Origin of the sequence: Ralstonia sp. 1138, from assembly GCF_040544795.1 — a bacterium.
Taxonomy (GTDB): Bacteria; Pseudomonadota; Gammaproteobacteria; order Burkholderiales; family Burkholderiaceae; genus Ralstonia; species Ralstonia flatus.
Window position 1 is genome coordinate 285498 of the sequence record NZ_JBEPKQ010000001.1, and the last position, 57671, is coordinate 343168.

Annotated in this window: 48 protein-coding genes (2 of these 48 cut by a window edge); 17 read left to right on the forward strand and 31 right to left on the reverse strand. The window is 65.4% G+C overall.

What is annotated here, in order from left to right; genetic code table 11:
• The 16 genes from ABIC76_RS01225 to ABIC76_RS01300 form a co-directional block, all read right to left on the reverse strand.
• Positions 1 to 403, reverse strand: the 5' end (the start) of a protein-coding gene (locus ABIC76_RS01225; RefSeq protein WP_354532698.1) for a bifunctional cytochrome P450/NADPH--P450 reductase. The gene continues 2837 nt to the left of window position 1, outside the view; only the first 403 of its 3240 coding nucleotides appear in the window; the start codon lies at positions 401 to 403; the stop codon falls past the left edge of the window.
• A gap of 150 nt (positions 404 to 553) precedes the next feature.
• Positions 554 to 1345, reverse strand: a complete 792-nt coding sequence (locus tag ABIC76_RS01230) for a DUF2968 domain-containing protein (protein ID WP_354532699.1) — start codon at positions 1343 to 1345, stop codon at positions 554 to 556.
• A 106-nt stretch (positions 1346 to 1451) separates the two neighbouring features.
• A complete protein-coding gene (locus ABIC76_RS01235; RefSeq protein WP_027679044.1) occupies positions 1452 to 2867 on the reverse strand; it encodes a sigma-54-dependent Fis family transcriptional regulator in 1416 nt (471 codons plus the stop codon).
• A gap of 15 nt (positions 2868 to 2882) precedes the next feature.
• Positions 2883 to 4613: a TadG family pilus assembly protein gene (locus ABIC76_RS01240; RefSeq protein WP_354532700.1), complete on the reverse strand. Its 1731-nt coding sequence runs from the start codon at positions 4611 to 4613 to the stop codon at positions 2883 to 2885.
• A 19-nt stretch (positions 4614 to 4632) separates the two neighbouring features.
• Positions 4633 to 4962: a DUF3613 domain-containing protein gene (locus ABIC76_RS01245; RefSeq protein WP_354532701.1), complete on the reverse strand. Its 330-nt coding sequence runs from the start codon at positions 4960 to 4962 to the stop codon at positions 4633 to 4635.
• Positions 4959 to 5894, reverse strand: a complete 936-nt coding sequence (locus ABIC76_RS01250; RefSeq protein ID WP_354532702.1) for a hypothetical protein — start codon at positions 5892 to 5894, stop codon at positions 4959 to 4961. The genes ABIC76_RS01245 and ABIC76_RS01250 overlap by 4 nt, the downstream gene beginning before the upstream one ends.
• A gap of 1 nt (position 5895) precedes the next feature.
• Positions 5896 to 6885 (reverse strand): type II secretion system F family protein, encoded by a 990-nt coding sequence (locus ABIC76_RS01255; protein WP_354532703.1) that lies wholly within the window; start codon positions 6883 to 6885, stop codon positions 5896 to 5898.
• Positions 6886 to 6895: 10 nt separating this feature from the next.
• Entirely contained in the window at positions 6896 to 7822 is a 927-nt protein-coding gene (locus ABIC76_RS01260; RefSeq protein WP_354532704.1) for a type II secretion system F family protein, read from the reverse strand.
• Complete coding sequence (locus ABIC76_RS01265; RefSeq protein WP_027679050.1) at positions 7815 to 9170, reverse strand: TadA family conjugal transfer-associated ATPase; 1356 nt, start codon at positions 9168 to 9170, stop codon at positions 7815 to 7817. The genes ABIC76_RS01260 and ABIC76_RS01265 overlap by 8 nt, the downstream gene beginning before the upstream one ends.
• A complete protein-coding gene (locus tag ABIC76_RS01270) occupies positions 9167 to 10510 on the reverse strand; it encodes a CpaE/TadZ family protein (protein WP_354532705.1) in 1344 nt (447 codons plus the stop codon). Before ABIC76_RS01270 ends, ABIC76_RS01265 begins: the two co-directional genes overlap by 4 nt.
• Positions 10511 to 10519: 9 nt before the next feature.
• Positions 10520 to 11884, reverse strand: a complete 1365-nt coding sequence (locus ABIC76_RS01275; RefSeq protein ID WP_354532706.1) for a type II and III secretion system protein family protein — start codon at positions 11882 to 11884, stop codon at positions 10520 to 10522.
• Complete coding sequence (cpaB, locus tag ABIC76_RS01280; protein ID WP_354532707.1) at positions 11877 to 12800, reverse strand: Flp pilus assembly protein CpaB; 924 nt, start codon at positions 12798 to 12800, stop codon at positions 11877 to 11879. The genes ABIC76_RS01275 and cpaB overlap by 8 nt, the downstream gene beginning before the upstream one ends.
• A gap of 76 nt (positions 12801 to 12876) precedes the next feature.
• Positions 12877 to 13380: a TadE/TadG family type IV pilus assembly protein gene (locus tag ABIC76_RS01285; RefSeq protein ID WP_027679054.1), complete on the reverse strand. Its 504-nt coding sequence runs from the start codon at positions 13378 to 13380 to the stop codon at positions 12877 to 12879.
• A 62-nt stretch (positions 13381 to 13442) separates the two neighbouring features.
• Entirely contained in the window at positions 13443 to 13907 is a 465-nt protein-coding gene (locus ABIC76_RS01290; protein ID WP_027679055.1) for an A24 family peptidase, read from the reverse strand.
• A 92-nt stretch (positions 13908 to 13999) separates the two neighbouring features.
• On the reverse strand, positions 14000 to 14179 hold the full coding sequence (locus ABIC76_RS01295; RefSeq protein WP_027679056.1) for a Flp family type IVb pilin: 180 nt from the start codon (positions 14177 to 14179) through the stop codon (positions 14000 to 14002).
• Positions 14180 to 14750: 571 nt separating this feature from the next.
• Positions 14751 to 15875: a collagen-like triple helix repeat-containing protein gene (locus tag ABIC76_RS01300; RefSeq protein WP_354532708.1), complete on the reverse strand. Its 1125-nt coding sequence runs from the start codon at positions 15873 to 15875 to the stop codon at positions 14751 to 14753.
• 489 nt (positions 15876 to 16364) lie between these two features.
• Here ABIC76_RS01300 and ABIC76_RS01305 point away from each other — a divergent pair, with 489 nt between their 5' ends.
• From ABIC76_RS01305 to ABIC76_RS01330, 6 genes are all read left to right on the forward strand, one after another.
• Positions 16365 to 17864, forward strand: coding sequence for a collagen-like triple helix repeat-containing protein (locus ABIC76_RS01305; RefSeq protein WP_354532709.1), 1500 nt, complete (start codon positions 16365 to 16367; stop codon positions 17862 to 17864).
• A gap of 268 nt (positions 17865 to 18132) precedes the next feature.
• A complete protein-coding gene (locus tag ABIC76_RS01310; RefSeq protein ID WP_354532710.1) occupies positions 18133 to 19818 on the forward strand; it encodes a ShlB/FhaC/HecB family hemolysin secretion/activation protein in 1686 nt (561 codons plus the stop codon).
• Between the two features lie 131 nt (positions 19819 to 19949).
• Positions 19950 to 20120 (forward strand): hypothetical protein, encoded by a 171-nt coding sequence (locus ABIC76_RS01315; protein WP_206274490.1) that lies wholly within the window; start codon positions 19950 to 19952, stop codon positions 20118 to 20120.
• Positions 20098 to 21204, forward strand: coding sequence for a helix-turn-helix transcriptional regulator (locus ABIC76_RS01320; protein WP_354532711.1), 1107 nt, complete (start codon positions 20098 to 20100; stop codon positions 21202 to 21204). The genes ABIC76_RS01315 and ABIC76_RS01320 overlap by 23 nt, the downstream gene beginning before the upstream one ends.
• Before the next feature lie 304 nt (positions 21205 to 21508).
• A complete protein-coding gene (locus tag ABIC76_RS01325) occupies positions 21509 to 23596 on the forward strand; it encodes a putative bifunctional diguanylate cyclase/phosphodiesterase (RefSeq protein WP_354532712.1) in 2088 nt (695 codons plus the stop codon).
• 414 nt (positions 23597 to 24010) lie between these two features.
• Positions 24011 to 24319, forward strand: a complete 309-nt coding sequence (locus tag ABIC76_RS01330; RefSeq protein WP_102066291.1) for an H-NS histone family protein — start codon at positions 24011 to 24013, stop codon at positions 24317 to 24319.
• Positions 24320 to 24438: 119 nt separating this feature from the next.
• Here ABIC76_RS01330 and ABIC76_RS01335 read toward each other — a convergent pair whose 3' ends face one another.
• The 4 genes from ABIC76_RS01335 to ABIC76_RS01350 form a co-directional block, all read right to left on the reverse strand.
• Positions 24439 to 25980, reverse strand: a complete 1542-nt coding sequence (locus ABIC76_RS01335) for a methyl-accepting chemotaxis protein (protein ID WP_102066290.1) — start codon at positions 25978 to 25980, stop codon at positions 24439 to 24441.
• Between the two features lie 173 nt (positions 25981 to 26153).
• A complete protein-coding gene (locus ABIC76_RS01340; protein WP_354532713.1) occupies positions 26154 to 27581 on the reverse strand; it encodes a PAS domain-containing protein in 1428 nt (475 codons plus the stop codon).
• A 38-nt stretch (positions 27582 to 27619) separates the two neighbouring features.
• On the reverse strand, positions 27620 to 28645 hold the full coding sequence (galE, locus tag ABIC76_RS01345; RefSeq protein WP_354532714.1) for a UDP-glucose 4-epimerase GalE: 1026 nt from the start codon (positions 28643 to 28645) through the stop codon (positions 27620 to 27622).
• 168 nt (positions 28646 to 28813) lie between these two features.
• The gene (locus ABIC76_RS01350) at positions 28814 to 29794 is read right to left on the reverse strand and encodes a tyrosine-type recombinase/integrase (RefSeq protein ID WP_354532715.1); all 981 of its coding nucleotides are present in this window, start codon (positions 29792 to 29794) and stop codon (positions 28814 to 28816) included.
• A gap of 87 nt (positions 29795 to 29881) precedes the next feature.
• On the opposite strand from ABIC76_RS01350, the gene ABIC76_RS01355 reads away from it, so the two are divergent.
• From ABIC76_RS01355 to otsA, 7 genes are all read left to right on the forward strand, one after another.
• Positions 29882 to 30088, forward strand: coding sequence for a hypothetical protein (locus ABIC76_RS01355; protein WP_343548964.1), 207 nt, complete (start codon positions 29882 to 29884; stop codon positions 30086 to 30088).
• Positions 30089 to 30194: 106 nt separating this feature from the next.
• On the forward strand, positions 30195 to 32261 hold the full coding sequence (locus tag ABIC76_RS01360; RefSeq protein WP_354532716.1) for an oxidoreductase: 2067 nt from the start codon (positions 30195 to 30197) through the stop codon (positions 32259 to 32261).
• Between the two features lie 263 nt (positions 32262 to 32524).
• Positions 32525 to 34117 (forward strand): hypothetical protein, encoded by a 1593-nt coding sequence (locus ABIC76_RS01365; protein ID WP_354532717.1) that lies wholly within the window; start codon positions 32525 to 32527, stop codon positions 34115 to 34117.
• A gap of 12 nt (positions 34118 to 34129) precedes the next feature.
• Positions 34130 to 35011, forward strand: coding sequence for a hypothetical protein (locus ABIC76_RS01370; protein ID WP_354532718.1), 882 nt, complete (start codon positions 34130 to 34132; stop codon positions 35009 to 35011).
• Between the two features lie 23 nt (positions 35012 to 35034).
• A complete protein-coding gene (locus ABIC76_RS01375; RefSeq protein ID WP_354532719.1) occupies positions 35035 to 35667 on the forward strand; it encodes a 2OG-Fe(II) oxygenase in 633 nt (210 codons plus the stop codon).
• A gap of 193 nt (positions 35668 to 35860) precedes the next feature.
• Positions 35861 to 36661, forward strand: a complete 801-nt coding sequence (gene otsB / locus ABIC76_RS01380) for a trehalose-phosphatase (protein WP_102066283.1) — start codon at positions 35861 to 35863, stop codon at positions 36659 to 36661.
• Positions 36658 to 38088, forward strand: coding sequence for an alpha,alpha-trehalose-phosphate synthase (UDP-forming) (otsA, locus tag ABIC76_RS01385; protein ID WP_102066282.1), 1431 nt, complete (start codon positions 36658 to 36660; stop codon positions 38086 to 38088). The genes otsB and otsA overlap by 4 nt, the downstream gene beginning before the upstream one ends.
• A gap of 1 nt (position 38089) precedes the next feature.
• Here otsA and ABIC76_RS01390 read toward each other — a convergent pair whose 3' ends face one another.
• From ABIC76_RS01390 to ABIC76_RS01400, 3 genes are all read right to left on the reverse strand, one after another.
• On the reverse strand, positions 38090 to 38866 hold the full coding sequence (locus ABIC76_RS01390) for a Mut7-C RNAse domain-containing protein (RefSeq protein ID WP_354532720.1): 777 nt from the start codon (positions 38864 to 38866) through the stop codon (positions 38090 to 38092).
• A gap of 149 nt (positions 38867 to 39015) precedes the next feature.
• On the reverse strand, positions 39016 to 39345 hold the full coding sequence (locus ABIC76_RS01395; protein ID WP_354532721.1) for a hypothetical protein: 330 nt from the start codon (positions 39343 to 39345) through the stop codon (positions 39016 to 39018).
• A gap of 97 nt (positions 39346 to 39442) precedes the next feature.
• Complete coding sequence (locus ABIC76_RS01400; RefSeq protein WP_102066279.1) at positions 39443 to 40387, reverse strand: LysR family transcriptional regulator; 945 nt, start codon at positions 40385 to 40387, stop codon at positions 39443 to 39445.
• A 340-nt stretch (positions 40388 to 40727) separates the two neighbouring features.
• On the opposite strand from ABIC76_RS01400, the gene ABIC76_RS01405 reads away from it, so the two are divergent.
• The 4 genes from ABIC76_RS01405 to ABIC76_RS01420 all read left to right on the forward strand — a co-directional run bounded on the left by ABIC76_RS01405 (position 40728) and on the right by ABIC76_RS01420 (position 48111).
• Entirely contained in the window at positions 40728 to 41819 is a 1092-nt protein-coding gene (locus tag ABIC76_RS01405) for an alpha/beta hydrolase (protein WP_102066278.1), read from the forward strand.
• 115 nt (positions 41820 to 41934) lie between these two features.
• Complete coding sequence (locus ABIC76_RS01410; protein WP_354532722.1) at positions 41935 to 43254, forward strand: efflux RND transporter periplasmic adaptor subunit; 1320 nt, start codon at positions 41935 to 41937, stop codon at positions 43252 to 43254.
• Between the two features lie 47 nt (positions 43255 to 43301).
• Positions 43302 to 46508 (forward strand): efflux RND transporter permease subunit, encoded by a 3207-nt coding sequence (locus ABIC76_RS01415; protein WP_354532723.1) that lies wholly within the window; start codon positions 43302 to 43304, stop codon positions 46506 to 46508.
• Between the two features lie 25 nt (positions 46509 to 46533).
• Positions 46534 to 48111 carry an efflux transporter outer membrane subunit gene (locus ABIC76_RS01420; protein WP_502947824.1) on the forward strand — a complete coding sequence of 526 codons (1578 nt, stop codon included), beginning with the start codon at positions 46534 to 46536 and terminating at the stop codon, positions 48109 to 48111.
• Between the two features lie 148 nt (positions 48112 to 48259).
• Here ABIC76_RS01420 and ABIC76_RS01425 read toward each other — a convergent pair whose 3' ends face one another.
• The 8 genes from ABIC76_RS01425 to wecB form a co-directional block, all read right to left on the reverse strand.
• Positions 48260 to 48628, reverse strand: coding sequence for a hypothetical protein (locus tag ABIC76_RS01425; RefSeq protein WP_260772630.1), 369 nt, complete (start codon positions 48626 to 48628; stop codon positions 48260 to 48262).
• 765 nt (positions 48629 to 49393) lie between these two features.
• Positions 49394 to 50242: a hypothetical protein gene (locus ABIC76_RS01430; RefSeq protein WP_102066273.1), complete on the reverse strand. Its 849-nt coding sequence runs from the start codon at positions 50240 to 50242 to the stop codon at positions 49394 to 49396.
• Positions 50239 to 51249 carry a YaiO family outer membrane beta-barrel protein gene (locus ABIC76_RS01435; protein WP_257878170.1) on the reverse strand — a complete coding sequence of 337 codons (1011 nt, stop codon included), beginning with the start codon at positions 51247 to 51249 and terminating at the stop codon, positions 50239 to 50241. The genes ABIC76_RS01430 and ABIC76_RS01435 overlap by 4 nt, the downstream gene beginning before the upstream one ends.
• 113 nt (positions 51250 to 51362) lie before the next feature.
• Positions 51363 to 53213, reverse strand: a complete 1851-nt coding sequence (locus ABIC76_RS01440) for a polysaccharide deacetylase family protein (RefSeq protein WP_102066272.1) — start codon at positions 53211 to 53213, stop codon at positions 51363 to 51365.
• Complete coding sequence (locus tag ABIC76_RS01445; RefSeq protein ID WP_102066271.1) at positions 53210 to 54196, reverse strand: hypothetical protein; 987 nt, start codon at positions 54194 to 54196, stop codon at positions 53210 to 53212. The genes ABIC76_RS01440 and ABIC76_RS01445 overlap by 4 nt, the downstream gene beginning before the upstream one ends.
• Positions 54197 to 54206: 10 nt before the next feature.
• Positions 54207 to 55250 (reverse strand): bactofilin family protein, encoded by a 1044-nt coding sequence (locus ABIC76_RS01450; RefSeq protein WP_102066270.1) that lies wholly within the window; start codon positions 55248 to 55250, stop codon positions 54207 to 54209.
• Positions 55247 to 56572 carry a glycosyltransferase family 2 protein gene (locus tag ABIC76_RS01455; RefSeq protein ID WP_102066269.1) on the reverse strand — a complete coding sequence of 442 codons (1326 nt, stop codon included), beginning with the start codon at positions 56570 to 56572 and terminating at the stop codon, positions 55247 to 55249. The genes ABIC76_RS01450 and ABIC76_RS01455 overlap by 4 nt, the downstream gene beginning before the upstream one ends.
• Before the next feature lie 21 nt (positions 56573 to 56593).
• Positions 56594 to 57671: the 3' portion of a non-hydrolyzing UDP-N-acetylglucosamine 2-epimerase gene (gene wecB, locus ABIC76_RS01460; protein WP_102066268.1), read on the reverse strand. Its footprint extends 74 nt past the window's final position; 1078 of the gene's 1152 nt are visible here — the last part of the coding sequence; its start codon lies beyond the right edge, outside the window; it ends in the stop codon at positions 56594 to 56596.

Genomic DNA, 57671 nt, shown 5'->3' on the forward strand with positions numbered 1-57671 from the left:
GCATCACGTCGAAGTAGCCCTTCATCGCACGCTGGCTGAAAGCCGGCAGCAGAATGCGATGCGCCTTGCCCCAGTTTGGCTCGTCCTGATGCGCCGTGAAGAGGCCATCGCCGGCCCCCGCCCGCAGGAACGAGAGCGGCGGGCCGATCAGTTTGCGAAAACGCGTTTCGTCGCAGAGTTCGGCCACCAGATCGGCGGAATAGACGAACGGCACGCGCCGCCCCGCAAAGTCGAGCTGGTAGAGACCTTGGGGAAACTGCCGGCTGGTTTTCAGAAGCGTCTGGGCCAGGCGGTCTTTGGGGAGTTGCAGCAGGTTTCCCAGCCACGGCAAGCCCTTGGGCTGGGGGATGGGCTCCGCCGCAGCGGGCGAGGCATTGGCGGGTAACTCGGAGGCGGAACGCATGCGCGGTCGACTGCGAAAATGGGTTGTCCGCCAATGTACGCGCCGCCCTGGCCTGCATCAAACAAAGTCGCCATGTTTGAATGCGGCCCCCTAAAAGTGAATCGGGCGACCCGTAGGCCGCCCGATCTGGGGACGAGGTGAAGCGGTGGATCAGCGGCGGCGCGGCTGTGAATTGAACGGCGCGTTGACCTGGGCTTCGAGTTCGCGAATCTGACGCTGCAATTCGTCGACGCGGGCGCGGGCGGCACGGCGTTCGATATCCAGCGCCTCGGCTTCCGTGCGGGCGACCTTCTGTCGTTCCTGGGCCTGGGCCTGCTGCTGACGCTGGATATCCAGGTCGGTCTTCAGGCCACGCAGCTTTTCCTGCTGGGCGGCAATCTGGCGCTCGGAACGCTCCTTCTGGGCTTCCAGGCGAATCCGCTGCAGCTCCAGATCGGCCATCGTGCGGGTTTGCCGGGCGAAGTCGCTGTACAGGCGTTCGGCAGCGGCTTCATTGGCGGTCTTGATGACTCGCCAAAGGTCTTTCTGCTGGAAAAGCGTGACGTAGTACGTCAGGTCGCTCTGGGCAAACAGCAGGCTGGCGCCGTAGGCCCCGTTATAGGTGGTGCGCAGCTCGGACAATTCATGCGCCTGCATGCGCTGTTGCAGCTCGAATACGGCGCTGGCGGGTGCCGGACCGTCGGTGCGGGCTGCGCCGGCGGGCGTGGCAGCCATACTGGCGGCGGGCGCCGTGGCAGCCGGCTGACCAACCGTGGCAGTCAATGCCGGCACAGGCGCGGCGGCGGCAATCGGTGCAATGGCGGTGGGCGGCGCAGCGGGGCTTTGCGCCACGGCTGATGTGCAGGCGGCCGTACCGGCCACGACTGCGACTGCGGCCGCGATGGCCAATCCCCTCTGAAACGCGCGGTGCGACGCTTTCCCTGACTGTTTTTTTGTTCTCATCTCGACCCTGTGGATTCTGCGCAGGTGTTGCAGCCGAAAACTATACGCGATCCGCCGCCCGATTGGCACGCCGGGCGCCAGCCGCGCGGTAGGGTGTTGTATGGCGTCACTCCAGCTCGCGCAGCTCGGTTTCGCCGTCGGCGATCTGGTATTTGCGCATCTTTTCCCACAGCACCTTGCGGCTGATGCCGAGCGTGGCGGCAGTGTCCTGGCGGCGCCAGTTGTTGGCGTCCAGCGCTGCGAGGATACGGCGGCGCTCTTCTTCCCCACCCGTGCCCCCATTTCCACCGCTGCTGCGCTCGCCATAGCCGCCATGGCTGCCATTACCGCCCTCCCGTTCGAAGGCGTCGCGCTGCAGGCCGGCGAACAGCGGCAGGATGCGCGCTTCGTCCCAGCGGCCGAACTGACGCAGGGTGATGCCAATGCGCTCGGCCAGGTTGCGCAGTTCGCGCACATTGCCGGCAAAGTAGGCCCGGGCGACCGACGCCCGCACCCATTCGGGCACCGGCGGCATGGCATCGAAGGTCTTGTCGCCCAGCAAATGCCGCAGGAACGAGAGCAGCAGCGCGATCTTGTCGTCCGCGCCGCGCTGCTCAAGGCTGGGGATGCGCAGCTCGATCACGGCGAGGCGGAAGTAAAGATCGGCGCGGAATTTGCCCGTGGCGACCATCTCGCGCAAGTTCTTGTTGGTGGCAGCCACCAGGCGGAAATCCAGCTTGACGGGCACCGTTGACCCCAGCCGCGTGCATTCGCTGTCTTCGAGCACACGCAACAGCTTCACCTGCTGATACAGCGGCAGGTCGCCCAGTTCATCGAGAAACAGCGTGCCGCCATTGGCCTGTTCGAAGTAGCCGCGGTGCGCGTACATGGCGCCCGTGAACGCGCCCTTGGCATGGCCGAAGAACTGCGATTCGAACAGCCCATCGGGAATCGCACCACAGTTGACCGCCACGAACGGGCCTTTGCCGTAGACGCTGTTCTTGTCGTGCAGCAGGCGCGCAATGCGCTCCTTGCCAGCACCGGTTTCGCCGTAGAGCATGACGTTGCTGTCGCAATCGGCAAAGGTCTCGACCTGTTCCAGCAGCCCGTGCATGGCCGGCGATGCGGCTACGAGGTCGCTCTGGTCCTGCGCCTGAGCCTGCGCAGACGACATCGACGGCAAGACCTTGCTGATCTGTGCGCGGAGTTCGGTCGCGCCAAAATCCGGCCCCAGCACATACGTGTATTCGGGCGGAAAGCGGCTGGAATCATGCTGCGTATCCGCCGCCACCCAGATCACCGGCATGCCTTGGGCGGCCTGCCAGTCGAGCACCGTAAAGCCGCCGCTTTCGACCACCGACGCGCTGATCACCGCCACCGCGGGCTTCAGCCGAGGCTCTGCCGGCTGAAAATCGATCCCACCCGCGCGGATCACCTCCGCCCCGAACGGTGCCATGAACCGCGCCACACGATCGGCAATGTCGTGACGGCCTTCCCAGACAAAAATCTCAAGCGTTTCGTACGCCCAGCGATCGGTTTTCATGTCGTCGCTTCCATGTCAGTAAACCAGCTCGACGGCGTCGCAGTCGAGGGAGAGGAGTTTGATGTCGGCGTAGCCGAGTTGGATGCCGAGGACCCCAAGGAGCGGGCTGAGAACGGCATCCAGGGTCGTCCCCACCAACGCCAGCACCGGCGCTATGAGCGGTGCAAGATCCGAACCTAACGGGATGGTTCCTACGAGCGGGAGCGTCACCGTTAGTTGGAGCTGATTCAGGTTGCTGTTCAAGATGGAACTGAAGACCCCCTGCGTTGCCACGCGTGGCGGGGAGTTACCGCTGGTATCCGTTTGAGGACTCAAGCCGATCTGCGTTGCGGAAATGGTTTCGTCGCCCCAATTGGAGTTTGCGGTCGGCGATACGTTGGCTTTGATACTCACGGCCCCAAGCAGCCCCAAATCAACCAAAGGCGCGGGAGTTGCTTTTGAGCAATCCATTGGACCACTGACCGCCTTATCTGCATTGGTGGCGATACACACGGATACGGGTTGGGGTTGCGCAGAAATCGTCGCTGTTGAATTTGTACGAGGGACAGTGCAGTTATTCGACTTCGCGTGGGCCTGGGCTGCTGCGACCTGCAGGCCAATGGGCACACTCACAGCGAGCAATCCTGGCGCGCCAACTACCACTCCCACGCCCAATCGCACTTGCGCTGTCCGCGCTTGCGTCCTCCACTGCCCAGCGTTCGGCCCCGACAAGAACTGTCCCGGAGGCCCCACCGCGATGGCCGGCGGCTCGATGATTTTCAGCGACAGCGTGACCGCCCCCAACCCAACAAGGTTCAGCGTAACGGGCGCCACATTCACCGCCGACTGGCTGTTGGCAATCTGTGCAGCCGTCGTCAGCAGATCGAGCACGTTGACGGTGGCATTGAGTGCCGCCTGTTCATTGCCTGCCAGTGCCAGCACCTGGAGCAAGCCCGGCGACGAGGCGCCGCCATCGCCGATATTGATCGGCACATTCAAGTCGTTGCCGAATGACAGTGCATTGCTGGCGCCCGCCCCGCCTACAGATACGCCAGCCAGCCCGGACTGCGATGCGACCGAGATGACGGCATTGAAAAGGCTCCCCAGGCTGGGAGACAGGGACAGCAACTGCTGCATCGAACCCGCGCCCAGCGCGACCGCCAGATCGGCGAGCCGGATGTTGGTGGTGGCCAGCCCCTGATAGGACGCGGCGTCGAGATTCAGATTCGTGTGAAGCAAGTATCCGAGCAGTTGGTTCAGCAGCCCGTTATTGACGGATGCCAAGCCGGACCCGAGCGAGAACGCCACGATGGACGTGTTCTTGGCAATCGCAGTGGCCTGCAACCTCCGCTGACCGACCATGAAGAAATACGGCACGTTTCGGGTGATCGTCACCTGTGCGGCGTTCGTATTGCCATCCACTGCAGCTTGGGCAGTGAAGTACGTCGGCGCAGTGCCCGCGCTTGCATCCCAGACGCCCGGCACGACGGCCAGCGTGATGTTGGTGCCATCCACCGTCAGCCCGTTCTGCACGACGGACTGCTGGGCTGCGGTCGGCAAATCCAGTCGCTGCACCGCTGCCATGGCGGCGAGGTCGGCAGAGCGCTGCAACGCCCGCTGCGTATAGAACAGGTTGCCAATGTCGATGGACACCAGCACCGCCAGACCGACTGTGGCGATAAAGGTGGCCGTCATCACGCTCACCGCGCCGTGCAGGCGGCGGCGCAGCTTGGCGGCTCGACGAAGGCGGGAGGTGGCTCGTGTCACAGCGATGTTCTGTGAAGGTTCAACGTGCGGTTGTGGCCTGGCTCGAGCTTGTCGACTTCGCACTCGGGGCCGTCTGCGAAAGACCAGGCATCGGCCGGCTGAACGAATCCAGGTAGCGCTGGTACGCCAGTGCGGCCTGCTCACCGCGCAGCGGGACGAACTCTCCGGCATACTTGCCCTCGCGCTGCGCCTTGAGCAAGGCGCGCGTGGCATCGCCCATGTCGCTACCCACGTTGGGGGCGGCCTGGGCGGGGTTTTGCGGATTACCGCCCGAAAAGCCCTGCGCTCCCGCCGGGTTGGTCATGAACCATGCCGCAGCACTGGCGGCCATCAGAATGCGGTGAATCATTGCGCGGTCTCCAAGGTGTCGAGCAAGCGGCCGCGCTGCAACGCCAGCGGACGGGATTGGGGAGTGGCATTGGCGGCGGCATTGGGCACAGCCGTTACGGCAACGCTGGCGGCGGACGGACCGACCGCGACAGCACGCGGGGCCACCGAAGCGGCGTCGCGCGCGATACGGCGATCGCGCCAGGCGCCGCGAACACGCATCACGTCTTCATCAATGGCCTTGCGCGCGGAGGCCGTCAGTTGTGCATGCGACGCGAGCGACGCAGCATCGTCCTTGCGATCGTTCACGGTCAGCCAGATCACGAGGTTGCCGGCGATCTTCGGGCTGCCGGCGGCCATCTGCTGCGCCTGCATCAAGGGCACACGGGCTTGCTCGACCTCGCCGGCACGCATCAGCGCGTAGCCGAGATCGCTGGCCGTGCTCGCATCGGTCGGGTTGGCTTGCGCAGCGAGCTGCAGCCGGCGCGCCGCTTCGGCAAAGTTGCCCTGGCGCCCAGCGACGATGCCCAGGCCGCGCCAGGCCGAAGCATTGAGCAATCCGCCTTGCGTGCCTGCGCCCATGGCCGAGGTGGCGCCCACCACCGCGCGGTATTCGGCATCGGCCGCCGCGAGCTGGTCGGTTTCGCGCAGCGCGTCGGCGCGCAGCAGCATGATTTCGGGCGCCCGGCCATAGCGTTGCTGGTAGGCATCGATATGCGCGAGCGACGCGTAATACAGGCCTTGCTCCTGCATCCGGCGGATCAGCGAAAGATACGTCGCCGGACTGGTGATCTCGGCCTTCTCCTGGCTCTGGCGCTGACGTGCCATTTCGATATCGGCATCGGTGCGCAGGCTCATGTCGGATGTGGCCATCGAGCCGCAGCCGGACAGAAGCAGCGGCAGGATAGACAGCGCGCCCAGCCACGCATGTTTGATGTTCGGGAACGGTGCCATCTCAATTTCCCCCGGTATGTTGCAGGCTGCGCATGACGTTCATGAAGCCCGGCCCAGCTGTGATGATCAGCAGCGCCGGCAGCAGCGTCATGACCATGATCATCGTCATCTTGACGGTCAGTTTGCCCACACGCTCCTTCAGGCGAGCACGACGGTTTTCCTGCAGACGCCCGCCAAACTGGCGCAGCGGTTCCTGCACCGCGCCGCCAAAACGGTCGACCTGGGTGAGCAGCGTAATCAGGCCTTTCAGATCTTCGTTGTCGAACAGTCGGGCGATACGCAACAACGTCTGCTCGCGCGGCCGGCCCGACGCAAACTGCTGATTGGCGCGCCCGAATTCGCCAGCCAGCACGGGCAGCATGCTGTGGAACTCGTTGGCGATCACCTGAAGGCTTTGGTCAATCGACAGGCCCACGCCTTGCAGCAGACGCAGCATGTCGACCATCACGGGCAACTCGTCATCCACACGGCGGCGACGGCTCTCCTTGCGGCGGCCTAGCAGCCATTTGGGGCCGAGGTATCCCAGCGCGAAGCCGACAAAACCCCACACGAACACAAACAGGACCGACGTGGCGTTCAACGCGCCGACCACCGCCAGCACCGGCGGCAGGACAATACGCGTGCCGCCAAAGACGGTGCGCGCGTGTTCGCCGTAGTAGCCGCACTCCTCCAGCAGCTTGCGATCCTCTTCCGTGACGATGCGGTGCCCCAGGCTGGTGTCGATCCAGCGCTGGCCAACCTTGGCGATCTGCTGCTGGAGCTGCTGGGCTTCGCGCGTGCCATGCGGACGCGCCTTGGCCGCCGGCTGCACGGCGGGCGCCGCCCCGGTTGCGGCCGGACTGCCGGCCGTTGCCCTCATGTCGGACAACGCCGTGTCGAGCTTGCGCGCACTGCGATAACGCGTGAGCGTCGCCCGCAGCGCCAGGCCGCCGAACACCAGCACCCCCGCGGCGGCGGCGGTCAGGCTGAGCGTGATGAGCGTCTCGTCCATGCGCCCCCCCTTAGACCGATTTCGCCAATCTGGCGAGCATGACCGCACCGATGACTTCCATGCCGAAAGCCGTCAGGATCAGCGTTTCGCCAAACGGGTCGCGCCACATCGACATGATGTAAGCGGCGTTGAACATGATGATCACGCCCCCCACCACGACGGGCAGCAGCCCGATGATCCAGGCCGACAGGCGCGTCTCGGCCGACAGCGCAAACAGCTCCCGCTGCGCCTGCTGCCGATCACGCATGAACGCCGCCGTGCGCTCCATCACAATGTCTGCCCGGCCACCGTAGCGCAGCGACAGGCGCAACACCGACGACAGCAGGATCAGCTCATTGACGCGGTACTGCTGGCCGACCGTCAGTACGGCAGCGTCCAGATCCTTGCCCGCACGCTGCATCTGCGTGATGGCGATCAGGCAGTTGCGCAACGGTTGCTCGGTATTGGCGCTTGCGGCCTGGAACGCGGCCGGCACGGCGCTGCCGATACTCATCAGCCGCACTACGCCATCCAGGAAGCCCGGCAGTTGTTGCAGCAGGCGCTCGTTCATCTTGCGCGTGCGGTTCCAGAACAGGAACGCGACGATCAGCACGTACAACCCCAGCGCCGTCACCGCCGACACCACGCTCGACAACGCCCATACGACCAGCGCAATCGCGACGGCCGGCACGATCAGCAAGATGTAAAAGCGACGCGTCGGTTCGATATCGGCGCGGCGCAGCGCGTCGTTCCACACGCGGTGCAGTGAATCGGGCACGCTGGCCGGCGTGGCCTCCACATTCGGCTGGTAGCGGGCGTTGATCTGGTCGGTCTGTGCACGCACGAAACTGCGCGATGCCTCGCGCTCGCGACGGCGCACGGCCTCCGCCCACAGCATGAGCGACGCGCCCATCAGCAGCAGCGCCAGGCAACCGAACCAGAGCGTCATGCTAGACATGGAAACGGCCTCCGCCGCCGAACCCGGTCATGCCGCCGTCCATGCCACCGCCTTCGCTGTTGCGCAGGCGGGCGAGCTTGGGCGAATGCGGCTGCAGGCCCAGCGCCGTCCAGCGGTCGACTTCTTCGCCGTCCGGGCCGATGTAGGGTTCGTAGCGATACAGCTCCTGCGTCGAGATGATGTTGTCCCCCAGCCCCGTCACTTCCGTAATCGACAGGATGCGGCGCTTGCCGTTGGACAGCCGCCCGATCTGCACGATGAAATCGATGGCGTTGGTGATCTGCCGGCGCAGGCTCACCTCGCTGCCCTGGAAGCCCGCAAAGCCGGCCAGCATCTCGAGCCGATAGAGGCATTCGCGCGGGCTGCTGGCGTGAATGGTGCCCATCGAGCCGTCGTGGCCGGTGCTCATGGCCTGAAGCATTTCCAGCACCTCGCCGCCGCGCACTTCGCCCACGATGATGCGATCGGGCCGCATGCGCAGGCTGTTGCGCAGCAGCTCGCGAATCGTGACGACGCCCGTGCCCTCAAAGCCGCCCGGCCGGCTTTCCAGCCGCACCACGTGCGGGTGGTTGAGCGACAGCTCCGCCGTGTCTTCAATGGTGATGACCCGCTCGGTCGTTGGAATGTGATACGCCATCGCGTTGAGCAATGAAGTCTTGCCCGAACTCGTGCCGCCGCTGACCAGGATGTTGCAGCGCGCGCGCACAGCGGATTCGATCAGCGCGCCGATCTCTTCGCTCATCGTGCCCAGGCCGAGCAGATCTTCAGGCTTCAGCGGGTCTTTCCGGAACTTGCGGATCGACACGACCGGCCCTTCAAGGGCCAGCGGCGGAATGACCACGTTGATGCGGCCGCCGTCGGGCAGGCGCGCATCGACCATCGGGTTCGATTCATCCAGCCTGCGCCCGATCGGCGCGAGGATGCGGCGCACGATGCGCAGCAGGTGGTTGTTGTCGGCAAAACGCACCGGAATGCGCTCCAGAATGCCGTGCCGCGACACATAAACGTCGAGATGACCGTTGACGAGAATGTCTTCCACCGCCGGATCCGCGAGCAGGTCTTCGATCGGGCCGAAGCCGGCCAGCTCCTTCGTCAGCGCCTCGGCAATCTGCCGGATCTCCGTTTCGTTGACGGGGATGCGGCGCATGCGCGTAAAGCCTTCCACCTCCAGATCGACAAACCGTTGGATGGCCGTGCGCGACCAGCGGCCGAACTCGGCGCCAAGCTCTTCGATGCGCGTGAGCAGATGTTCGTGCGCGGCTTCCTTGATGTCCTGGAAGGCCTGCGAAACGGCAAACACGCCGTTGCCGGCGTCCGCCTGGTTGGAGAACTCGATGGGTTGTGTCATGTCGCGTTCCGTTCGGTGGTCCCGATGTCCAGTTCAGTGGCGTCTGCCGACTTGCGCTTGGAACGTCCGCCAAAGCGCCCGCCCAGTCGCGCACCCACGCCTGACACCCAACTCGAGACGCCTGAGGCGCGCTCGCTCTGCTGCGCATAACCCAGCGTCTGGGCGATCTGGGCAAGCGCGCGCACGTAGGTGTCGGTAGGGTGCGTTTCGGCCAGCATCGCGCCCTGGTTGGACGCAATCACCAGCGCTTCGCGGCGGTTCGGCACAGTCAGCACCGAGGGGATCTCCAACCGCTCCGCAATCTGTGCCGCGTCCAACGACAAGCGTGTATCGAACTTTGAAATGGTCAGGTGCAGGTGGTCGCGGTCAATTTCGCGCTTCTTGAGTTCCTGCATCAGCTCTGCGGCCGAGACGATGGCGCCCACACTCTGCTCGGTCACGAGCATCACGTCATCAGCGGCCTTGATGATCTGTGCGATGAAATCGATGTTGCCGAAACCGCCCAGGTCAACCACCTGCAGATCGAAGAACGTGCGCAAGCGGTTCAGCAGTCCGAGCGCCTCGGAGAACGAGATATCACGCATCTCCGCAAGCGAAATGGGCAGCGGCAGGACGGCCAGGCCGTTCGGATGACGCGACAGCGCGGTCTGCACGAACACCTGGTCGAAGCGGCGCAGGTTGCGCACGGCTTCAACAAAATGGAAGTTGGCCTGCACGTTCAGGTACAGCGCGCCATCACGCAGCGGCTGGCCGAGGTCGAGCAGCATCACATCGCTGGCGGAGGTGCGCCGCACCACGGTGGCGAGGTTGGTGGCCAACGTGGTGGCACCCACGCCAGGACGCGCGCCCAACACGGCCAGCACGCGCCCGCGGCGGGTCGGCTCGGCCGAAGCGCGCTCCGCCAGCAAACGACGCACCACGCGCACGGCTTCGGCCGGCGCGCCATCCACATCGACGAAATCCTTTACGCCGGCGCGCAAGGCGGCGAGCATCGCGCGGCCATCGGCAGCCGAGCCCACCGCCACCAGCGGCAGGCCCGGAAACAAACGCGTGAGTTGCGCAACAAGCTGCGTGGCCTCGTTGATTGCGTCGGTGCCCTCGCCCAGCTTCTGGTCCTGGTCGGGTACGTCGATCAGCGTGGGGGACGAGGCAAAGCGCACAAACACCACCTCGGGGTTCACGGCGCCAATCTGCTCGATGAACGCGTCGTGGCCCGTCGTCTCCGCCACCAGCACGCCCAGCTCCCGAATCGCCGCGGCCAGCCAGCGGTGCACGCCTGCCGACTGGGCGTCGACCTGCATGCCGCCACGCGCGCCGCCGTGCAGAAGGAAGTAATCCATGCCCGCCCCTTACTTCGAGAACCCGGGCATGGTGGCCGGATCTGCCACCCCCAGAGCAAACGGCCGCCATACCGGCTCGCCCGCGACATCACGATCCTGCCCGCCGCTTCGGCCCGGCAGCATCTTGTCGATCGGTGCATTGCGTGCCATCGGCTTGACCAGATGCGGCGTAACGATGATCACGAGTTCCCGCTCTTCCTGGTTGTAATTCAGCCGCTTGAAGAACGTCCCGATGATCGGCACGTCGCCCAGGAACGGAACCTTGTCGATGTTGGACAGCGTTGACCGGCTGACCAGGCCGCCGATGACAAAGCTCTCGCCATCGCCCAGTTCCACCGTTGTATCGGCCCGGCGCGTGACGATGGCCGGCACCGTCGCGCCATTGAGCGTGATGCCACGGCTGAAATCGAGATCGCTCGCTTCTGGTGCCACCTTCAGGGCAATGCGGTTTTCCGACAGGATCGTCGGCGACACCGTCAGCCCGATGCCGAACGGCTTGTATTCGATGGTGGTGGTCCCGAGGGCCTGCGGCACGGGAATCGGAATCTCGCCGCCGGCCAGGAAGTTGGCGCTCTGGCCCGACAGGGCCACGAGGCTTGGCTCGGCCAGCACACGCGCCATGCCGTTCGATTCCATCAGGCTCAGGTTGGCAAAGAGCCCCTTGCTGACCGACGAGACCAGCAGGTTGAACGCCGACCCGATGGGCATGGTCGATTCGGTCGTCAAGCCGTTGGAGCCGAACGTGACCTTGGAAAGCGACGACGGCGCAAAGGTGCGGAAATCGAAACCGCCGCGCGTACGGCCGAACGTGAACCCGGCTTCCTTGAGCACCGTCTTGCTGAACTCCACGACCCGCACGTCGACTTGCACCGTGCCCGGCACGTTCATCGAAGTGGTGTCGATGACGTTGCCCTCTTTCGGCTTTTCGGCGCCACTGGCCGCGGCGGCCGAGCGGCGCGCACGGCTCAGCGCATAGACATCCTTGGGCTGGCCCGACACGACGGCGGTATCGCCCTGCGCTACCACGGTCGGGTCCCCGGCCACTGGCGCAGCGGCGTCCACCTGCACGTTGTAGGTCGTCGCAACGCCGCCTTGCGTCCAGACCATCACGTTGGCCGCGCCCGGCTTCTTGGCGATGATCAGAACACTCGTGGCGGTGCCGCGCCCCTTGAGCAACAGCGCATCGGCAATCTCCGGGTTGCCGATGGCAATGCGCTCCAGCGGCTTGCCCAGGCGAATCTCGCGCTGGCTTCCCGTCAGCAGATGAAGCGTCTGGCCGGTCGGTTCTGTCTGGGCCCATGCGGTCGACACGAAGGCAGCGCAGCCCAACGCGAGTACGCCCATCCCACCGCGAACCATGGCGGCATCAGTCATGTTGTTCCTCACGTTTTCCTGCGCGGATGATCTCGATACCAGTGCCGGCGGTGCTGCTGCGCACCGTCGTGCGTGCTGCGGCAACGGCAGGCAGCGGCGGCTGCACAACCACGGGCCTGCGCGCCGAGCCCGTCAGGCTGGCCATCGACACGCCGGCTTGTGCAACGTCCATCGGGTTGCGGTTGGCGGCGGCCAGCAATGCGGCATCCTGTGGCTTGACGGTCGGTTCGGCGTCGTCGCCGGGGTTGCGCAGCGCCAGCAGCAGACGGCCGCTCTGATGGGCCATCGCCAATTGGCTGACCGCCTCCACCGGCACGGCCAGCACGGCCGTCTTGGCTTGATCGACCTTGCGTGTGACGTTGTTGCTCTCCGGCTGCTTCTGCGGCCCTTCGTTGACGGCCAGCGGGCCGAACGCCAGCACGCGCAGGTGCGGCAGCAGCAGGCGCGCCTGGCTGTCTTCGATCTCCTGGCCGTCCTTGCGCATCACGAGAAACACGTCGACGTAATCGCCAGGCATGACGCGGTTACCCACGCCGATCACCTCGTCCACGTTGATGGCCACCGCGCGCTGGCCGGCCTCGACCTGCTGAGCCAATCCGGCGGAGAGTTGCGATGCGATCAACGGCACACCCACGCCAATCGGCAGGACGGGTTCGCGCCCCACCACCTTGCTGACGTCCGAAAACGCATCCGTCGGGTTGATGGGCAACCGTTCGATGGCCACCTGGTCGGCGGTGATGGCCTTGCCCGCTTCCAGCGGCTTCACGGTAATCACCACGGGATATACGGTCTTGCCGTCTTGCTGCACGGCCACCGGCGCAGGCGCACGATGCGCGCTCTTCCACGCTACGGCGCCAAGAATGGCGGCAAGCAGGAGGAGTCCGGCGGCGAAAATCTGGAGATGTTTGCTGGTCATCTGGGCGGCCTGTCTAGGCAATCTTGGGTGCGATGTCAGGTGCGATCAATCAAGAGAATCAGCGAACCGGAAGGGCTTACGAACCCGCGACCAACTGCACGACGGCCGAGCCCGTCAGCGTGGCGGGTGCGGGCAGCAGGGGTATCGCAGGCAGCAGGGGGGTGTTGCCGGAAGTCACGGGCAAGGTCAGCACCACGCTCAGGCATTGCATGCCTGCCACGTTCTGGCAGTTCACCAGGGGTGTGCTGCTCTGATTGGTCTGGACCCGCGCGCTCAGCGAGGCAGGCAGTACCGAAGCAACCGCCGCATAGGCCGCGGCGACACGTTGGGTATTGGAAGGCTGATAGCGCAGCGCGGCGCGCGCGCCCTCTTCAGCCGCCAGCGTCAGCATCTGCTGCATGGCGAGGATCACGCCGTAGTACACGATGCTCAGCATGAGCACCAGCAGCACCGGCACGACCACGGCAAATTCAACAGAAGCCGCACCGCGGCTGTTGTGTCGCGCAAGCCGGCTGGCTACTGGCCTGCGCGTATCTGGGTGCAGGTATGCACCCTCCCGTTCCCATCGCAATGTCGGCATGGCCGACTCCTTTTTATAGGCTGGCCGCTTTGCGGCTCTTCTTCAATGCTTGAATCTTCCGGCTACATGCCCGGCAACCAGGGCATCCGCATCGTGGCGGGCACCCAAGGCAGGCTCAGCAATCCGATCGCCATATAGGCTGCATACGGAATACCTCGGCGTCCGGCCTGTGCGGCGTCCCAGCGCTCCAGCGCTGGGCACATGCGCATCGCGAGCCAGGCCGACGGCGATGACACATCAAACTGGCGCAGCATCAAGATTGCGAGCCCATGCAGCCCCGCGATAAGACTGGAGACCAGCCACACTGCGACGAGCCCGTGCCAGCCGGCCAGCAACCCGGCGACCGTGAAGAACTTGACGTCGCCCGCGCCCATCCAGCCCAACATGTAGAGCGGCAGAAAACAGGCGAATGCAATCACCCCGCCAAGCCAGAAGTCTTGCCAGTCATAGGCAAGTGCCTCGACCCCGCCCAGCTTGATCAGCACGATGGACAGCACCACGCCGGCAGCGACGAGCCAGTTCGGCACGCGCCGCGCGCGGAAGTCCCACGTAATAGCCAGAACTGCGAGAACTACGACACTCGCCCAGCCAGCGGTATCTGCCTGGCCGTACCAGCGGTCTAGCACGCGGTGTTGTTGTTGACGGCCTTGCAGATGTTCGTGAACACGGTGTTGAGCTGGGTGCCCAGTTTGCCGACGATGACCGTGATCGCTGCTGCGATCAGGCCCGCGATCATGCCGTACTCAACGGCAGTGGCACCTTGTTCGTCGCGAAGGAACTTCAGAACGGCGTTTTTCATGATTCTCTCTCCTGTTTGCACTCGCCCGCGGATGTGTTGATCTCGACCAGCTTTCGGCGCTCCAACCTTAGCCAGTTCATATTTGCTAATACCGGATAAAACGCATGGGGATTTACTGCGATGACACAAACAGCAAAATTTTCTTGCCGCCTGCGCCGTTCCGCTAATGGAACGAAATTCAAACCTCACCGAGCGTAATGTCCCGAACACGCCCGATGATCACCGCACACCCACCCCATGGGCATCTATTTTTTCCCGGCGTGTCACGTATGTCACGTAACACCCCGTAACAACTTTATAGGCGTGCGGCGCCGCAAACAAAATAACTCAACTGAGGTACTTGCCCCAAATTAGAGTGAAGTCTCTATTTAATTTTATTAAAGACGCGCCAACCCTCTGAAAGCTAATGGAAATCCCCTAATGAACCTCAGACCAAACTGATTATTTGGACGGGTTTCCCATTAATCCTCGGGGTCAGTCTGAACGCTCCCCATTTCTGTCTAGACAAAAAAAGGATGCGCGAGCGACGGGAACACGCCCGCGCACCTTCAAGAGCACAGACAGGTACTGCTCAGTGCGCCAGGCTGCCAACGCCGCCCAGCAAGTTGGTAATGGGAGCCAGTGGGCTGCCGCCCGAGGCTCCGCCGGCTGCGCTCGTCGCACCGCCCAACAGATTGGTCACAGGGGCCAGCGGGTTGCTGCCGCCGGCTGCGCCGCCCAGAAGGCCGGTCACGGGTGCCAGCGGATTCGAGCCGCCAGAGGCGCCGCCCAGCAACCCGGTCAGCGGGGCGAGCGGGTTGCTGCCGCCGGTGCTGCCGCCCACGCCGCCAAGCAGGCCGCCCAGCGGGTTGCTGCCGGCGGAGCCGCCGGCCGTGGTGACACCGCCGATTGCGGCGACGGTCGTGCCGACCGACGTCACGACCGGACCCAGGTTCGAGACCACCGGCACGCCCGTCCCGGTGATGGTGTTGCCCGCGCCGGCGACGCCGCCGCCTACTGTGCCCAACAGGTTGTTCAGAACCCCGCCCAAGCCGGTGGCATCGCCCACCATCTGCGTCGCCCCGCTGACTTGCGTGGTAACCGGCACGATGGCCGTGCTCAGCTGCTGCGTCACTTGCTGAACCGCGCCCGAGGACAGCGCGCTGCCCAGCAGCGTGCCGCCGCCAATCAGCGCCTGGCCGACCTGCTGAACGCCGCCGCCCACAGGCTGGGTGATCGGCGCCAGCGGCGCGCCCGAGCCCTGGCCGAGGCCCTGCACCAGCGAGCCGGCGCTCACCGTGGCCTGACCCAGATCCGTCACGACATTGCCGGTGCTGGCCACCGTCGTGCCGATCGGATTGGGGTTCTGGCCCATCTTGCCAATGCCGGTCTGGATGCCCAGACCGAGATCGCTGACAGCCTTGCCGGCGTTGTCCACCGTGCCGCCCAGCCCAGCCTTGGCTTGATCGGACAGGCCCGGAATGTTTGCGTTCTGAAGCGTCGAACCCAGGCTGCTGACCGCCTGGCCGGTCGCCACAACGGTGTTGCCCGTGCCGTTTGCGACCTTGCCGATGGGCGTCACGCCCGTCGTATCGTTCGGGCTCGGATTGGGCGAACTGCCCGAGCCGGAGCCTCCCGAAGAACAAGCCGCCAACATGAGAGCGGCAACAGCGCAGGCCAACGGCGCAACGCGAATGGAGTGTCGAATGTGAGTCATGGTCCGTCCCTTTCTTGGAATGATGTGTCTTGATGTCTGAGCTCGGTACTGCGGACTGCGGGCCACATTCTGCAAAGGGCATGCCAGGTGCATTAGAAACATGACTCGGATTTCGGAGACCGGCCTGTTTATTGGTTTTGTGGGCGATGCATCAGGTGTTACCCCACCCGCCAAACATAGTGTTACGCCATCAAAATCCGTGTTCTGGACGTTACGGCGTAACGTGACACGGAACATATTCGTTCCCAACATAACCCCGCAGGCAAACGTTTCACCCCCACTTTGGTAGGGTATGTAAATCACGCATTCTGGTTAATTTCCACAGTTTCTTCATTTTTATTGGGATAACGCGGGCAAATTCCGATACCTCATTACGCATTGCGTAATAATCAAGACATGGCACACCGTTTGCAGAGTCCGGCCACCTCACAGCGAGAGTGAGACATTTTCCTGCTGACTAAAGCGGACTTTTAAAACGGGAGATCCATCATGAATAAGAACATCAAGTGCCTGGCCGCCACCATGGCAAGCCTGTTGGTTTTGGGTGGTTGCGCCAGCTCCGGCTCCGGCGACCTCGGCAGCTCGCTGGGCGGTTCAAACGGCGGCGGCTCGAATAACAACGGTGGCGGTTCGACGCCGACGCCTTCCCCGGCTCCGTCCCCGTCCCCCTCGCCGTCGCCTTCCCCCTCGCCGTCTCCGTCGCCCTCCCCGAGCCCGACTCCGACCCCGGCACCCGCGCCGCTGACCCCGACCGGCGCTGTCCTCAACAATACGGGCGGCATTGTCACGAGCGTCGGCTCGACGGTGACCGGTCTTGGCAAGACGATCGAAACGGCGCCGCTGCCCTCGCAACTGAGCGGTGTGCAAAGCGGCTTGGGCGGCGTCGTCGAAAACGCCGGCGCGACGGTTTCGGCGCTGGGCACGGGCGTGCAGAACGGGCTGGGCAGCATCGGCCGCAACGCCAATCCGGTTGGCACCACGGTTTCCAGCCTCGGTAATGTGGTGTCCGGTGCCGGAAACACCGTCACGAGCGCCGGCACGCTGGTCAACAACCTGGGCACCGGCCCGCTGGCACCGCTGGCCCCGGTGACGACACCGCTGGCAGGCGTGGTCACGCAGATCGGCCAAGCCGTCGCCAACGGCGGCGGCACGCTGGGCACGGCCCTCTCGACCGGCCCCGTGGAACAACTTACGCAGCAACTGAGCACGGCCATCGTGCCGCTGACTTCGCAGGTCACCAGCGGTACGCAGACGCTGGGCGCGGCCACCGGCCTGGGTTCGCCGGTCAACACGCTGCTGGGTACGGTTGGCGGGGCCGTTGCCAAGGGCGGCACCACGCTCACCGCGGCGAATGTTCCGGTGGTCAGCGGTCTGGGTGGTGTGGTCACGGCCACGGGCAACACGGTCGCCGCGCTGGGCGGCGTGGTGTACTCGCCCACGGCATCGGGCGGCAACCCGCTGGCGCCGATCACCGGTCTGCTGGGCGGTCTCGGTGGCGCGACTGGCGGCAGCAACCCGCTCGCCCCGATTACCGGCGCACTGGGCGGTCTGGGTGGCACTGGCGGTACCAACCCGCTCGCTCCGATCACGGGCTTGCTCGGTGGTCTCGGCGGCGCGACAGGCGGCGGCAATCCGCTCGCGCCGATCACTGGTGCTCTCGGCGGCCTGGGTGGCGCAGGCGGCTCCAGCCCGCTCGCTCCGGTCACCGGTCTGCTGGGTGGCCTCGGCGGCCTCGGTGGCGCGACGGGTGGCTCCAGCCCGCTCGCCCCGATTACCGGCGCGCTCGGCGGCCTGGGTGGTGCAGCAGGCGGCGCCGGCAATCCGCTGGGCCCGGTCAGCGCAATCACGGCACCGGTTGGCACGGTGGTCACCACGGTGGGCACGGGCCTGACGTCGGCCGGTGCAGCAACGCCGCTGTCGCCGGTGACTGGCGCGGTGGGCGGCTTGCTGGGTACGGTTGGCGGCGTGCTGGGCGGCACGCACCACTGATCGAGCGTCCACGCAGCGGCGGACCGGCTACCACGCCGGCCCGCCGCTGTCGCGTTTCAAACAGACCATGCCGCGCAATGCGGCATGGTCATTGGGCTCGCTGGCACGCACCTGCGCACCATCGGTATCAACCTTGGCCGTTGCGTCGCGTGAACGCTCCCTCTATGTGTCTTGTTGTAAAGCACCATGTCTCGCGGTTATCGTTTGATCCAACGCGCGGCTGCACGGCTTCGCGACACCACAAACGAATACCACGGAGGAGACAGGCGTGCGGACCACCACCATGCGGTTGGCCCTGGCCACAGGCGTAGCACTGACCGGCCCGGCACTGAGCTGGGCGCAGAGCAGCCCGACCCAAGGCAACCCGATCGACACGCTTCCCAAGGTCGATACATCCCGTCCGCCCCAACAGAAAATCCAGGTCGAGGTCCAGCGGCCGAATCCCGCGCTGGAGAATCTGCTCGCTACGCACCTCACCCCGACCAAGTTCCAGATCGAAGGCGTCAAGACGCTGCCGTTTCCTGAGGTCGCCGCATATTTCGCACCGCTGGCCGGACACGACATCACGGTCGCGCAACTCCTGCAGGCCGCCAACGAGGTCACCAAGCTGTATGCCGACCGCGGTTTCCCGCTGTCGTTTGCCTTTGTGCCCGCACAAACGTTTGAAGGCGGCGTCGTGCGCGTTACCGTGGTCGAAGGCTATGTGGCGCGCATGCGGATCGAAGGGACACCCGGGCCGCTGGAAGGCCGCCTGCGCGACATCTCGCAGCGCCTGATGGATGAAAAGCCCTTGCGCCGCGAAACGTTCGAGCGCGTGACCGGCGTGCTGGCGCTGCAACCCGGTGTGCAGATCACCGCGACCGTGCAGCCGCCCACCACCACCGACGGCGCCAGCGAACTGGTGTTGAACGTGAAGCGCCAGCCGTACACCATCGGCACGGGCGTCGAATATCGCTCGCCGGGTGTGCGGGCCATCATCACGGGCACGCTGAACAGCGTGACGCCGCTGGGCGAGCAGATCACCGTGTCGACCCTGCAACCGCGCGGGTCGGATCACGAGACGTTCTACTCCGCCACGTGGGCACAGCCGATCGGCACCGATGGACTATTGGCGAAGCTGACGTGGTCGCACTATCGCGGCATGCCCGAGAATCTGCCGCTGGAACAACTGGGTTATCAATCGCGCTATCTGACGGACACGCAGCGGCTCGGTTTGTCATTGAGCTATCCGGTACTGCTGTCGAACAGCCGCAACCTCACGCTGACGGGCACCTTCTACGGCAACGACGACAAGCAGCGCTATACACCGCAAAACCCGGGCTTTGCGCAGACAGAGTTGGATACCAAAGTCCGCGTGGCCGGTGCCGAGGTTCTCTATACCGAAGTCAACCCGGGCGAGACCCGACGTGCGTCGTTGGGCTTGTACCAAGGCATCAACAGCTTGGGCGCCGGCAAGGGCGCCTCGGCCAACGCCAACAACAACGTCGACCTGAGCTTCCTGCGCACGCGCGTCACCGCCAGCGAAGCCCACGACTTGCCGCTGGGCTTTGGCGTGGTGGTGTCGGGGGCAGCGCAGTACAGCGGCGCGGTGCTTCCATCGTCGGAGCAGATCAGCTTTGGCGGACGCTTCTTCGGCCTGGCCTATCCGGCCGGCGAAGTGGCGGGTGACCGCGGCTGGGGCGCCTCGGTGGAAATCAACCGCGCGTTCCAGGTCTCGATGGATTATCTGAAGACCGTGCAGCCTTACGTGCTGTACGACACCGCAAAGGTCTATTCGAACGCCGGCACGCTGGTGCATGACCAGCTCGGTTCGATTGCGCTGGGCGTGCGCTTCTCCGATCGGAAGTACTACACGCTGGACCTGGCCATCGCGCGCCCCGTGGGCGACAAACCGATCAACTCCAGCTCCCGCAGCCTGCGGTTCAACGCTGCCTATACCTATCAGTTCAACTGACGCACGCTGGCATCGTGAACATGTGTAGGAATTTTTTATATTATTTATATTTTCAGCGCTGAAAGTCGCCCATACTCCCCTCTTAGGAGGGGGATACAGCACCGTCCGAATTTGGGAGCATCAGAAGCGGAATGTTAAGTTTTTCCAAAGAGTTGCCGATTACCACAGAAGTCGCGCAAAACAACAATAATCATTACAGCGACGGCGGCATCACGCCGCACCACGCCGACAGCAAGGGATTGCACTCTGAGCTGTCGCAAATACGCACCGGGGGCCATCATGCTGCAACGTCTATCGGATGACGCAGAGTTCCATCGACTCGTCGATACCATTTACGAGGCGGTACTTGAGCCTGCGCAGATGCCGATCGCCCTGGCCCTGCTCTCCGTCTACGCCGGCGCCGAAAGCGCTCACTATTTCGTCTGGGACAAGCACACCGACACGCCGCGTCATGGCGTTTCGTCGGGCTGGTGCCAGCACTGCCCGCAACCGGGCCACTGCAACGCCTTCTGCCAAGATCCGCAGCTGATCAGTGCCGCTGCTTCTGATGACAACGCTTCGGCGGCCGTCACCCTCATCGACACGCCCGACATGCGCGTCACGATGCGACTGCGCACGCGCGACGACGATGCATCGGAAGTGAGTGCGATGGAGCGCGAGTCGCGCCTGCAGCGCGTACTGCCCCACCTGCAGCGGGCCGCGCGCATGCAGCAGCGCAATCTCGAGCTGAACGAACTTGCCGCGGTCGGCATGGCCGGGCTGGATACGCTCGACTTTGGCGTGATGGTCATCGAACGCACCATGCGCGTGAAATACGCCAACGCGTGGGCGCGCACGATGACGGCAGAAGACGACCGTTTGTCGCTGGATGGCAGCATGTTGCACTCTGCCGACCACACGCACAACGCGGCGCTGCGCAACCTCATCGAACGCGCCGCCGGGTCGCTCGGCGTGCAAGGCGCGGCTGGTTCGTGGATGTATCTGGCGCGCGATGGGCGTCCGGTGCCTTTCATTGCCACCCCGCTTGCCCCCTCCGATGCGATGCGTTCAACGTGGGCTTCGCCGCTGGCGCTGGTGCTGGTCGGCAACTCCGAGACGCGCTCCGTCATGGACGCCGGCGTGCTCGCATCGCTCTTCGGACTGACCAACAAGGAATGCATCGTCGCTGCCCGGCTGGCTGCGGGCGAAACGCTGCAGGAAATTGCCGAGCGCGAATTCCTCTCGCTGCATACGGTGCGCGTGCACATCCGCGACATCCTGCGCAAGACCGGCACACATCGCCAGTCTGAACTTGTGCGCTTGCTGCATCTGCTGCCCAGCGTCGATCTGGAACGTGCGGGCGCCGCCACGCCGGCTTCACGTCGACGCGGCCGGCTGAATGCCTGACCTCACGGCCAACTTCCCGCCCCACCCCGCCTGACCACCGACGCCCAATCACGGGCGTCGGGCCATCCGCGTATACCCGGGTCACGTTTCCGCAATTTCTGCCGATCCCTCTAGAGAGGCGTGGCGCCGTCATGCCGGCTCGATACGAGACGGTTGCGGCGAATGATCCCGACACATTCTGTGAATAGCGCACAACAAACGCGCTTTTTCGCGGCCTGAAACGACAGGCTTTTGCGCTATCCTCGCCGCAAAACACAGACTAGGCGCCGGTCGTAGATCGGGGGGCCGCGCCGGATGCGCTCGCATGCATAACGATTTCCATATTGCGCTGCTGCTGTTTGCGTGGGTCAGCACGGGGCTGACCACGTTTGCCGCACTTGACGCTGCGACACGTCTGCCGGGGGGCTCGACGATCGCAAAACGCCGCAACTGGCGCATCGCCTGCGCGGCCATTCTTGGCATTGGGCTGTGGTCCGGGCTTTGGCTCGGCCAGCTTGGCCTGCATCGGCAGGTCGGCACACCCATATCCGCGCCGATTGCGGCGACGCTCATGACGGCGCTGGCAGCATCGCTGGCGGTCTTCTCCATTGTGTTGCCGGACTCGTCGCCTGCCAGCGGCGCACAGGTTCCGCAACGACGCAGCATTGCCATGGGCGCCGTGGCGCTGGGCATCGGGCTGCTGACGATGGAGCTGTATCTGACGCGCCCCTGGGTGCATGACGACGCCTTGTCCCTGCGCCGCACGCTGCTGGGCTGGGGCGGCGGCACGCTCGTCCTTGGCGCCGGCGTATGTCTGGCGGTGTGCATGGCGTTTCATATGCCGCCGGCGCAGCGTCGCGCCGCTGTCGGTTTGCGCGCGCGCGCCGCCGCCGTGCTGGCCACCACCGCCGTGCTGTCGCTCGTATTGTGGCCGTGTGCCGCGGCATGGCCAGCCGACGCTTCGATGACGCAGACCGTGCCAGTCATCATGCTCAGCGCCGGTGGCGTGCTGGTCGCGCTGGGCCTGCATGCGGTGCTGATGATGCTTGAAACCCGCATCGACTCGGCGCAGGCGCATCTGGAAGCATCGCTGGCGCGCGTGGCAAATCAGACGCCCCGGCCCCAGCTGCACGACACCCTGACCGGCCTGCCGAACCGCCTGCATCTGCGCGAGGCGCTCGAGGCCGCAATCCTGTCGTCCACGCGGCGCGGCCGACCATTTGCCCTCTTCTACCTGGACCTCGACAACTTCGGCCAGATCAACGACCAGTACGGCCGCAACGCCGGCGACCGCGTGCTGCAAATCATTGCCGAGCGACTGCGCCAGACCATTCGCGGCGAAGACACCGTCGCGCGCCTTGGCGGTGACGAATTCGGCATCCTCGTGGAAGGCTTGGCGCTGCCCGAGGCCGCAGCGACGATCGGCGACAAGCTGTTGTTCCGCCTGCGCGAATCGGTGGAAGTGGAAGGCCGGCGACTGCGCGCCACCGCCAGCATTGGCGTCGTTGTCCATCCGCACAACGGCGCCACCGCTGACGCGCTGCTCGAACATGCCGACACGGCCATGTTCGACTGCAAGCAGTCGACCGGCAACGCCTACCGCTTCTTCGAGCCGCGCCTGAACACCACTGCGCACCGTGTGCTGCAGATTCAACGCGCGCTTTCGCACGCGGCGCTCAACGGGCAACTCTCGGTGTATTACCAGCCGAAGTACGATGCGCGCACGCAAGCCATGACGGGTGCTGAAGCGCTCCTGCGCTGGAACCATCCGGAGCTGGGCCCGGTGTCGCCGGCGGAATTCATCCCGCTGGCCGAACGCACCGGCACCATCGTCGAACTGGGCGACTGGGTGGTCGAAGAAGTCTGCCGCCAGATCATGCATTGGGATGCCATCGGCATGCCGCCGCAGCGCATCGCCGTCAACCTCTCGCCGCGGCAATTCCAGCAGCCCGACCTCGTGCAGCGCCTGTCGCAGATCCTGCACCGCTATCAGGTGGCCGCGCATCGATTGATGTTCGAGATTACCGAGACAGCGGCCATGCGCGATGCCGGCCAGAGCATTGCCGCCATCCGCCAGATTCAGTCGCTCGGCTTTGAGGTCGCCATCGACGATTTCGGCACCGGTTATTCCAGCCTCAGTTATCTGCAGCGCTTCCGCGCCCAGCAGATCAAGATCGACCGCGCATTTGTCTCGGCGCTCGACGACAACCCGGCCGAGGCCGCGGCCATCATTCGCGCCATCTGCGCCATGGCGCACTCGCTGGACATGACCGTCGTGGCCGAGGGCGTCGAAACCGAAGCGCAAATGCAGGCCCTGGTGAATCTGCAGTGCGATCAGGTTCAGGGCTATCTGCTGGCACGTCCGCTGCCGGCCAAGGATTTCCAGGGTTTACTTGGGCCGCAGTACGCCTGAATAAGTGACATCGAATTAGGCGGCACAGAAAATGCGCCTTTTTGATGCATTCAACCGAACCTTTCGGGAACCTTTCACCTTCATATTTGGAAATATTTCGGCGACACGCGGATGCGATTGCCGAAGTAATGAAGTAGTCACATAAGAAAAAGCTGTGTTGGGATTGCGTTGGCTGCGCAGCGCGTTGATTTCAATACGGCCGAATGACTTTGTAATAGTTCATATGTTTACGACTTCGCCATCTCGCGCAAACACAGGCCCCATGCAGGTTTGCGCAAAGCGCGGTGCGGCAGAATATCCACGCCATTGACATGAGGTCTTAACGAAATTCATTTCTCACCTGCAAAGTCGTTATAATGCCCTGGGCTACGGGGAGCGTGCCCATGTTTCAATTGCAAAGTTGAGGAATCCATAATGCCGACTTACAAGGAAATTGTTCAGAAGATCTCTGAACTGCAGCGCCAGGCCGATGAACTCCGGGCAAATGAACAAGCGACGGTGATCGCTGAAATCAAGCACAAGATCGTGGAATACGGCCTGACCGCCGAAGACCTCGGTTTTGGTGCGAAGGGTGCCGTGGCCTCGAAAAAGGCCGGCCGCAAGGTGCCGGTGCGTTACCGCGACAACAATGGCAATACCTGGACGGGTCGTGGCAAGCGTCCGGGCTGGCTGGTCAAGGAACTGTCTGCGGGCCGGAAGATGGAGGATTTTCTGGTCGCCTGAACAGCGCCCTCCAGCGCAGCATTCCGAGCCCGCACAAAGAGGCGCGCCGGAAACCACAAAGAGAAAGGCCGGCGAATTCGCCGGCCTTTTGTATTTCTGCCTCGCAGAGATTCGCGCGGTTACGTCTGGAAGCGCCCCACCGCCGTGCGCAGCAATTGCGCCTGCTCTTCCAGCGACAGCGCAGCGGCCGCCGCCTGCTCCACGAGCGCGGCATTCTGCTGTGTGACTTCGTCCATCTGGTTCACAGCCAGATTGACCTGCTCGATGCCGGAGCTCTGCTCTTCAGACGCCGCAGAAATCTCGCCCATGATGTCCGTCACGCGCTTCACGGCAGTCACGACGTCCTGGATCACCACACCGGCCTCTTCCACCAGCGCCGACCCGTTCTGCACACGCCCCACGGAGTCCCCGATCAGCTCCTTGATCTCCTTGGCCGCGCTCGCTGAGCGCTGCGCCAGGCTGCGCACCTCGCCGGCCACCACGGCAAAGCCGCGACCCTGCTCGCCAGCGCGGGCAGCTTCAACAGCGGCGTTCAACGCGAGGATGTTGGTCTGGAAAGCGATGCCTTCGATCACCCCGATGATGTCGGCGATCTTCTTGCTGCTTTCGTTGATGCCCGACATGGTCTCGACCACACGACCGACCACCTCGCCGCCCTTGACCGCAATATCCGAGGCATTGACGGCCAGCGTGCTCGCCTGACGCGCGTTGTCGGCGTTCTGCTTCACGATGCTGGTCAGCTCTTCCATGCTCGACGCCGTTTCTTCCAGCGAAGACGCCTGCTGCTCCGTACGCTGCGACAGATCGGCATTGCCCGCGGCGATCTGCTTGGTCGCACTGGCAATGGAATCCGCCGAGTTCTTGATGTCGCTGATCGTGCCGGTCAGTTGCTGCTGCATCTCAGACATGGCGAAAAGCATGCTGTCCCGATCGCCCGGACGGGTCTGCACCCGCAACGCCAGATCACCTTTGGCAATGCGCGCAGCAATATCCGCGGCGTAGGCCGGCTCACCACCCAGCTGACGTTGCAGGCCGCGCGTGACCGACACCACCACCACGGTCATCAGCAGGCCAATACCAAACAACAAGCCCAGCGATTGGATCAAAGACGTGCGAAACGCCGCATCCACATCGTCGATATACAGCCCCGTCGTCATCGACCAATCCCACGGCTCGTAGTACGAAACGTAGGTCAGCTTCGGCTCGGCCTTGTCGCTGCCGGGTTTGGGCCACAGATAGCGGACGAACCCGCCACCAGCCTTGGCCGTCTGCGCGATGTCCACGAACAAATGCTTGCCTTCCGGATCGGTTGCGCCAGACATGTTCTTGCCGACCATCTCGGGCTTGATCGGATGCATGACCGACACGGTGTCGGTTCTCGACAGCGAAAAATAGCCGTCGCTGCCGTACCGCATGTCTTTGAGGCGCGCGATGGACTGGGCCTTGGCCTCGTCCACCGTCATCTTGCCCTCCTGCGCCAGCTGGGCGTATTCCTTGATGACGCTGAACGCCGTCGCACTGACGTTCTGGAGGTCGCGTTGCCGCTCCTCCATCCGCACAGTGCGCGCCCCCCAGGCACTCCACAATGTGATGACAAGCAGGCACAGCCAACTCAGGACAAGCGGCAGCCACAGCTTCTGACGAAGCGTGAGTCGATTCATCTTCCTTCCCTCCAAGCGTTTTCTTGTGTCCGCAAGGCACAGGTGCATCGCGGCGCTCCCCTGGCGCGATTACACGCGCTCTGTTTGGGGTATCGAACGCGGGGAGGGAAAACTTGAGTAGGGCATGTACCCAGGAAGACGCTGTCGACCGTAAAAGGCAGGAGAAAGAGACTTCAACGCAACGCGTTGGGATTGATGCTTGGGAGTGCGCCGCCGCTGGCCGGCGCAGGCGCAGCTGTCGGCGCGGATTGAGCCGGGACAGCCTCGGCCGCAGCAGAATCGATCGGCGACCACGACTCCCACAAGCCATGGCGACGCAGCGTTTCGGGCGCTTGCGCAACGGTTGAAGAAGCTGGCGCGGCAACTTCTGCCTCGACCACCTTCATGACCTTGACGGCCATCTCGATATGCGACCCGGCCATTCGCACGGCGTTGCCGCCGGCGTCGCGCACGGCGACACCGTGCGCAGCCATCAGGCGATAGTTGCCATCCTTGTGCCGCATCCGGAATTCCGCCACGTACGCCGGCGAGTTGCCGTCAACATGCGCCTGGATGCGATTGAGCACCATGGGCAGATCATCCGGATGCACCAGTCGGAGATATTCGCTGGTGCTCGGGCCGATTTCCTTGAGCGTGTAGCCGAGCATGGCCGCAAAGCGCGTGGAGAACTGCGCGGCACGGGTCACCAGGTCGAACTCCCACAGGCCCACGTCTGCACCGTCCAACAGCAGTTGATGGCGCGCAACGAGTTCGGCTTCGCGGCGGCGGTAGCTCTGCTCGAGGTCGTTGAGTGCCTGAACGGTTTCCTTGCGCAGACGAATTTCGCGGGCAGCGATGGCGGCCGCGGTGTCGCCCGTGGCGCGATCCCGATAACCCAGCAGCAAAGCCGCGAGCACCGTCGCAACCGCCCCTACCACCAGCAGCAACTGCAGCCCTGCCGGCGCATTGGCGGGCATGGCGGGGAACGTCGAAAACGAACCCGCAAGCGACGCCGTGTAGACCGCGTCCGCCGTCAACGCGGTGCCGAACAGCACGCTCACAAACAGGCTCACGCCCGGGCGACGCACCGCCACGCCCGTCGCGCCTGACCGCGCGGACAGCGCAAACTGCAGCGCCGCCGCGCACGCCACCGCCGACAAGACAATGACGATAGCGAGCAGCCCTGCGTCTTCCCATGCGGTGGTGCTGAAGCTCGTTACACCGGCCAACAGCAACACCGCCACCGGCCCACTCACGCTCAGCAGTACACCCAGCGAAAGCGCACGCACCATGCCCGCACGGCCGCCGAGGACGCACCACAGCGCCGCAACGGCCAGGCTCCAGCAGAACGAAGCCAGCGTCATCACAAGCACGGCGGTGTCTTCGTGCAGCGGCCAACGGGCAAGCAGCGGCAGCAGCGGCACGGCCCACAGCCCGATCGCGGCAAACAGCGCTGTCATGACCAGCGGCACGCGCGTGCGCGACGCGGTAGCGCTGCGCAAGTCATCGAGCAAACGCAATAGCAAGCTGCCCGCACCGCAGGCCACGACAAATGGCAGCAATGCAGGCAACAACGCATGCGCCAGCGTATTGACCAGGTCAGCGATCAACGCCTCATCCACGACGGGGCGTCTCCTGTGGGTTCGAGCCGTTCGATGAATCAGCCACGGGTTTGAAAGCCGTCCGGATTCATGCTCTGCCAGCGCCACGAGTCTTCACACATGCGCTCGATGCCGTATTGCGCGCGCCACCCCAGCAGCGACGCCGCCAGTGCCGGATCGGCATAGCACGCTGCAATATCGCCGGGGCGGCGGTCCACGATCTGATACGGGACGGGCTTGCCGCTGGCGCGCTTGTAGGCCTCCACCACTTCCAGAACCGAATACCCGCGGCCCGTGCCGAGGTTGACGGTAAAGCCGCGGCCATCGCGACGCAGTGTGTCGAGCGCCGACAGGTGCCCGCGCGCAAGGTCCACCACGTGGATGTAGTCGCGCACGCCAGTGCCGTCAGGCGTTGGCCAATCACCGCCGTAAATGGACAGCTTCTCGCGCTTGCCCACCGCCACCTGTGCCACATACGGCATCAGGTTGTTGGGAATGCCGCGCGGGTCCTCGCCGATCAGGCCGCTGTGATGCGCGCCCACCGGATTGAAATAACGCAGGTAAGCGATCTGCCACGCCGCATTGGAAAGCTCCAGATCGCGCAGCACTTGCTCGCCCATCACCTTGGTCTGGCCGTACGGGTTGGTGGCCGAGAGCGGAAACGATTCGGTGATCGGCACGGTATGCGGGTTGCCATACACCGTTGCCGACGAGCTGAACACCAGCTGGCGCACATTCGCATGCGCCATGGCGGCACACAGCGTCACCAAGCCACCCATGTTGTTGTCGTAGTAGGCCAGCGGCTTTTGGACCGATTCGCCGACCGACTTGAGCGCCGCGAAGTGGATGACCGCCGAGATGCGCGAGCTGGCAAAGAGGTCGTCGAGCAGGCGGCGGTCACGTACGTCGCCTTGCACGAACTTCGGCGTCTTGGCGGTGATCTGCTCGATGCGCGACAGCACGGTCGAGCTGCTGTTGCAGAGATTGTCGAGACCGATCACCTGGTAGCCCGCATCCAGCAGTTCAACCCAGGTGTGCGAGGCGATGTAGCCGGTGGCGCCGGTCAGCAGAATGGTTTCTGTCATGGGGTGCGAGGTATCGAGGAAGGAGAGAGCTAGCGTGCCGGTTTGAACCGGGCATCGTCGTTCTACGCTGCGCCGACCCGCTTCGCAGCGCGTAAAACAGCGCGATCATAGCAAAGCCTGCCAACCGCTTGCGGGCGGTTTACAGCCTGTGTTGCACAAAAATCGGAACTACGGCTGGCGGTCCGGATGGGCGGCCGCCTGCCACTCAGCATAGGCCGCGCGCAACCGCCATGCCGAGGTCGCATCGCGCAGGCCCAGCGCGTACCCCACCTCAGCAGGGTCCGCGCCAGCGTCGAACAGCGCTGCCGTGTAGCCGTTGCGCAGCGTCTGCGGCGAGAGCCGTTCGCTGCGGTGCAACAACGCCGGCAGCGCAGCGAGCCAAGCCTCAACGCGCCGGTAGACCGACGCTGCGTGCATCACGCGTCCGCTGGCGTCGGCAACGAACACGCGCTCGCCCGGCACCTCGGCGTGTGCGCGCACCGCCAGCCACGCAGCCAGCGCGGGGCGCGCGGCTTCAAGCACCGGGGCATGGTAAGACGGGCCGCGCGGGCGCTCGACGGTGATCGTCTCCAGCGCCTCATCCACTTGGCGGAGCAGCAGCGATTGCACCTGCGCGACCTTCAGCCCCGCTCCATGGCAAACCGCGACGAGTGCGCGGTCGCGCGCCAGCTTGAATGCGCTGGCATTCGCAGCGGCCTCGCTGGCCTGCGCGCCGACCTCCAATGAAGCCTCGATCGCCGCGCGCTCAGCGGCCGACAGGAATGTGGTCGGGTCGTTCTCGCCCTCGGCCAGCTTCTGCTGGACCGCGGAGCTTGCGGGGTTATGTGTGCCCGTGCGTTGTTGCTCGATCTGATGAAAGACGCGCTCGATCAAACGCGCGTAGCGATATCGATGCAGCTTGGTCAGGCCCGATTCGTCGAGAAAGGCTGCGATGTCGGCGGCACTCCAGTCGGCCAACGCGCGTTGGTGCGACTCGGCCCAGCGCAGCCACTTGCGCCACATCGCGCGATACACCGTCGCCGACGATTCGCGATAGCCGCGTGCGGCGAGCCAGTGTTCGAAGGCTTGGGCGGGCTGCTCGGTCCAGTCTTGCAGGCTGGGCTGGAACAGGTCCGGAACGGGCGTGGCGGGCGGCGTGAATGCGGTCACTGCGGCAGCGGAAATACAGAAAGACGGGGAGTGGGCGAACCGGGGGGCAGGCAATTCGCGTATCCTGCCGAGCGTAACACGCAGCTCATGTATCCCATTGCGGACCTCATCGTGAAGAAAACCGACCTCGAAAAACTCAAGGGCCTCAAGATCGCCAATAACCTCAAGCGCGACAGCCAGCGCACCGGCAAGCCCGGCCAGGGCAGCGGCAAGGCCGTTCCCCAGAACAAGCTGCTGAAAGCGCTGCTCGGCAAGCCGGCTGAAGACGACGCGAAAAAGTCGGGAAAATCCTGACGCGCAGTCCACACATCTAGAGCCCCGCCCTGTTGTTCCAACGGGCGCTTGGGTGCTACCGTCCGGCGCGTTTCCACATCATCGCAGCGCCTGCCCTGCGCCGGACATGCCCGCCTCCACGCCCTCCTCGTCCTACTCCTCCTCGCCGTACCCCCACCTGCTCCAGCCGCTCGACCTTGGCTTCACCACGCTCAAGAACCGCGTGCTGATGGGGTCGATGCACACCGGGCTGGAAGACGGCAACCACTTCGACCGGCTGGCCGCCTACTTTGCCGAGCGCGCACGCGGCGATGTCGGGCTGATGGTCACGGGCGGATTCGCGCCCAACATTGCCGGTTGGACGAAGCCGTTTGCCGGGCGCCTGGCCACCCGTGGCGCAGTCCGCCGCCATCGCACGGTCACCAACGCCGTGCATGAGGAAGGCGGCAAGATCGCCCTGCAGATCCTGCATACCGGCCGCTATGGCTATCACCCGCTTGCGGTGGCGCCCACGGCGTTGCGCTCGCCCATCAGCCCCTTCACGCCGCGCGAGTTGTCCGCACGCGGTATCGAGCGCCAGATCCGCGCCTTCGTCCGGTGCGCGCAACTGGCCCGCGAAGCCGGCTACGACGGCGTCGAGATCATGGGTTCCGAGGGCTACTTCATCAACCAGTTTCTCGTCACGCACACCAACAAGCGCACGGACGACTGGGGCGGCAGCTACGCCAACCGCATGCGCCTGCCCGTGGAAATCGTGCAGCGCACGCGCGAGGCAGTCGGCAAGGACTTCATCATCATCTACCGCCTGTCGATGATCGACCTGATTCCGGACGGCAGCTCGTGGGAGGAGGTCGTGCAGCTCGCCAAGGCCGTGGAGCGCGCGGGCGCGACCATCATCAATACGGGCATCGGCTGGCACGAGGCGCGCATCCCGACCATTGCGACGAGCGTGCCGCGCGCAGCGTTTGCGTGGGTCACGAAAAAGATGAAGGGCGAGGTGGGCATTCCGCTCGTAACGTCCAACCGCATCAACACGCCCGAGGTGGCCGAGGCCGTGCTGGCTGACGGGTGCGCCGACATGGTGTCGATGGCGCGACCGCTGCTGGCCGATGCCGATTTCGTTCGCAAGGCCGCCACGAATCGCGCGCAGGACATCAACACCTGCATCGCTTGCAACCAGGCGTGCCTGGACCACGCGTTCAAGGCCAAGATTGCGAGTTGCCTCGTCAACCCGCGCGCGTGCCATGAGACCGAACTCGTCATCCGACCGACGCCTGCCAAGCGCCGCTTTGCGGTGGTGGGCGCCGGGCCTGCGGGGCTGTCCGCTGCCATTACGCTGGCCGAGCGCGGGCACGCCGTGGACCTGTTCGACGCAGCACCGGAACTCGGCGGCCAGTTGAACATGGCCAAGACGATCCCGGGCAAGGAAGAATTTCACGAGATGCTGCGCTACTTCACGCGCCGCGTCGAAGCCACGGGCGTGACGCTGCGCCTGGGTACGCGTGTGGATGCACAGCAGCTGCTCGCGGCCAACTACGACGAGATCATCATTGCGACGGGCGTGTCGCCGCGCAACCCGAAGATCCCGGGGCAAGACCATCCGAGCGTGCTGTCGTACATCGATGTGCTGCGCCACCGCAAGCCGGTCGGCAAGCGCGTGGCGATTGTTGGCGCTGGCGGCATCGGCTTTGACGTGGCGGAATTCCTCGCGCTCGACGGCCATTCGCCCACGCTCGATCTACAGACGTGGCGTGCCGAATGGGGCGTGGGGGACCCGACCCAAGTGCGCGGCGGCGTGGATGGCATCCGCCCCGAACCGCAAACACCCGCGCGCGACATCGTCCTGCTGCAGCGGCGCGCCGGCAAACTCGGCGGCGGGCTGGGCAAGACCACCGGCTGGATCCACCGCACCAGCCTGAAGAACCTGGGCGTGCGCATGGTGGGCGGCGTCAACTACGAACGCATCGGCGACGAAGGCCTGCTCGTGAGCTACGGCGAAAAACGCGAAGCCGCCGAATGGCTGCCGGTCGATTCCATCGTGCTGTGTGCAGGGCAAGAACCGCTGCGCGAACTGGTTGAGCCGTTGCAGGCCGGCGGTGCAAAGGTGCATGTCATCGGCGGCGCAGACGAGGCGCTCGAACTGGACGCCAAGCGCGCCATCGATCAGGGCACGCGCCTGGCTGCATCGCTGTAACTGAGGCTTGCCCGCGTGGCGCGTTGCATGAAAAAACTCAGCGTTCGCTTCATGTTTCGCGCTTTCAATGAGAGTTAAAAAAATAGACGCATGAAAGCGCTGTCCTGCGCTTGCTGAAGTGCGTGCCGTGACCTTAGATGCCATTGCGCAAGCCGCTCCACCGGCCATCGGGCCGCGGTAGCACGCAATAGGAAGCGGCACGCCTTGCAGTGGGGTGGGACGGTGCATGGGCACGACCACGGCCATTGCCGGAGGATCGCGCCATGCCCGACCAGCCTTCCAACTCCGGATCATCCGATCTGCTGCGTGCCCTCGGCGCAGACCTGTCGACGCATCCGGGTGTGCTCTCCGAGCGCGAGCGCGAACTGCTCGCCAGCCTCGTCGCACAACTCAAGACGCAGACCACCGACCCGAACGTCGGCAACGCGATTCACACCGCGCTGACGAACACGCTCGGCAAGCGCGCCAGCGATGTGCTCGGCGCGGCCATCGCATCGCATCTGCTGGGCGGTGCGAGCCGCGTGCCGGTGCATGTCAACCCGGCGGCGGGGCCCGTGGTAGCGCATCCGGTCGCACCGGTCGTGTCCGAGCCGGGCATCTTCGGACCGGTCGCACCATCGCCCGTTGGGCCTGTCGCGAACGATCCGAGCGGTGGGCCCTGGGTGTGGCCGCCGCTGAATCCGCCGCCCCTTTTTCCGCCATCCATTCCGCCGATCCCACCCAACCCCGGGCCGGGCCCGGTGCCGATCCCCATCCCCATTCCCGTCGATCCGCAACCGGTGCCCGTGCCGGGCGTGCCGCCATGGTTTCCGATTCCCGTGCCGCCGTCACTGCCGCCGGACGACCCGTTCTTCCCGCACGGACCGCAGCCAATCTTCCCGCCGATCCCGCTCGGCGACCCGGGTGTTCCGCCGCCTCCGGAGCCCATCGACCCGGGCGATCCACAACCGGTCGACCCGGGCTGGCCGGGCGATCCGCAGCCGGGTGAGCCGGGCAATCCGGAGCCCGTCGATCCTGGCGAGCCGGGCCCTGTCGGTCCTGTCGGCCCCGGCGATCCTGGAGACCCGGGCGGCCCAGGCCCCGTTGGTCCAGGCGAGCCCACCGGCCCGATCAACCCTGGCCCGGTGGATCCGGGTGGCCCCGGGCCCGTCGATCCTGGCAGCCCTGGAGACCCGGGCCCGGTCGATCCAGGCCCGTCAGACCCGGGCGCGCCGGAGCCCGGCCCTTCCGACCCGGAGGGCCGCTGGAACGGCGTGCTGGACCCTGGCGCGCTCGAATCCATCATCGACCAGTTCGCCAGCGTGGCGGTGCTGCAGCAGGTGGCCGGCGTAGTGGCAGCGGCAGGCGCACGCTTCGAAACGCAGGTCGTCTACACGCGCTCGATCGAAGCCAGCGAAACCCTGGCGCCGGCGCCCGTGCGCATCCAGGTGCTGCGCGACACGCCCCAGGTCGACAAGCTGCTTGTGGGGCCTGTGGAGCGCGCCTTGCCGGGCGCCGCCCGCCGGCTTGCACCGCGCGCGCGCCAGGTGGGCCGGATCCGCGTTTCCGTGTTGGCGTTGCAGCCGGGTACCAGCACGCGCATCGACCTGGCCAACCAGCCCGCCCATGCCAACGACGTGGTGCTGGTCGCAACGCTCGGCAGCACCGGCACGGCCAATGCATCGCTGCGCATGCTGCGCGGCCCGCTGCGCCTGGCCGGTGTCGACCCGCGCCGTGGGCAGATCGTGGTGCCGCTTTCCACGGGGCGCGCCGTGGTCGTGCCCGCATTGCGCCCGGCGGAAATCGTTGCCCCTGCCGGCGCGCACGCCAGGCCGCTGCTGGTCGCCATCGTGCTGGCCGAGCTGTCCGTCAAGTGAACGGAGGCCAGCATGATCGCACCCATGCTCGACTATCAGCCGGATGTGCTTGCACCGCGCGCGGCGGTGCAGCGCATCCGGGCGCGGGCCATGTCGGATCAGCCGCTGCGTATCAACCCGCGGCTGCGCTTCGGGCAGTCCGAGCAAGGCTGGTTGCTGCATGTTGAAGACCCAGGCCGCCGCATCGAGCACACCTTCGCCATTAGCCCAAATGCCTGGAGCAGCCTGCGCCGGATGAGCCCCGGCGACATCGCCCCGTCGATGGACCCGTTCATGCAGACCGTGCTCGTCGATGCCGGCGTACTGATATCGGCCGCGCAGGTCGATGCGCCGCACGAGCCGCCACTCGATGCCGCGCGGGCGTCGTTCGCGCGCGAAAGCTATGGCGTGGTGACCGATGCCCTGCATCCGTACGAAGTGGCGGCCGTGCGTCGCTATCTTCGCCACGGCGTGCGCACAGGTGCCATCCGGTTTGGCGACCCGCAGGTGCCGCGCCGGTACCGCGCTCACAACGACCCGGTGCTGCGGACCCTGCAGGCGCGCCTCACGCCGCTCATCTCGCACGTGGTCGGCGTTCCCGTCAAACCGTCGTACGCGTACCTCGCGGCCTATACGCAGGGCGCGGTCCTGCACCGCCACGTCGATCGGCCGCAATGCGAATACAGCCTGACCATCGCCGTCGACTACACGCCCGAACCCACGCTCGAAGCCTCATGGCCGATCCGCCTGGGGCTGCCCGATGCCGAAGTACTCGTCTATCAAAGTCTGGGCGATGCGCTCGTCTATGCCGGTCCGCGTGTGGTGCATTTTCGCGAGGCGCTGCCCGAAGGGCACATCTCGACCTCGCTGCTGCTGCACTACGTCAACCTCAACTTTCGTGGGTCGCTCAATTGACGCTCGAACCCCAGCACTTGCCGATGGCATCGCCCGACCTGTTACCGGTGGAGTTGGTGCACCCGCCGTGGTGGGCGTCATGCGACGAATTCCTGCCGCCCAACGAACTCGAACTCGTGCGCGAAGCCGCGCTCGCCAACCCGGCGGCATATCGCCCGTCTGCTGTTCTCAATGCGGCAGGCGGTGGTGTCGAGCTGGACATCCGCCGCTCACGCGTGCGCTACGACGAGCCGACCATCGTCGCCCTGTTCGAAGAACGCCTGCTCGCCTATGCCGACAACATATTCGAGCGCCTGCGCATTGCGCCGTTTCCAGTGCAGCGGCTGGAAGTGCAGCTCACCGTGACGGGCCACGGCGAATTCTTCAAAGTCCACAACGACAACACGCACGCGCAGTTGCGCACGCGCCGCGTCACGTTCATCTACTACTTTCATCGCGAGCCGCGCGCATTCGAAGGCGGCAACCTGCGCTTGTATGCCTCGCGCACCGATGGCCGGCGCTGGCGCGAAACCGCAGATTTCGTCGACATCGCGCCCGTGCAGAATCGGCTGATCGTGTTCCCCAGCTTCCTCATGCACGAGCTGCGGCCGGTGAGCGTGCCGTCCGGCCGCATGGAGGATGGCCGCTTCACGGTCAACGGCTGGTTTCACAGCTGAGGCGCGATGTGCGCCGATGGGCGGCGATAGACGGCGACGGTGTGAAGGATTTGCATCCCGCTTCCGTTTTTACAAACACGGCCATTGCCGCGCGTGCCGCAAATGGCGAAATGACAACGTGTGGCGCCGCCGCCCTTTGGCCGGCCCGGTTCTTGCGTGAACAGGCGTATCAAGCACATTCACAAGAACCGGTTTGTCCAAGAACGTTTCTCCTCAGTCTTCTGCCAACGCGGCGCCGCTGCCCCCGCTCGACCTGGGGCAAACGGCCTTCCTCCTCGACTTTGACGGCACGCTGGTCGATATCGCGCCGCAGCCCGATGCGGTGCATGTCTCTGCGCCGCTGCGCGAAACGCTGGCCGCGCTGCATGCCGCCAGCGGGGGCGCGTTGGCGATCATCAGCGGGCGCACGGTGCACGACGTGGAGTCGCGCCTGTCGCTGCCCGGCCTTGTCATCGCCGGTGTGCACGGCGCGGAACGCCGCTATGCAGATGGCGGATTCGTCCGCCTGAGCACCGATGCCGACGCGCTCGCCCGGCTGGAGCGCGAGTTGCGCGCCGAACTCACGCAGTTGTCGACGCAGTTTCCCGGCGTGGTGCTGGAGAGCAAAGGCATTGCATTTGCCCTGCACTACCGCCACGCGCCAGAAGCCGAGAACGCTGTGCTGACGCTGGCGGATCGCCTGGCGCACCGCTATGCCGATCACGTGCGCCTGCAGGCCGGCAAGATGGTCGTCGAGCTCAAGCCGCGCGGCGCCAGCAAGGGCGATGTGGTGCACACGCTGATGACCGAGCCGCCGTTCATGGGCCGCACGGTGCTGTTTGCCGGCGACGACCTGACCGATGAAAGCGCCTTCGATGCCGTCAATGCGCTGGATGGCTGGTCGATCAAAGTGGGCGCAGGCCCGAGCCAGGCGCGCTGGCGCGTGCCAGACGCTGCAGCATTGCGGGCCTGGCTGGCAACGCTCACGGCCCCAGCCAAGCGAGGTGCCGCATGAGCCGACTCATTGTGGTTTCCAACCGCGTTGCACCCGTGGCTGAAGGCCAGGGAACGGCCGGTGGCCTGGCCGTGGGTGTGTTCGATGCGCTGCGCGAAACCGGCGGCATCTGGTTTGGCTGGAGCGGCGAAACCGCGACGACCGTTTCGCACGAACCCAACATCGTCACCAAGGGCAACATCACCTACGCCACCGTCGGCCTGAACCGCAAGGACTACGACCAGTACTACCGTGGCTTTGCCAACGCAACGCTGTGGCCGATCTTCCATTACCGCGTGGATCTCTCGCGCTACGAGCGCCAGGAGTACCATGGCTACCGGCGCGTCAACGCGCAGTTCGCGCATCAGCTCAAGGCGCTGGTGCAGCCCGACGACATCCTCTGGGTGCACGACTATCACCTCATCCCCTTTGCCGCCGAGTGCCGCGCGCTGGGGCTGACCAACCGCATCGGGTTCTTCCTGCACATCCCGTTTCCGTCGCCGGAAATCCTGACGACGATTCCGCCGCATGAAGACCTCATGCGCGCGCTGTGTGCATACGACTTGGTCGGTTTCCAGACCGAGACCGACCGCGTCGCCTTCTACGACTACATCGAGCGCGAAGCGCGCGGCTACATCGAACAGAAGGAACAGAACGGCCCCGTGCACGCCTATGGCCACACGCTGCGAGCGGAGGTCTACCCGATCGGCGTGCATCCGGACGAGATCGCCCAGCAGGCGAAAGCGTCGCTGGCGCGGCGCAATCCGTTCATGCGGCATACGAGTGTGCGCGGCGAGCGCATTGCGCCCCAGGGGCAAGGCCAAGGCCAGCCACCCACGAAACTCATCATGAGCGTGGACCGGCTCGACTATTCGAAGGGCCTGCCCGAGCGCTTCCGCGCATTCGAGCAATTGCTGGACGATTTCCCGGACCATCGCCGGCACGTGACCTTCATCCAGATCGCGCCCACGTCGCGCCAGGACGTGCAGAGCTATCAGCAGATCCGGCAACGGCTCGAAGCGGAGTCGGGCCGCATCAACGGCAAGCATTCGGAGCTGGACTGGACGCCTATCCGCTACATCAACAAGCAGTACGAACGGCGCGTGTTGATGGCGCTCTTCCGCAGCGCGCAGATCGGCTATGTCACGCCGCTGCGTGACGGCATGAACCTCGTCGCCAAGGAATACGTGGCCGCGCAAGACCCCGAAGACCCCGGCGTGCTCGTGCTGTCGCGCTTTGCGGGCGCCGCGCGCGAGCTGGATGCCGCGCTCATCGTCAACCCATATGACACGCGCGGCATGGCCGAAGCGCTGAACCGCGCATTGACGATGCCGCTGGAAGAACGCAAGGCGCGCTATGCCCACATGATGGATCGACTGCGCGCGGCCAATCTCACCATCTGGCGCGAGCGGTTCGTGGCCGATCTGCGCAACGCGCCGTCGCAATAAGTCAGGCGCCCGCGCTGCCGGTGCGGGGCATCCGCTCGGCAGCGTCTGCTGCATCGGGGGACGCGTCCGCCTCGGGCCAGAGCATGTCGGTCAGCACGGCATTCATGCGCGCCCAGTGCGAACCGGGCCAATAGATACGCCGGCAGACATCGCATGTGCTGAAGAGACGCTGGCGCTCGCGCACGCGGGGCGGCACGCTGGCGGATGCCTCTTCCGCGCTCAGCATGCGCAGCGGCACGTTGCATTCGAGACAGCGTGAAAACGGCTTCGCCACGTCGGCCAGCCGCAGGCGCGTGACGATCTCGCGCATCTGGGCCCGCGGCTCGCGCGCACGGATGAACGCGCCACGCCGAATGCCGCGTCGCTTGAGAAGTTCGCGGTCGCGCGACAGCACGATCCAGTCTTCCTCGTGGGCGAGCGCTTCGATGGCCGCGTCGGCGTAATTGTTGTCGTAGGCGGTATCAAAGCCGGCCATGCGCAGCAGGCGCGCGGTGGCACCCAGGTGCGCGTCGCACAGAAAGTGCAGCGGCGCCGCCGGCAACAGAGGCTCCACGGCGGCAACGGCAACGTGGCCCCATGCCGGCAACATGGCCTCCAGCGCCATGGGCCGGCCATCCACCAGCACCTGCCCCACCTCGGTATGCGGCACGCCCAGCGCCTCGATGGCGTGCTTGAGCGTGGCGCCCTCTGCCCACGCGCGCGCAACAGGATGCCCGCGCAACGCCAGCGGAAGAAGCGGCGTCAGGTTGGAATCGAACGTGAGGACGACGGTCTGCATGCCCGCCACGATACTCCCAACCCAACATGGATGCCTTGGCACGTTGGCGCCGCAAGGGTTTTACCAAGCGCCCGAACAATAAAAATGCGGCGTGACCGGTGAAGTCACGCCGCAAACAGGGAGGAGGAGAAATTCAGTCGCTGCGCGGTTTATGCGCGCGATGCTGTGCCGCCGTTCGGATAGCTGGTATCACCGTTCCACGACAGGTAGCCATACGTGTCAGCCTGGCGATCAGCGCCTTGGCTGTACGGGTCAAAGCGATCGTTCTTCCACGAAAGATAGCCGTAGGTATCGGCCTGGCGGTCGGCGCCCTGCGTATAGGGGTCGAAGCGGCCAGCCTGCGTTGCGGCAGGCGCATCGAAGTTTGGCTGGATGGAAGCCGTTGCGGGCTGCGACAGCAGCGCGGCGGAAGCCGACACCGTGGCCACCATGGCCAAAATAGCGCGGCGGGAGAAGGCGGAGAAGAGACGGGAGTTCATGATCGATTCCTTGTTCGTTTGCGCTCGTTGTTGCGCTTGGAGGGCAGAATAGATCGTTGCTCCCGTCTGATAAATGCGACTTTGCAGAAATAACTGTTCAGGCGGCGCTAACAATCTGCAGCCGCGGATTTTCCTTGAGCTGCAGGCACGGGTGGTCGGCAAACAGCGTCGCCACCCAGTCGACGAACACCCGCACCTTGGGCGACAGGTGCCGGTTATGCGGATACACCACCGAGATGGGCACCGGCTCGGAAATATGATCCGGCAACACCTCCACCAGCGCGCCCGACATCAGGTGCTCGTACACCAGGAAGCGCGACGTCTGCAGCAGCCCCAGGCCATGCAGCCCGCACGCGACCGCCGATTCGGCATCGTTGACGGACACCATGCTGCGCACCTTGTGGATCTGCTTCTGCCCGTCGATCACGAAATCCCAGTCCATGCGGCGGCCGTTGCGCGCAGAGAAGTAATTCACCGCCGTGTGGTCCTGCAGGTCTTCCAGCGTCTTGGGGGTGCCGCAGCGGGCCAGGTATTCCGGCGACGCGCAATTGACCATCGACAGCTGGCCGATGCGGCGCGCGACCAGGCTGGAATCCTGCAACTCGCCACCGCGCACGGCGCAATCCACGCCCTCCTGCACGAGGTCGACCGTGCGGTCGCTCATGCCGATCTCCAGCTGAAGATCGGGGTACGCCGCATGAAAATCGCGAATGCGCGGCACGAGCAACCGTTTGCCAATCGACGCAGGAACATCGATGCGCAACGTGCCGCGCGCACCCGACGCGCTTTGCGAAAACGCCGCCTCGGTCTCTTCCAGATCGCCGAGCAGACGCACGCAGCGCTCGTAGTACGCAGCGCCATCGGCGGTGACATTGACCCGGCGCGTGGTCCGGTGCAACAGGCGCACGCCGAGATGCGCCTCGAGGCTTTGCACCAGGTTCGTCACCGTGGCGCGGGGTAACTGAAGGCTGTCGGCAGCCTTGGTGAAGCTGCTGGCTTCCACGACACGCGTGAAAACCTGCATGGCCTGCAAGCGATCCATCTGCGGCTCCTTAGGGACGGACTCCACGGGGCGGGCGCACTGCCCGAATCAAAACGGGCAATGCGCCGGACCTGTGGAATCAAGGGGTCTGCTCATGCTCGAGAACACGCATGCGTTCTGAGCATGAGGCGCGATCAGGAAGGCGGCGACTACGGGTTTTCGCAGTGCAACAAGATCGGCCTCGAGCTAGGACACTTTGTAGCACAACCGTAAATATTGATTGTTCGGCTGCAACTAATAGTGATGTCTGATTATAGGCATTTATCTGCGTTCGTCTAATCACCATCATTCAGCCCATCGATATCCGGGTTATCCGCAAAGGTAAGCCCCGCCTGACATCATGGGTTCTTCTCCACCGCGCCTCGTTGTTTCGGATCGATCGCTGACCAGCGATGCGGCCTCGGCCGCTGTTCGTCCAGCGCGACCGTACGCAACATCCGCCACCAACAATGTTGCACTGAATAACAATTTGCGCGGCGCAGCATCGACGCTGCCTGAGCAAGCTTCTGCGCCGGGCGAAACGGCTGGCGCGGCGCCGCTGCCGCGCGAGGTCACGGCCGAAGATTATTGGACCCAGGGCTACGCCAGCCGCATCCGCCTGCGGGTGTTCCGCCCCGAAATGCACGCCGACGATGCCGCCGCACCGCTGCGCCGCCCCGGCGTGCTGTACCTGCACGGCGGTGGTTTCGTGCGCGGCTCAATCGACGATGCCGATGCGCCGGCGCGCCACCTGGCCGCCACATTGCCGGCCGTGGTGGTCACAGTCGGCTATTCGCTGGCGCCCGCCGCGCCGTTTCCGGCTGCACCGGAGGATGTGTACGCCGCGCTGTGCTGCATGGCCGACCATGCCGCCGCATGGGGTATTGACCGTCGCCGCATCGCGGTGGCCGGGCATGACGCCGGCGGCAACCTGTCGGCCGCGCTGTCGATGATTGCGCGCGACCGCGGCGGCCCGCACCTGCGTGCACAGGTCCTGATCGCGCCGATGCTCGACCCGACCATGGCCCGCGTGCGCCCCGACCACCTGGCCAACGCCGACAACTCGGCCGAAGTCTGCGCCGATTGCTATCGGCAGTACCTGCCCCGCCCGACCGAACGTGTGCACCCCTACGCCGCACCGGTGGAATCGCGCCGCCTGCAGGGCCTGCCCCCCGCCCTGCTGCTCACCGCGCCGCAAGACCTGCTGCGCACTGAAGCCGAGCGCTATGCCGCGTGCCTCATTGAAGCGGGCGTCGTCACGCAGGTCGTGCGCGTGAACGAAGCGTGCCATGACTCGATTGCCATGAGCGCCGTGGCGCAAGACGAGATGACGTGCTTCCTGCGCTGGCACCTCGGCATGACGCGCCAGACCGCGGCACCACGCAAACGCCGTCCACGTGCGGACCGGAAGGACCGCACTTCCATAGACCCGACCGGGGAGACGCCTGGCTGAACCCATACAACAAGAAACGGAGTGCGAGGCCGCCCGCGTATTTCTACGCTGCGGCCAACGCGCTTTTATCCAGTCTTTTTCTCTTTGCTTACCCAACAAAATCGAGAGAGTCATCATGAGCCTGTCCAAACGCACACTCGCCATTTCGGTTGCCGCCGTGCTCGGCGTTGCAGCTGTGGGCACCTACGGTCTGGTCTCCAGTGCCGGCGCTTCGCAGCAGCCGACCGCCGCGCCTGCCGCCACGCCGGTGGATGTGGCGCCGGTCCTTGCCAAGAACGTTTCCGAATGGGATGAGTTTTCCGGCCGCATCGAAGCCGTTCAACGCGTTGAAGTCCGTCCGCTGGTGAGCGGCACCGTCACTGCCGTCCACTTCAAGGACGGCACCATCGTCAAGAAGGGCGACGCCCTGTTCACCATCGACCCGCGCCCCTACGCGGCCGAAGTGGCCCGCACGCAAGCCGCGCTGACCGCCGCCAAATCGCGCGTGGCCTATACCACGTCGGAGCTGGACCGTGCGCAGAAGCTGGTGGCCGACAACGCCATCGCGCGCCGCGAGTTCGAAGAGAAGGAAAACGCCGCACGCGAGGCCCAAGCCAACCTGCAAGGCGCCGCCGCCGCGCTGGAAGCCGCCAAGCTGAACCTGGAGTACACGCACATCGTGGCGCCGGTCGCCGGCCGCGTGTCGCGCGCAGAAATCACCGTCGGCAACGTCGTCTCGGCCGGTGGCGCTGCGCCGGTGTTGACCACGCTGGTGTCGGTCTCGCCGATGTACGTGGCGTTCGATGCGGATGAACAAAGCTACCTGCGTTACTCCGAGAAGGCCGCCCAGGGCGCCAAGACGCCGGTCTACATCGGGCTGGCCAATGAAGACGGCTACACGCGCGAAGGCGTGATCCAGTCCGTCGACAACCGGCTGGACGTGCGCTCGGGCACGATCCGCGTGCGCGCCACGCTGGACAACGCCGACGGCCGCCTCACGCCGGGCCTGTACGCCCGCGTGCGCATGAGCACCGGCGCGCCGCACGACGCCATCCTCATCAGCGACAAGGCCATCGGTACCGACCAGGACAAGAAGTTCGTCCTCGTGGTGGATGCGGCCAACAAGACGAGCTATCGCCCGGTCGTGCTGGGCGCCTCCATCGACGGCCTGCGCGTGGTCAAGTCGGGCCTGAAGGCCGGCGAGCGCATCGTCGTGAACGGCATCCAGCGCGTGCGGCCGGGCGACGCCGTGGCACCCAACACGGTGACCATGGATAGCCTCGTCACCAAGCGCGTGGTGTTGCCGGGTGCACAGCCGGACGCCCCGGCCGCGCCCGCCGAAGCCAAAGCCGAAACACCCGTCGCACCCGCTGCGCCTGCCGCCAAGGCGGAAACCAAGCCCGCGAACGCCAAGACCGCAGCCAACGCCCAACGCCTTCCGGCCGACCGCGCCTGATGGCCCCGATTGCGCTCAATCGCGACTGAACCTCATCGCTCACAGCCATGAACTTCTCTAAATTTTTCGTGGACCGCCCGATCTTTGCGGGCGTGTTATCCACGCTGATCCTGCTGATCGGGATCATCTCGATCTGGCGATTGCCGATCTCGGAGTATCCCGAGGTCGTGCCGCCTTCGGTGGTGGTGCGCGCGCAGTTCCCGGGCGCCAACCCGAAGGTGATTGCCGAGACCGTCGCCTCGCCGCTCGAAGAACAGATCAACGGCGTCGAAAACATGCTGTACATGCAGTCGCAAGCCAACAGCGACGGCAACATGACCACGACGGTCACCTTCAAGCTGGGCACCGACCCGGACAAGGCGCAGCAGCTCGTGCAGAACCGCGTGTCGCAGGCGCTGCCGCGTCTGCCCGACGTGGTGCAGCGCCTGGGCGTGACGACCATCAAGAGTAGCCCCGACCTGACGATGGTGGTGCACTTGCTGTCGCCCAACGATCGCTACGACATGACGTACCTGCGCAACTACGCCGTGCTGAACGTGAAGGACCGCCTTGCACGGATCAGCGGCGTGGGCCAGGTGCAGCTGTTCGGTTCGGGTGACTACTCGATGCGCGTGTGGCTCGACCCGAACAAGGTGGCCGAGCGCGGCCTGACGGCCAACGAAGTGGTCAAGGCCATCCGCGACCAGAACGTGCAGGTGGCGGCAGGCGTGATCGGGGGCTCGCCGTCGGTGCCGGGTACGGACCTGCAGCTGTCCGTCAACGCACAGGGCCGCTTGAAGACCGAGCAGGAATTCGGCGACATCATCCTCAAGAGTTCGCCCAACGGCGCCGTCACCTACCTGCGTGACGTGGCCCGCATCGAGCTGGCTGCGTCGGAATACGGCCTGCGCTCGCTGCTGGACAACAAGCAGGCAGTGGCGATTCCGATCTTCCAGGCGCCGGGCTCCAACGCGCTGCAGATTTCGGATGACGTGCGCAAGACGATGGCCGAGCTGAAGGAAGACTTTCCCGAAGGCGTCGACTACCGCATCGTCTATGACCCGACGCAGTTCGTCCGCTCCAGTATCGAAGCCGTCACGCACACGCTGCTGGAAGCGGTGGCGCTTGTGGTGCTCGTGGTGATCCTGTTCCTGCAGACGTGGCGTGCGTCGATCATTCCGCTGCTGGCGGTGCCGGTGTCGATCGTCGGTACGTTCGGCCTGATGCTGATGTTCGGCTTCTCGATCAACGCGCTGTCGCTGTTCGGGCTGGTGCTGGCGATCGGGATCGTGGTGGACGATGCCATCGTGGTGGTGGAAAACGTCGAGCGGAACATTGCCGAAGGCTTATCGCCACGCGAGGCCACGTACAAGGCCATGCGCGAAGTGAGCGGCCCGATCATCGCCATTGCCCTGACGCTGATTGCCGTGTTCGTGCCGCTGGCCTTCATGACGGGCCTGACCGGTCAGTTCTACAAGCAGTTCGCGCTGACGATCTCCATCTCGACCGTCATCTCGGCCTTCAACTCGCTCACGCTGTCGCCGGCGCTGGCTGCCCTGCTGCTCAAGAGCCACGATGCACCGAAGGATTGGCTGGCGCGTGCGATGGACAAGGGCCTGGGCTGGATCTTCCGTCCGTTCAACCGCGTGTTCGGTGCCGCATCGGAATCGTATGGCCGCAGCACCTCGCGCGTGATCGGCCGCAAGGCAGTCATGCTGGGCATCTACCTGGCCCTGATCGGTGCGACCGCGCTGCTGTTCAACAAGGTGCCGGGCGGCTTCGTGCCGATGCAGGACAAGCAGTACCTCGTGAGCTTCGCGCAGCTGCCGGACGGTGCCTCGCTTGACCGCACGGAAGACGTGATCCGCCGCATGTCCGACATCGCCCTCAAGCACCCCGGCGTGGAAAGTGCCGTGGCGTTCCCGGGCCTGTCGATCAACGGCTTCACCAACAGCCCGAGCGCCGGCATCGTGTTCGTCACGCTCAAGCCGTTTGACGAGCGCAAGGGCGCCAACCTGTCGGGCGGCGCCATCGCCGGACAACTGAACCAGCAGTACGGTGCGATCAAGGACGCCTTCATTGCCGTCTTCCCGCCGCCGCCGGTGCAGGGCCTGGGCACGGTGGGTGGCTTCAAGATGCAGATCGAAGACCGTGGTTCGGTCGGCTACGAACAGCTCTTTGCCGCCACGCAGGCCTTCATGGCCAAGGCACGCCAGACGCCTGAGCTGGGGCCGTCGTTCTCGAGCTACCAGATCAACGTGCCGCAGCTGAATGCCGACCTGGACCGCGTGAAGGCCAAGCAGCTGGGCGTGCCGGTCACGGACGTGTTCGACACCATGCAGGTGTATCTCGGCTCGCTGTACGTGAACGACTTCAACCGCTTCGGCCGCACGTATCAGGTCAAGGTGCAGGCAGACGCGCCGTTCCGCGCCCATGCAGAAGACATCCTGCAGTTGAAGACACGCAACACCGCCGGCGAGATGGTCCCGCTGTCATCGCTGCTGCGTGTGTCGCAAGGCTTCGGGCCGGATATGGTCGTGCGCTACAACGGCTACACCGCTGCCGACATCAACGGCGGCCCGGCCCTGGGCTTCTCGTCGGGCCAGGCACAGGCGGCTGTGGAGCGCATCGCGCATGAAACGCTGCCCAAGGGCGTGCGCTTCGAGTGGACGGATCTGACGTATCAGCAGATCCTGGCCGGCAATTCGGCCGTGTGGATCTTCCCGATCTGCGTGCTGCTGGTGTTCCTGGTGCTGGCTGCGCAGTACGAAAGCCTGACGCTGCCGCTGGCCGTGATCCTGATCGTGCCGATGAGCCTGTTCGCCGCCATGCTGGGCGTGTGGGTCTCGCATGGAGACAACAACATCTTCACGCAGATCGGTCTGGTGGTGCTGGTGGGGCTGGCGTGTAAGAACGCCATCCTGATCGTGGAGTTTGCGCGCGAGCTGGAGCTGCAGGGACGCACCATCGTGGAAGCCGCCATCGAGGCCTGCCGCCTGCGTCTGCGCCCGATCCTGATGACGTCGATCGCTTTCATCATGGGCGTGGTGCCCCTGGTGGTGTCGACCGGCGCCGGTGCGGAAATGCGTCATGCCATGGGCGTGGCCGTGTTCGCGGGGATGCTGGGTGTGACGCTGTTCGGCCTGTTCCTCACGCCGGTGTTCTACGTGCTGCTGCGCACGCTGGCGGCACGCCGCGGCCAGCGCTCGGAAGATGCACCCGATCGTGATCTGGACCTGGACGGCGCGCTGCCTGTGCCGTCGACCCAGCACTAAGGTCAACACTCATCAAGACATCGTTATGAACGCGTCGACACAACAACAAACGGGTCCGGCCATGCGCGCGGGCCGCTGGACTCCGCTGGCGCTGGCCGCCGCGCTGTTCCTGGCGGCCTGCTCGCTCGCCCCGACCTACGAGAAGCCGGACGTTGGCACGCCCAACGCCTTCAAGGAAGCAGCGCAGCCAGCACAGGCGACCGATGCACCGCTGGCCGCAAACGAGCAAGGCAAGTGGAAGACCGCCGAGCCCGCCCTGCCTGCCGACGGCGCATGGTGGAAGATCTTCAACGACCCGGCGCTCGACAAGCTCGAAGCGCAGGCCGCTGAAGCCAGCCCCACGCTGGCCGCGGCCGCCGCCCGCGTGACGCAGGCGCGCGCCTTCGTGCAGGCCAACCGTGCATCGCTGTTCCCGGAACTGGACGTGGGCTTCGGCCCGACGCGCCAGCGGGCGTCGGCGGCATCGGCCGGCTTGCCGGTCGGCGCGCCCGTGCAGCCGCAGACGTACTGGCGCGCGCAGTCCACCGTGGCGTATGAGGTGGACCTGTTCGGCCGCGTGCGCAACAACATCGATGCCGCCGGTGCCGACGCCGAGCGCGTCGAAGCGCTGTACCGTGCCGCACGGCTGACCTTGCAGGCCGACGTGGCGCAGACGTATTTCAGCCTGCGCACGCTGGATGCGGAAGAAGCCTTGCTGTCCCGCACGCTGGTCGGCCGTGAAGAAGCGCTCAAGCTCGTGCAGCGCCGCTTCAACACCGGCGACATCGGCGAACTGGACGTTGCCCGCGCCGATGCCGAACTGGCCACGGCACGCTCTGACCGCATCGGCGTACAACGTCGTCGCGCGGTGCTGGAGCACGCCCTGGCGACGCTGCTAGGCAAGGCGCCGGCCGATTTCAACATGGATGCACAACCGCTCACCACGCTGGATGTGCGTGTGCCGGCAGGCCTGCCTTCCGCCCTGCTGGAACGCCGTCCCGACGTGGCCGCTGCCGAGCGCTCGATGGCTGCGGCCAACGCGCGGATCGGCGTGGCGCGTGCGGCGTTCTTCCCGCAACTGCAGCTCACGGGCGGCTTTGGCTACGAGTCGCACGACATCGGCGATCTGCTGAAATGGGGCAGCCGCACGTGGATTCTCGGGCCGCTGGTCGGCACTGCGCTGTCGCTGCCGATCTTTGACGGTGGCGCCCGCAGCGCCGGCGTGAAGCAGGCACGTGCCGCGTACGAAGAGAACGTTGCCAACTACCGCGAAAGCGTGCTCGTCGCCTTCCGTGAGGTGGAAGACAACCTCTCGGAACTGCGCCTGCTGGCCGATCAGGCCAAGGCCCAGGACGACGCCGTGCGCGCCTCCACGCGTGCCGCGCAGTTGTCCCGCACGCGCTACAACGCGGGCTCGGTCAACTACCTGGACGTGATCGATGCCGAGCGCAACATGCTGTCCGCCGAACGCATCGGCGTGCAACTGGCCGGCAGCCGCGTGAACTCCACGGTGGGGCTCATCAAGGCGCTGGGCGGCGGCTGGGGTGATCTGCCGCCGGCCGCTCCGGCCAACGCGGCTAATGTGGCCAGCGTGGCCGCGCCCGCAACGGTGGCACAGCAGTAAAGACTTCTCCTCTCTCTCTGGAAAGCGAGATCTGCGCGGCTTCGGCCGCGTTTTTTTTGCCGTGGACTACCTGCGGCCTGCAGCCATGCCACCTTCGCGCTGCGCTGCGCGACATTCCCGCCCGTCGCGGGAATGCGTCAACCTTTTGTTATTGGCTGTAGCCCCGCCGCTCTATGGCGGCTAACACGTCCCACGTCTGCGGATCGACATCGCGGCCCCCGAGCGACATCGATACATACGCATCAATCGCGTCCACAAAACCCTTCACGAACGGCGGCGGGAATGCCTGTGCGGAGAACAGTTGCAACTGTTCGAGCAGCATGCCCGGCCTGCATTGGCCGTGCGTGCACATGGCGGTGCGTGTGCGCTTGAGATAGGCCTGTGCTGCCAGTGCGCCGTTCAGATAGACGCGGTTCTTGGTGAGCCGGCCTGCGTCGGGCGACGTGGGCGCTGGACTAGGTGACGCTGGGGGTGGAGATGGATAGGACGCAGGGCGCGTCGCTTCGGAAATCGGCATAGGAGCCTCCTTGGGATTAAAGGAGCCTCACCATCTCGGCGCTAAACGAGGGTGGCGGGCCTGACGATGGTGTTAGCGACCCGGTCCCAAGGAAACCGGTAGACCCGAAGGTCTCACCATCCGGCCCGCCAAAGTAGGCGCGAACGGAAGCAGCAGTGCGACTGCATGCAGCAATCGTCCGCCTTGGTGTTTCAGGTCGCTAAACCAGGCTGCCGTTGGTGCGGCAGCGGGCAGATTATAGCGGCGCAGGCATCGTCCAAGTTCCGATTCCGTGTATCAGGCTCTGACGCGCAAGGGCCGTGCGCGCACCGCGCATTCCGGTCCGCAGCGAGCGCCGACCGAGCCTTGCCGAAGCAGACCTGACCCTTAACCCACCGCCGTTGGCCCGCAGACGGCCGAGCGCCGCAGTTTCCGGTGCCTGCATCAGCCCTAAACATTCGATTTCCACAGTCCGAGCGCGACTCGCCACCCTCAAACCGTCGACGTTGCCCCTCTGAGGCTCATGCGCGACGGTCGGAGGCTGGAAGCAGGCTGTCGGGGCTCGAAAATTTCGACCTCTGACTGTGGAAGACGACTGTTTGAGGCTCGCGTTCGGCCCTCGGAGGGTCGACCTCGACTGTTGGAGGGTCACGTTCGAGCCATCGACGCTCGTGAGCGACCGTTCCAGGGTCGCGCTCCCGCGTATAGGCCCCGTATCCCGTTGGCGTCGTACGACAAAGCCCTCAGCAGCGACGCGCGACGGCACCTCGCGGGCTGGCGGTCCGCCTACGAGAGACGCCGCCCACCCGCCCCACGCGCGTTCCAGCTCATCGCCCATGCATAGAAGCCGACCAGCGTGCCGAACTGCAGGAACACCGCCCACAGCAGAAAGATCTGCGGATACCACAGCATCGACCCTTTGAGCAGCACCACCGATGCGAGCGTGTACTGAAACGGAATGAACACCGTGAGATACGCCATGCCCATGACGGACAGCACCAGTTTGCGGATCAGGCCGAAGTCCAGCACGTTGTAGATCAGCGCATAAAGCCACGGCGTGATCAGCACCACCACGACCGACGCCTGCGTGAGCGAGCCGATGGAGCCCCCGCCGTCATACGGAAAGCTCGCGGGCCACATGAAGAAGTAGAACTGGGCACTCGCCTGCACCACGCCAATAAAGCGCAGCCAGTACGCCAGCGGCAACGCGCGGCCGCCGATGAAACGCGTACCGAACAGCAACGGGAGCGTGACGATCATCCCTACCAGCCATTGCACAGCGGTGGGCAATGCGGCGTCGCTGTGCGGATACGGAATCGCCCCGAACCCCGGCACCAGCGCCTTCACGGCCGCCAAGCGCACCTGCCCCTCCAGGGCGACGCTCCAGAACCCGATGATGCGTTCCCACAGCCTGGCAATGGTCGGCCACAGCGCGCAGTAGCCGGCGGTGAGCGCCAGCGGGATCCCGAGCACATCGATCCAGCGCGAGAGCGGAAACGACAGGCGCCGCATCGCGCGGTGCATGACGATGCGATCGCCGCGATAGCCGATCACGCGCTTGGGCTCATGCCCGCGCAGCCGGCGCTTGGTGGGCAGGTCGTCGGTGGGCCCTTCATCGACGGGCTTGGCGTTCATCGGAAGCTCCAGCGGAAGCCGATTTCACCGTAGGTGCGGTTGTAGAAGGGGTTGCGGTAGTACTGCGCGCCGATGATGAGCAGCAGGTCACGCGCGACACGCTCGCGCCACTGGATGGCGTAGCTCATGCTGTTGTAGTCCGCGCGCTCGGTGCCGGTGGTCAGCACCTGGTAGGCCTCGCGGGCGTGTTCGACGCGCAGGACGAGCGCGCGCTTTTCGTCGTTGCCGATCGTGGCCGCAATGTATTGGCTCGGGCCGAACACCATGCCCGGATTGGCCCGGTTGAAACGCAGACCGCCCTCCAGCACCACCGACGGGAAATACGCCAGCGTGCTGAGCACCAGCCCCTGGTCATTGCGCACGCTGTCCTGACCTTGCGCGTAGTAGGCGCCGATGCCGGCCACGAAACGGCGGTCGGGGCCGAACTTGCGATAGCCCGCCACATCCACACGCCACTTCGAGAACAGCTCGCTGTTGCCCGTGCCCGCGCCGACGAGGACGTAGTAATCCTCCGAGAGATCGCGCGTGAGCGAGAGCGCGCCGTACTGGCCCGCAAAACCAAAGCGGCTCTGCCGGTCCAGCTCGGCCTGCCAGATGCCGTACGAGGTGACCATCATGCCGCGCAGGGCCACGGCAGTGGCACCGCCAAAGCCATCGCTCATATGGCCGGTGTCGAGCACGGCCTCGATGGCGGCGCGCTCCGGGGCGTAGGGTTCAGGCAACGGCTCTGGCACGGTGGGCGCGGTGGCGCCGGGCGTCGGCACGGGCGTTGCGGCCAACGCCGTTGCGTCTGCCGGCGGCGCGGCGCCTTCCGGTGCGGCCGGTTGCTCCGGGTCCGTTGCGGCCTCTTGCGGTGTGGCCGGCTCGGCCGGTTGCATGGCTTCGACCGCTTGTGTCGGTTGCGCGTCTTCGGCGGGCTTGGCCGCGGCGGCCTGTGCCCATGCCGTGGGCGCTGTCATGCCGCAGATGGCAGCCGCCACCATCCACGCAATGGGAGTTCGATCCACGCTGTATTTCCCCGTCTGTTGTCGATGCGGGCGCCGGCCTTTTTTTGATGCGTGGCGGCGGCCCTCTCTGCTTGTCGTCTTGTGTCTTGTGTCTTGTATCTTGTGTCTTGTGCTCAGGTGCCGGTCTTCAGCTTGGCTGCAATCGTCAGCTTGCTGCCGGCGCCCGCCACCACGCGCCAGTTGTTGCCTTCCCGGACCACACTGGCCTGGCCCGCCTCGACGCGCGGCTCGGCATAACGGTCGGCCGCAAACAGCCACGTCAGCTCGTTCAGGGTGTCCGGGTTCTCTGCCGTCACACGCACGTCGCCGCGCTCCGATGTGGTCTGCCACACGGTCTTCTCGCGGCGCTCGGCAAAATCGGCCATCTGCGTGATGGTGTGCCAGCGGAAGCGCTTGCGCGCCTCTTGCGCATCGGCGGCTTCCATCAGGGCGTCAATGGCATGCAGGTAGCGCACCGCACCCGGCGGGTGGAAGTAGATCAGGCGGATCTCGCCGGAGTCGGTGGTGAACTTCACCAGCGACGTCAGCCACGCCGCAATCTCCGCTTCCGGAATGTGCGCCATGTCGGCTTCTTCAATGGTCGCGTACTGCCCGTACGTCTGCACCGGGAACGACCAGATGTGCGCGTCGCGCCGGCCGTTGCGATACGTGCGCGTGGGCCCCTGGCCGATGTTGCCGGTGAAGTAGTAGCCCTTGACGTTGTGCTCGTCCAGCCAGCGCGTTGCCCACTCGGGCTGGTTGCCGGTCGGGGCCGAATATTCGGTCTGCGGCTTGCCGGTCAGCGCCTCGATGGCGTCTGCGTTCTTCTGCAGATAGGTCTCCATGGTGGCCTGGTTGTCTTCCGTCACGTTCAGGCCGAACCAGTCGTGAATCCAGCCGCCGTGGCTGCCCACCTCGTGCCCTTGCTTCATCAGGCCGTGCACGACCTCCGCAAACGCCGGGTTGTGGGCCAGGTTCACGCCCAGCCCGTCGCCAAACTGGCGCTGGTCGGGGCCGGCGGTGATATGGAAGCTGAACGGGCCGCGCTTGAAGACGCCGTCTTCGATCAGCTTGTCGGTGGCGTCAATGCAGATGCGCGCATCGCAGTGCCAGTTCAGCACCAGGCCACCCACGCCCTGCGGCGCCGGCGACAGGCGCGGCTGCTCCAATACGTGGCCGGCAAAGTAGCTCAGGAAGCCGTGCATCAGCACGCCGTCGGTGCGCAGCTTCAGATACGTCAGCGGCAGGTTGACGAACAGCACGTGGCCTTTGCCCACGGTGCGCTCGCCGGCAATGATCGAGCTGTCTTCGGAGCGCAGCAGCACCTTGCCGGCGTAGTCGCCGTGGGTGCGCAGGGTCGGGTACTGCAGCATGTCCTGCCCGTAGCCCGACAGCACGGCGCGCCCATTCGACACGATCCAGCGCCCCGGCGGGATATGCAGGTCGACCATCGCATCGGGCTGGCCGTAGACGGTCGCCTGGCTGGCCATCTTTTCGCCCAGCGTCGAATAGAAACCGTATTGCACGCCGGCCAGTGTCGACAGGCGCGAGGCGCCATCCTCGTAGAAGCCCTTTTCATTGAGGATGCCGGCGTCATACACCTGCATCAGCGCGCCGCCGTCCTGCACGAACTGGCTGATCTGGTTGACCAGCGCGGTCGTCATCGAACGGTGCACGGTGTCCGGCAGGATCACGCCGGCAAACAGGCGCTCCCCATTCAACCCGTGGCGCACGAAATCCGATGCCGACATGGTGCGCAGGCGCACGCCCTCTTCCAGCGCCGCGTCTTCCCAGGCCTGCACGTAGATGCGGTTGTCTTGCCCGAGGTTGTCGGGCACCACCAGCACGATGTCGTCGGTCTGCGGGCGGCCCGGGCCAGCACTGAGGTTGCGCGCCAGCAGCAGCGCACAGGCCGCAAAGGCGATCAGGATCAGCAGACTGGTCAGGTGCTTGCGCCAGTCGATGCGCTTGGAAGGTGTGCTCATTGGGAAACAGCCAGTGCATGCGAGAGCCCGATCAGCGCGCCCTCTTCCATCAAGTTCCAGCGGCCGGCTGCGCGCCATTGCGGCGCGGCCTGCAGCCACTTCTGCGCGGTCGGCGCATCGCCCAGCGTGTAGGCAGCCCAGGCGATCAGGCCCCAGGGGAACGGGTCCGCCTTGCCCGACAGCCACGTCTGCCCATGGCGGAACATCCACACCGCCCACTTGCGCCGGGCAGCGGCGCCGGTCTCCAGGTCATGCACCCACGGATACACCGGCGCAACCGCCGTCGGGTAGAAGCCGTACGGCGTGGGCGGCAGGCTCACGCGTGCAGGATCGAGCGCGCCGTTCAGTTGGTAACCGTAGGCATGGGCGAGGCCGTCCATCATCTGCTTGTGCGACGGCAGCGCGGCCAGTTCCAGCGTGTAGTGCAACGCAGCCTTGGGGTCGGCACGCAGGCGCTTGAGCGCGCCGGCCACTTCCACGTTGTCGGCAAAGTAGGCTTCGGGTCGATCGGCAAACGCCTGGAACGTGGTGCGCTTCGGGTCCCACAGCGTAGCGAGGTGCGCCAGCGACAGGCTGCAGCTGGCGAGCAGTTGCGGCGGGCCGTGCAGGATCTCGTTGACGAGCAGGCACCAGAACACGGCTTGCGAGTCGTCGGCATCGGCGTGGCCGCATGCTCGCCAGCCGTCGGCGCCGCTGCGGCAGATGCGCGGGAACGTGCCATTGGCCTGTTGATACGGCAGCAGCCAATTGGCCAGCCCCACCGCCGGCGCCTGCACGTCGACACCGAGGCGGTGGGCGACCAGCAAGGCTTCGATCGCAACGTAGGGCTCCACGTAATCGCCTTGGGCGAAGACGGTCATGGCGCCGTCGGGCGTGGTGAAGTCTTCAAACATCGTGGCACCGTGCACAGCGGCAGTCGACAGGGCAAGCCCGGCCAGCACCGCGCCACAGCGGCGAACGCAAGCGCGCCAGAACGTGACCATGCGTGCCTCCTTACCCTTCCACACGCGCAAACTCGTGCGCGGTAATCACGCCGTGCACGACGCACCCCGGCGAGACGAACAGGCGGTTGCAGACGAGCGTGGTCGGTGCATCGGGGCGGCCGATGCGGCAGTTCGGCCCGAGCACGATGTCTTCAAAGCCGATGAGTGGGCCCAGCACCGCGCTGCCCGCACCGATTTCCAGGTTCTTGCGCGCCGACAGCGTGCCCGCGATGCGCACGCCATCACCCGTGCGCAGGTGCCCGTGCGTCTTGATGCTGCCCTGGAGCGCCATGCCGCCCGCGACGCGGCAATCGCCGCGCACCACGTAGTCGCAATCGGTTGCCTCGTTGGCCGCGAGCGTGGCATCGCCGTCGAGCACGCGCCGCTCCGTGGCCGGCTTCGGCAAACCGACCGGCTGCGCTGCGCTGCGAACGTCGCCAAACATCACCTCACCGGCGCCCGCCCGCTCGAAGCGCGCCGGGGCGGCCATCTCGATGCGCTCCTCCGCCGTGACGCGGCCTTCGACGCGCACATTCGGCAGCAGCCGCACATTGCGGCCATGCACCCAGCGCTGCACCACCACGTTCTCGCCCAGCTCGATATCGCCTTCGGCCAGGCAGGCGCGCAGGCGGGTATCACGCTCGACTTCGACATCCTGCTCGACATACAAATCGGCGCGCACGCGGCTGCGCGGGCCCAGCCACGCATTGCCGCGAAACACGACGATGTGGTTGACCTTGTCGAGCATGCGCGCCAGCCCCGACTGCTCGACCGCGGGGCGGCCGCGCGGGTCGCGCGCCACGCTCAGTTCTGCGCTCACGGGCACCTGGTAGGCGGCACCTTCGGCGCGCATGGCTTCGATATCCACGCCGTACTGCTCCTGCAGCCGGCGGCGGAAGCTGTTGGCAAAGAAAGTGAGATTGTTCGGCTGGTCACGCCGCATCGGCAGCGGCGCGGAATCGGTGGGGCGCAGCCACTCCGACAACGCCGGCAGGAACGGCAGCACCAGCAGGCCCGCAACCGAACCGCTCAGCAGCAGCATGCTCCCGATCATGTGGCCTCCGTGCCCGTGGGCACCGGCACCTCGCCGGCCATGATGTTGACCACGCCCGCGGCTTCCGTGCGGAAGCGCTCGGTCTTGTCCCACACCAGCTCGCGCTTCTTCACGGCGTCGATCACCTGCGTCACGCCGGCGCGCGAGATCGTCATCATGCTGACCAGGAAGCCGAACAGGTTCAGCGGCAGCAGGCGGATGCGGTTGCGATGCCCGTCCAGGTAGGTGGCCGCCGCGATCTCGAAGAACGCCGCATTCGTGCCCAGCCCGCCGTAGCACAGCAGCGCCGCGAGCAGCACCCAGCCCGAGACGATCGACTGCGCTGCCGCATAGAACAGGATGACGGCCACCACCCAGCCGGCCAGCTGCACCATCGGCATGACGAAGATCAGCAGCAGCAACGCGCCGTCCAGCCGTTCCAACCGGCTGATGCGATCGTTGGCGAGCAGCTTGCGGATGTTGTTCACCATCACCTGGTTGTGCCCGCGCGACCAGCGGCTGATCTGCTTGAGCCGCACCGGCCACACTTCGGGCACCTCTTCGTAGCACTCGGAGCGGTTCTGGTAGACCGTCTTCCAGCCGTGCTGCAGCAGGCGGAACGTCACGTCGGTGTCTTCGGCCAGCGTGTCGATGTTCCAGCCGCCGATGTCGTCCAGCGCGCGGCGGCGGATGCCGCCCACGGTGCCGCCGTATTGCGGCACCAGGCCGAGGTTCATGCGCGCGGTCTGGTCGACCTGGTAGCCGCCGGAGCGCTCCAGGTCGAGCAGGCGGGTGAGCAGGTTCGCGCCGGCATTCACCGGCACCACGCGGCCCATGATGGCGCCCACTTCCGGGTCGAAGAACGGCGCCACGAGTTGCTTGATGAGGCCGCGCGCCGGGAGGTAGTCGGCGTCGAACACGATCATGATCTCGGCGTCGATCAATTGCGTGGCGTCACGCAGCGCCGCCGCCTTGCCAGGCCGGCCTTCGGTGCGGTGGAACAACTGGAAGCGCCCGGGGTTGCGCGCCGCAATCTCGTCGATGATCTCGCGCGTGCGGTCCTTGGAGCGATCGTTGACCGGCATGATGGTCAGCTTGTCGCGCGGGTAATCCACCAGCAGCAGCGCGTTGAGGCAGTCGGCAATCACGCGCTCTTCGTTGTGCGCCGCCACACAGACCACCACGCTCGGCCACGCGCCCTGTTCGATGTCGAGATACGGCTGACGCTGGCGGCCGAACAGCCGGTTCAGCGTGAACAGGTAGTGCCGCGCGGTGTAGACGACGAGCAGCGTGATGATGCAGAACGCAAGCACCAGCAGGATATCGATCGCAAGCGTGGACATGGTCTTCGTTGCCTTCGGCCGTCAGGCCGCTTGAAGTTCTTCGCCCAGGAACTCCTGGACATGCGCACCGCCCAAGGCGGCCACGATGCGCTGCGAGGCGAGCCCGTCGCCGTATGGGTTCAGGCGCTGCGAGAACGCGCGCCAGGCGTCGTCGTTGTCGTACAGGTGGCTGACGGCACCGACGATGCTGTCCACCTCCGTGCCGACCAGGCGCACCGTGCCGGCCTGCACGGCTTCCGGGCGCTCCGTCACGTTGCGCATGACAAGCACCGGCTTGCCCAGCGACGGCGCTTCTTCCTGCACGCCGCCCGAGTCCGTCAGGATCACGTGGGCGCGCTGCATCAAGCGCACGAAGCGGGCGTAGTCCAGCGGCTCGATCAGATGCACGTTCGGCAGGCCTGCCAGCGCGGCCTGCACGGGCCCGCGCACGTTCGGGTTCAGGTGGATGGGGTAGACGATCTGGATATCGTCGCGGCGCGCCAACTGGGCCAGTGCCTCGCAGATATTGGAGAAGCCCGAGCCGAAGTTCTCCCGGCGGTGGCCCGTCACCAGTAGCACCTTGCGGTCGTCCTTCAGGAACGGGAAGTGCGCATCCAGCTCGGCGCGGAAGGCGTCGTCCTTCAGGATGCGCTGCGTGGTCTGCAGCAGCGCATCGATCACGGTGTTGCCCGTCACCAGGATGCGGCCGCCCAGGTTTTCCGCCTGCAGGTTGCGGCGCGACGAATCGGTCGGCGCGAACAGCAGATCGGCACACACGTCGATGGTGCGGCGGTTCATCTCTTCCGGCCACGGCTGGTAGAGGTCGCCCGTGCGCAGGCCGGCTTCCACATGGCCGATGGGAATGCGGCGGTGGAACGCCGCCATGGCCGACATCATTGCGGTGGTCGTATCGCCGTGTACGAGGATGCGATCGGGCCGCACCGTTTCCAGCACGTCGTCAAAGGCGGTGAGCAGGCGCGCGCTCAGTCCGTTCAGCGTCTGGTTCTGCGTCATCAGTTCCAGGTCGATCTGCGGAACGATGTCGAACAGGTCCAGCACCTGCTGCAGCATCTGCTTGTGCTGCCCCGTCACGCACACGACGGATTCCATGGCCGACTGC

Excerpts from the sequence above, each read along its gene's own strand:
- ABIC76_RS01230 (WP_354532699.1), bottom strand. The coding sequence starts at position 1,345 with ATGAGAACAAAAAAACAGTCAGGGAAAGCGTCGCACCGCGCGTTTCAG.
- ABIC76_RS01235 (WP_027679044.1), bottom strand. The coding sequence starts at position 2,867 with ATGAAAACCGATCGCTGGGCGTACGAAACGCTTGAGATTTTTGTCTGG.
- ABIC76_RS01245 (WP_354532701.1), bottom strand. The coding sequence starts at position 4,962 with ATGATTCACCGCATTCTGATGGCCGCCAGTGCTGCGGCATGGTTCATG.
- ABIC76_RS01250 (WP_354532702.1), bottom strand. The coding sequence starts at position 5,894 with ATGGCACCGTTCCCGAACATCAAACATGCGTGGCTGGGCGCGCTGTCT.
- ABIC76_RS01255 (WP_354532703.1), bottom strand. The coding sequence starts at position 6,885 with ATGGACGAGACGCTCATCACGCTCAGCCTGACCGCCGCCGCCGCGGGG.
- ABIC76_RS01260 (WP_354532704.1), bottom strand. The coding sequence starts at position 7,822 with ATGTCTAGCATGACGCTCTGGTTCGGTTGCCTGGCGCTGCTGCTGATG.
- ABIC76_RS01265 (WP_027679050.1), bottom strand. The coding sequence starts at position 9,170 with ATGACACAACCCATCGAGTTCTCCAACCAGGCGGACGCCGGCAACGGC.
- ABIC76_RS01270 (WP_354532705.1), bottom strand. The coding sequence starts at position 10,510 with ATGGATTACTTCCTTCTGCACGGCGGCGCGCGTGGCGGCATGCAGGTC.
- ABIC76_RS01275 (WP_354532706.1), bottom strand. The coding sequence starts at position 11,884 with ATGACTGATGCCGCCATGGTTCGCGGTGGGATGGGCGTACTCGCGTTG.
- cpaB (WP_354532707.1), bottom strand. The coding sequence starts at position 12,800 with ATGACCAGCAAACATCTCCAGATTTTCGCCGCCGGACTCCTCCTGCTT.
- ABIC76_RS01285 (WP_027679054.1), bottom strand. The coding sequence starts at position 13,380 with ATGCCGACATTGCGATGGGAACGGGAGGGTGCATACCTGCACCCAGAT.
- ABIC76_RS01295 (WP_027679056.1), bottom strand. The coding sequence starts at position 14,179 with ATGAAAAACGCCGTTCTGAAGTTCCTTCGCGACGAACAAGGTGCCACT.
- ABIC76_RS01300 (WP_354532708.1), bottom strand. The coding sequence starts at position 15,875 with ATGACTCACATTCGACACTCCATTCGCGTTGCGCCGTTGGCCTGCGCT.
- ABIC76_RS01305 (WP_354532709.1), top strand. The coding sequence starts at position 16,365 with ATGAATAAGAACATCAAGTGCCTGGCCGCCACCATGGCAAGCCTGTTG.
- ABIC76_RS01315 (WP_206274490.1), top strand. The coding sequence starts at position 19,950 with ATGTTAAGTTTTTCCAAAGAGTTGCCGATTACCACAGAAGTCGCGCAA.
- ABIC76_RS01320 (WP_354532711.1), top strand. The coding sequence starts at position 20,098 with ATGCTGCAACGTCTATCGGATGACGCAGAGTTCCATCGACTCGTCGAT.
- ABIC76_RS01325 (WP_354532712.1), top strand. The coding sequence starts at position 21,509 with ATGCATAACGATTTCCATATTGCGCTGCTGCTGTTTGCGTGGGTCAGC.
- ABIC76_RS01330 (WP_102066291.1), top strand. The coding sequence starts at position 24,011 with ATGCCGACTTACAAGGAAATTGTTCAGAAGATCTCTGAACTGCAGCGC.
- ABIC76_RS01335 (WP_102066290.1), bottom strand. The coding sequence starts at position 25,980 with ATGAATCGACTCACGCTTCGTCAGAAGCTGTGGCTGCCGCTTGTCCTG.
- galE (WP_354532714.1), bottom strand. The coding sequence starts at position 28,645 with ATGACAGAAACCATTCTGCTGACCGGCGCCACCGGCTACATCGCCTCG.
- ABIC76_RS01355 (WP_343548964.1), top strand. The coding sequence starts at position 29,882 with ATGTATCCCATTGCGGACCTCATCGTGAAGAAAACCGACCTCGAAAAA.
- ABIC76_RS01360 (WP_354532716.1), top strand. The coding sequence starts at position 30,195 with ATGCCCGCCTCCACGCCCTCCTCGTCCTACTCCTCCTCGCCGTACCCC.
- ABIC76_RS01365 (WP_354532717.1), top strand. The coding sequence starts at position 32,525 with ATGCCCGACCAGCCTTCCAACTCCGGATCATCCGATCTGCTGCGTGCC.
- ABIC76_RS01370 (WP_354532718.1), top strand. The coding sequence starts at position 34,130 with ATGATCGCACCCATGCTCGACTATCAGCCGGATGTGCTTGCACCGCGC.
- ABIC76_RS01375 (WP_354532719.1), top strand. The coding sequence starts at position 35,035 with ATGGCATCGCCCGACCTGTTACCGGTGGAGTTGGTGCACCCGCCGTGG.
- otsA (WP_102066282.1), top strand. The coding sequence starts at position 36,658 with ATGAGCCGACTCATTGTGGTTTCCAACCGCGTTGCACCCGTGGCTGAA.
- ABIC76_RS01390 (WP_354532720.1), bottom strand. The coding sequence starts at position 38,866 with ATGCAGACCGTCGTCCTCACGTTCGATTCCAACCTGACGCCGCTTCTT.
- ABIC76_RS01395 (WP_354532721.1), bottom strand. The coding sequence starts at position 39,345 with ATGAACTCCCGTCTCTTCTCCGCCTTCTCCCGCCGCGCTATTTTGGCC.
- ABIC76_RS01400 (WP_102066279.1), bottom strand. The coding sequence starts at position 40,387 with ATGGATCGCTTGCAGGCCATGCAGGTTTTCACGCGTGTCGTGGAAGCC.
- ABIC76_RS01405 (WP_102066278.1), top strand. The coding sequence starts at position 40,728 with ATGGGTTCTTCTCCACCGCGCCTCGTTGTTTCGGATCGATCGCTGACC.
- ABIC76_RS01410 (WP_354532722.1), top strand. The coding sequence starts at position 41,935 with ATGAGCCTGTCCAAACGCACACTCGCCATTTCGGTTGCCGCCGTGCTC.
- ABIC76_RS01415 (WP_354532723.1), top strand. The coding sequence starts at position 43,302 with ATGAACTTCTCTAAATTTTTCGTGGACCGCCCGATCTTTGCGGGCGTG.
- ABIC76_RS01420 (WP_502947824.1), top strand. The coding sequence starts at position 46,534 with ATGAACGCGTCGACACAACAACAAACGGGTCCGGCCATGCGCGCGGGC.
- ABIC76_RS01425 (WP_260772630.1), bottom strand. The coding sequence starts at position 48,628 with ATGCCGATTTCCGAAGCGACGCGCCCTGCGTCCTATCCATCTCCACCC.
- ABIC76_RS01430 (WP_102066273.1), bottom strand. The coding sequence starts at position 50,242 with ATGAACGCCAAGCCCGTCGATGAAGGGCCCACCGACGACCTGCCCACC.
- ABIC76_RS01440 (WP_102066272.1), bottom strand. The coding sequence starts at position 53,213 with ATGAGCACACCTTCCAAGCGCATCGACTGGCGCAAGCACCTGACCAGT.
- ABIC76_RS01445 (WP_102066271.1), bottom strand. The coding sequence starts at position 54,196 with ATGGTCACGTTCTGGCGCGCTTGCGTTCGCCGCTGTGGCGCGGTGCTG.
- ABIC76_RS01450 (WP_102066270.1), bottom strand. The coding sequence starts at position 55,250 with ATGATCGGGAGCATGCTGCTGCTGAGCGGTTCGGTTGCGGGCCTGCTG.
- ABIC76_RS01455 (WP_102066269.1), bottom strand. The coding sequence starts at position 56,572 with ATGTCCACGCTTGCGATCGATATCCTGCTGGTGCTTGCGTTCTGCATC.